At 73.4% G+C, this 56,462-nt stretch carries 56 protein-coding genes (2 of these 56 only partly in view); 37 read left to right on the top strand and 19 right to left on the bottom strand.

Annotated elements, in window-relative coordinates; translation table 11 throughout:
- Positions 1–404, top strand: partial view of a response regulator transcription factor gene (locus Sru01_RS19535; protein WP_203988501.1) — the 3' portion only. The gene continues 253 nt to the left of window position 1, outside the view; only the last 404 of its 657 coding nucleotides appear in the window; its start codon lies beyond the left edge, outside the window; its stop codon occupies positions 402–404.
- Positions 404–1,720, top strand: coding sequence for a sensor histidine kinase (locus tag Sru01_RS19530; protein WP_203988499.1), 1,317 nt, complete (start codon positions 404–406; stop codon positions 1,718–1,720). The genes Sru01_RS19535 and Sru01_RS19530 overlap by 1 nt, the downstream gene beginning before the upstream one ends.
- Before the next feature lie 58 nt (positions 1,721–1,778).
- Here Sru01_RS19530 and Sru01_RS19525 read toward each other — a convergent pair whose 3' ends face one another.
- The gene (locus tag Sru01_RS19525) at positions 1,779–2,159 is read right to left on the bottom strand and encodes a ZIP family metal transporter (protein WP_239137566.1); all 381 of its coding nucleotides are present in this window, start codon (positions 2,157–2,159) and stop codon (positions 1,779–1,781) included.
- Between the two features lie 468 nt (positions 2,160–2,627).
- Positions 2,628–3,635 (bottom strand): RNA polymerase subunit sigma-70, encoded by a 1,008-nt coding sequence (locus Sru01_RS19520; protein ID WP_203988487.1) that lies wholly within the window; start codon positions 3,633–3,635, stop codon positions 2,628–2,630.
- Positions 3,636–3,896: 261 nt separating this feature from the next.
- Here Sru01_RS19520 and Sru01_RS19515 point away from each other — a divergent pair, with 261 nt between their 5' ends.
- Positions 3,897–4,835 carry an aldo/keto reductase gene (locus Sru01_RS19515; RefSeq protein ID WP_203988485.1) on the top strand — a complete coding sequence of 313 codons (939 nt, stop codon included), beginning with the start codon at positions 3,897–3,899 and terminating at the stop codon, positions 4,833–4,835.
- 215 nt (positions 4,836–5,050) lie between these two features.
- Here the strand turns inward: Sru01_RS19515 and Sru01_RS19510 are convergent, their stop codons facing one another.
- Positions 5,051–5,590 carry a DUF1062 domain-containing protein gene (locus tag Sru01_RS19510; RefSeq protein ID WP_239137565.1) on the bottom strand — a complete coding sequence of 180 codons (540 nt, stop codon included), beginning with the start codon at positions 5,588–5,590 and terminating at the stop codon, positions 5,051–5,053.
- A 417-nt stretch (positions 5,591–6,007) separates the two neighbouring features.
- On the opposite strand from Sru01_RS19510, the gene Sru01_RS19505 reads away from it, so the two are divergent.
- Complete coding sequence (locus tag Sru01_RS19505) at positions 6,008–6,838, top strand: TetR/AcrR family transcriptional regulator (RefSeq protein WP_239137564.1); 831 nt, start codon at positions 6,008–6,010, stop codon at positions 6,836–6,838.
- A gap of 115 nt (positions 6,839–6,953) precedes the next feature.
- On the opposite strand, the gene Sru01_RS19500 is transcribed toward Sru01_RS19505, so the two are convergent.
- Positions 6,954–8,132 carry an MFS transporter gene (locus Sru01_RS19500; RefSeq protein ID WP_203988474.1) on the bottom strand — a complete coding sequence of 393 codons (1,179 nt, stop codon included), beginning with the start codon at positions 8,130–8,132 and terminating at the stop codon, positions 6,954–6,956.
- Between the two features lie 73 nt (positions 8,133–8,205).
- Here Sru01_RS19500 and Sru01_RS19495 point away from each other — a divergent pair, with 73 nt between their 5' ends.
- From Sru01_RS19495 to Sru01_RS19475, 5 genes are all read left to right on the top strand, one after another.
- On the top strand, positions 8,206–8,964 hold the full coding sequence (locus tag Sru01_RS19495; protein ID WP_203988472.1) for a DeoR/GlpR family DNA-binding transcription regulator: 759 nt from the start codon (positions 8,206–8,208) through the stop codon (positions 8,962–8,964).
- Positions 8,965–9,104: 140 nt separating this feature from the next.
- Positions 9,105–9,719 (top strand): NAD(P)H:quinone oxidoreductase, encoded by a 615-nt coding sequence (gene wrbA / locus Sru01_RS19490; RefSeq protein WP_203988470.1) that lies wholly within the window; start codon positions 9,105–9,107, stop codon positions 9,717–9,719.
- A 35-nt stretch (positions 9,720–9,754) separates the two neighbouring features.
- A complete protein-coding gene (locus tag Sru01_RS19485) occupies positions 9,755–10,300 on the top strand; it encodes an NUDIX domain-containing protein (protein ID WP_203988468.1) in 546 nt (181 codons plus the stop codon).
- 95 nt (positions 10,301–10,395) lie between these two features.
- Positions 10,396–10,854: an ATP-binding protein gene (locus Sru01_RS19480; RefSeq protein ID WP_203988461.1), complete on the top strand. Its 459-nt coding sequence runs from the start codon at positions 10,396–10,398 to the stop codon at positions 10,852–10,854.
- Between the two features lie 100 nt (positions 10,855–10,954).
- Complete coding sequence (locus Sru01_RS19475) at positions 10,955–11,302, top strand: STAS domain-containing protein (protein ID WP_203988459.1); 348 nt, start codon at positions 10,955–10,957, stop codon at positions 11,300–11,302.
- Here the strand turns inward: Sru01_RS19475 and Sru01_RS19470 are convergent.
- On the bottom strand, positions 11,289–12,011 hold the full coding sequence (locus Sru01_RS19470) for a hypothetical protein (protein WP_203988457.1): 723 nt from the start codon (positions 12,009–12,011) through the stop codon (positions 11,289–11,291). The two genes, Sru01_RS19475 and Sru01_RS19470, sit on opposite strands and share 14 nt — an antisense overlap.
- A 54-nt stretch (positions 12,012–12,065) precedes the next feature.
- On the opposite strand from Sru01_RS19470, the gene Sru01_RS19465 reads away from it, so the two are divergent.
- Positions 12,066–12,749, top strand: coding sequence for a TetR/AcrR family transcriptional regulator (locus Sru01_RS19465; protein WP_203988455.1), 684 nt, complete (start codon positions 12,066–12,068; stop codon positions 12,747–12,749).
- A gap of 58 nt (positions 12,750–12,807) precedes the next feature.
- Here the strand turns inward: Sru01_RS19465 and Sru01_RS19460 are convergent, their stop codons facing one another.
- The 7 genes from Sru01_RS19460 to Sru01_RS19430 form a co-directional block, all read right to left on the bottom strand.
- Positions 12,808–14,046 (bottom strand): iron-containing alcohol dehydrogenase, encoded by a 1,239-nt coding sequence (locus tag Sru01_RS19460; protein ID WP_203988453.1) that lies wholly within the window; start codon positions 14,044–14,046, stop codon positions 12,808–12,810.
- Positions 14,047–14,139: 93 nt separating this feature from the next.
- A complete protein-coding gene (locus tag Sru01_RS19455; RefSeq protein WP_203988451.1) occupies positions 14,140–15,600 on the bottom strand; it encodes an NAD-dependent succinate-semialdehyde dehydrogenase in 1,461 nt (486 codons plus the stop codon).
- Positions 15,601–15,894: 294 nt separating this feature from the next.
- Positions 15,895–16,971 carry an ABC transporter ATP-binding protein gene (locus tag Sru01_RS19450; RefSeq protein WP_203988449.1) on the bottom strand — a complete coding sequence of 359 codons (1,077 nt, stop codon included), beginning with the start codon at positions 16,969–16,971 and terminating at the stop codon, positions 15,895–15,897.
- A complete protein-coding gene (locus Sru01_RS19445) occupies positions 16,971–18,038 on the bottom strand; it encodes an ABC transporter ATP-binding protein (RefSeq protein ID WP_203988447.1) in 1,068 nt (355 codons plus the stop codon). The genes Sru01_RS19450 and Sru01_RS19445 overlap by 1 nt, the downstream gene beginning before the upstream one ends.
- Positions 18,038–18,949 (bottom strand): carbohydrate ABC transporter permease, encoded by a 912-nt coding sequence (locus Sru01_RS19440; RefSeq protein WP_203988437.1) that lies wholly within the window; start codon positions 18,947–18,949, stop codon positions 18,038–18,040. The genes Sru01_RS19445 and Sru01_RS19440 overlap by 1 nt, the downstream gene beginning before the upstream one ends.
- Entirely contained in the window at positions 18,949–19,899 is a 951-nt protein-coding gene (locus tag Sru01_RS19435) for a carbohydrate ABC transporter permease (RefSeq protein WP_203988435.1), read from the bottom strand. The genes Sru01_RS19440 and Sru01_RS19435 overlap by 1 nt, the downstream gene beginning before the upstream one ends.
- Complete coding sequence (locus tag Sru01_RS19430; protein ID WP_203988433.1) at positions 19,896–21,326, bottom strand: sugar ABC transporter substrate-binding protein; 1,431 nt, start codon at positions 21,324–21,326, stop codon at positions 19,896–19,898. The genes Sru01_RS19435 and Sru01_RS19430 overlap by 4 nt, the downstream gene beginning before the upstream one ends.
- Before the next feature lie 232 nt (positions 21,327–21,558).
- On the opposite strand from Sru01_RS19430, the gene Sru01_RS19425 reads away from it, so the two are divergent.
- The 3 genes from Sru01_RS19425 to Sru01_RS19415 all read left to right on the top strand — a co-directional run bounded on the left by Sru01_RS19425 (position 21,559) and on the right by Sru01_RS19415 (position 23,825).
- A complete protein-coding gene (locus tag Sru01_RS19425; RefSeq protein ID WP_203988425.1) occupies positions 21,559–22,320 on the top strand; it encodes a GntR family transcriptional regulator in 762 nt (253 codons plus the stop codon).
- Positions 22,321–22,413: 93 nt separating this feature from the next.
- A complete protein-coding gene (locus Sru01_RS19420) occupies positions 22,414–22,983 on the top strand; it encodes a DJ-1/PfpI family protein (RefSeq protein ID WP_203988423.1) in 570 nt (189 codons plus the stop codon).
- Positions 22,980–23,825, top strand: coding sequence for an alpha/beta fold hydrolase (locus Sru01_RS19415; RefSeq protein ID WP_203988415.1), 846 nt, complete (start codon positions 22,980–22,982; stop codon positions 23,823–23,825). Before Sru01_RS19420 ends, Sru01_RS19415 begins: the two co-directional genes overlap by 4 nt.
- A 96-nt stretch (positions 23,826–23,921) precedes the next feature.
- On the opposite strand, the gene Sru01_RS19410 is transcribed toward Sru01_RS19415, so the two are convergent.
- Both Sru01_RS19410 and Sru01_RS19405 read right to left on the bottom strand, forming a co-directional pair.
- Positions 23,922–25,031 (bottom strand): sensor histidine kinase, encoded by a 1,110-nt coding sequence (locus Sru01_RS19410; RefSeq protein WP_203988407.1) that lies wholly within the window; start codon positions 25,029–25,031, stop codon positions 23,922–23,924.
- Positions 25,031–25,717 (bottom strand): response regulator transcription factor, encoded by a 687-nt coding sequence (locus Sru01_RS19405; protein WP_239137563.1) that lies wholly within the window; start codon positions 25,715–25,717, stop codon positions 25,031–25,033. Before Sru01_RS19405 ends, Sru01_RS19410 begins: the two co-directional genes overlap by 1 nt.
- A gap of 112 nt (positions 25,718–25,829) precedes the next feature.
- Between Sru01_RS19405 and Sru01_RS19400 the strand changes: the two genes are divergently transcribed.
- Positions 25,830–27,998 carry an MMPL family transporter gene (locus Sru01_RS19400; protein WP_203988391.1) on the top strand — a complete coding sequence of 723 codons (2,169 nt, stop codon included), beginning with the start codon at positions 25,830–25,832 and terminating at the stop codon, positions 27,996–27,998.
- Between the two features lie 215 nt (positions 27,999–28,213).
- On the opposite strand, the gene sigJ is transcribed toward Sru01_RS19400, so the two are convergent.
- Positions 28,214–29,161 (bottom strand): RNA polymerase sigma factor SigJ, encoded by a 948-nt coding sequence (gene sigJ / locus Sru01_RS19395; protein ID WP_203988389.1) that lies wholly within the window; start codon positions 29,159–29,161, stop codon positions 28,214–28,216.
- A gap of 169 nt (positions 29,162–29,330) precedes the next feature.
- Between sigJ and Sru01_RS19390 the strand changes: the two genes are divergently transcribed.
- The 14 genes from Sru01_RS19390 to Sru01_RS19325 all read left to right on the top strand — a co-directional run bounded on the left by Sru01_RS19390 (position 29,331) and on the right by Sru01_RS19325 (position 40,537).
- Complete coding sequence (locus Sru01_RS19390; RefSeq protein WP_203988387.1) at positions 29,331–29,732, top strand: hypothetical protein; 402 nt, start codon at positions 29,331–29,333, stop codon at positions 29,730–29,732.
- Between the two features lie 62 nt (positions 29,733–29,794).
- Complete coding sequence (locus tag Sru01_RS19385; RefSeq protein WP_203988379.1) at positions 29,795–30,310, top strand: carboxymuconolactone decarboxylase family protein; 516 nt, start codon at positions 29,795–29,797, stop codon at positions 30,308–30,310.
- A 379-nt stretch (positions 30,311–30,689) separates the two neighbouring features.
- Positions 30,690–32,546, top strand: coding sequence for an AfsR/SARP family transcriptional regulator (locus tag Sru01_RS19380; RefSeq protein ID WP_203988377.1), 1,857 nt, complete (start codon positions 30,690–30,692; stop codon positions 32,544–32,546).
- 67 nt (positions 32,547–32,613) lie between these two features.
- Positions 32,614–32,940 (top strand): TcmI family type II polyketide cyclase, encoded by a 327-nt coding sequence (locus Sru01_RS19375; protein WP_203988368.1) that lies wholly within the window; start codon positions 32,614–32,616, stop codon positions 32,938–32,940.
- A complete protein-coding gene (locus Sru01_RS19370; protein ID WP_203988366.1) occupies positions 32,933–33,349 on the top strand; it encodes a cupin domain-containing protein in 417 nt (138 codons plus the stop codon). Before Sru01_RS19375 ends, Sru01_RS19370 begins: the two co-directional genes overlap by 8 nt.
- A gap of 83 nt (positions 33,350–33,432) precedes the next feature.
- Complete coding sequence (locus tag Sru01_RS19365) at positions 33,433–34,692, top strand: beta-ketoacyl-[acyl-carrier-protein] synthase family protein (protein ID WP_239137574.1); 1,260 nt, start codon at positions 33,433–33,435, stop codon at positions 34,690–34,692.
- Positions 34,685–35,914, top strand: coding sequence for a ketosynthase chain-length factor (locus tag Sru01_RS19360; RefSeq protein WP_203988362.1), 1,230 nt, complete (start codon positions 34,685–34,687; stop codon positions 35,912–35,914). Before Sru01_RS19365 ends, Sru01_RS19360 begins: the two co-directional genes overlap by 8 nt.
- A 56-nt stretch (positions 35,915–35,970) precedes the next feature.
- Entirely contained in the window at positions 35,971–36,222 is a 252-nt protein-coding gene (locus Sru01_RS19355) for an acyl carrier protein (protein ID WP_203988361.1), read from the top strand.
- Positions 36,223–36,270: 48 nt separating this feature from the next.
- Positions 36,271–36,738: an SRPBCC family protein gene (locus tag Sru01_RS19350; protein ID WP_203988358.1), complete on the top strand. Its 468-nt coding sequence runs from the start codon at positions 36,271–36,273 to the stop codon at positions 36,736–36,738.
- A 36-nt stretch (positions 36,739–36,774) separates the two neighbouring features.
- The gene (locus Sru01_RS19345) at positions 36,775–37,428 is read left to right on the top strand and encodes an antibiotic biosynthesis monooxygenase family protein (protein WP_203988356.1); all 654 of its coding nucleotides are present in this window, start codon (positions 36,775–36,777) and stop codon (positions 37,426–37,428) included.
- 87 nt (positions 37,429–37,515) lie between these two features.
- Positions 37,516–37,896, top strand: coding sequence for a SchA/CurD-like domain-containing protein (locus Sru01_RS19340; RefSeq protein WP_203988354.1), 381 nt, complete (start codon positions 37,516–37,518; stop codon positions 37,894–37,896).
- Positions 37,893–38,393 carry a winged helix DNA-binding protein gene (locus Sru01_RS19335; protein ID WP_203988352.1) on the top strand — a complete coding sequence of 167 codons (501 nt, stop codon included), beginning with the start codon at positions 37,893–37,895 and terminating at the stop codon, positions 38,391–38,393. Before Sru01_RS19340 ends, Sru01_RS19335 begins: the two co-directional genes overlap by 4 nt.
- 68 nt (positions 38,394–38,461) lie before the next feature.
- Positions 38,462–39,475 carry a tyrosine-type recombinase/integrase gene (locus Sru01_RS19330; RefSeq protein ID WP_239137561.1) on the top strand — a complete coding sequence of 338 codons (1,014 nt, stop codon included), beginning with the start codon at positions 38,462–38,464 and terminating at the stop codon, positions 39,473–39,475.
- Between the two features lie 72 nt (positions 39,476–39,547).
- Positions 39,548–40,537 carry a hypothetical protein gene (locus Sru01_RS19325; protein WP_203988350.1) on the top strand — a complete coding sequence of 330 codons (990 nt, stop codon included), beginning with the start codon at positions 39,548–39,550 and terminating at the stop codon, positions 40,535–40,537.
- A gap of 105 nt (positions 40,538–40,642) precedes the next feature.
- Here the strand turns inward: Sru01_RS19325 and Sru01_RS19320 are convergent, their stop codons facing one another.
- Positions 40,643–41,755, bottom strand: coding sequence for a serine hydrolase domain-containing protein (locus Sru01_RS19320; RefSeq protein ID WP_203988348.1), 1,113 nt, complete (start codon positions 41,753–41,755; stop codon positions 40,643–40,645).
- A gap of 222 nt (positions 41,756–41,977) precedes the next feature.
- Between Sru01_RS19320 and Sru01_RS19315 the strand changes: the two genes are divergently transcribed.
- The 8 genes from Sru01_RS19315 to Sru01_RS19280 all read left to right on the top strand — a co-directional run bounded on the left by Sru01_RS19315 (position 41,978) and on the right by Sru01_RS19280 (position 51,165).
- Positions 41,978–43,123, top strand: coding sequence for a sensor histidine kinase (locus Sru01_RS19315; RefSeq protein ID WP_203988346.1), 1,146 nt, complete (start codon positions 41,978–41,980; stop codon positions 43,121–43,123).
- Positions 43,124–43,139: 16 nt separating this feature from the next.
- The gene (locus tag Sru01_RS19310; RefSeq protein WP_203988344.1) at positions 43,140–43,805 is read left to right on the top strand and encodes a response regulator transcription factor; all 666 of its coding nucleotides are present in this window, start codon (positions 43,140–43,142) and stop codon (positions 43,803–43,805) included.
- A 177-nt stretch (positions 43,806–43,982) separates the two neighbouring features.
- Positions 43,983–44,750, top strand: a complete 768-nt coding sequence (locus Sru01_RS19305; RefSeq protein ID WP_203988342.1) for an ABC transporter ATP-binding protein — start codon at positions 43,983–43,985, stop codon at positions 44,748–44,750.
- Positions 44,735–46,561, top strand: coding sequence for a hypothetical protein (locus Sru01_RS19300; protein ID WP_203988340.1), 1,827 nt, complete (start codon positions 44,735–44,737; stop codon positions 46,559–46,561). Before Sru01_RS19305 ends, Sru01_RS19300 begins: the two co-directional genes overlap by 16 nt.
- 35 nt (positions 46,562–46,596) lie before the next feature.
- Positions 46,597–47,805 (top strand): sensor histidine kinase, encoded by a 1,209-nt coding sequence (locus Sru01_RS19295; RefSeq protein WP_203988338.1) that lies wholly within the window; start codon positions 46,597–46,599, stop codon positions 47,803–47,805.
- Entirely contained in the window at positions 47,802–48,422 is a 621-nt protein-coding gene (locus Sru01_RS19290) for a response regulator (protein ID WP_203988336.1), read from the top strand. Before Sru01_RS19295 ends, Sru01_RS19290 begins: the two co-directional genes overlap by 4 nt.
- A gap of 376 nt (positions 48,423–48,798) precedes the next feature.
- Positions 48,799–49,446, top strand: coding sequence for a lysophospholipid acyltransferase family protein (locus Sru01_RS19285; protein ID WP_239137560.1), 648 nt, complete (start codon positions 48,799–48,801; stop codon positions 49,444–49,446).
- Positions 49,447–49,554: 108 nt separating this feature from the next.
- Positions 49,555–51,165, top strand: a complete 1,611-nt coding sequence (locus Sru01_RS19280) for a penicillin-binding transpeptidase domain-containing protein (RefSeq protein WP_239137559.1) — start codon at positions 49,555–49,557, stop codon at positions 51,163–51,165.
- 30 nt (positions 51,166–51,195) lie between these two features.
- Here Sru01_RS19280 and Sru01_RS19275 read toward each other — a convergent pair whose 3' ends face one another.
- Positions 51,196–52,014, bottom strand: coding sequence for a crotonase/enoyl-CoA hydratase family protein (locus tag Sru01_RS19275; RefSeq protein ID WP_203988330.1), 819 nt, complete (start codon positions 52,012–52,014; stop codon positions 51,196–51,198).
- 74 nt (positions 52,015–52,088) lie between these two features.
- Positions 52,089–52,361, bottom strand: coding sequence for a DUF3040 domain-containing protein (locus tag Sru01_RS19270; RefSeq protein ID WP_203988327.1), 273 nt, complete (start codon positions 52,359–52,361; stop codon positions 52,089–52,091).
- Between the two features lie 646 nt (positions 52,362–53,007).
- Here Sru01_RS19270 and Sru01_RS36265 point away from each other — a divergent pair.
- Positions 53,008–56,310, top strand: coding sequence for a S41 family peptidase (locus Sru01_RS36265; RefSeq protein WP_203988325.1), 3,303 nt, complete (start codon positions 53,008–53,010; stop codon positions 56,308–56,310).
- A 77-nt stretch (positions 56,311–56,387) separates the two neighbouring features.
- On the opposite strand, the gene Sru01_RS19260 is transcribed toward Sru01_RS36265, so the two are convergent.
- Positions 56,388–56,462: the 3' end of a helix-turn-helix transcriptional regulator gene (locus Sru01_RS19260; protein WP_203988317.1), read on the bottom strand. 948 nt of this gene lie beyond the right edge of the window; 75 of the gene's 1,023 nt are visible here — the last part of the coding sequence; its start codon lies beyond the right edge, outside the window; its stop codon occupies positions 56,388–56,390.

The following is a 56,462-nucleotide window of genomic DNA, read 5'->3' as shown; positions in this document are numbered from 1 at the left end:
ACGACCGGGTCAGCGGCCTGTCGCTGGGCGCCGACGACTACCTGGCCAAGCCGTTCGCCTTCGCCGAGCTGCTGGCCCGGGTCCGGGCCCTGGCCCGCCGCACCGGGTCCGCGCACCCGCCGGTGCTGCGGCGGGCCGGCATCACCCTGGACACCGTGCACCGGCAGGCCTTCCGCGCCGGCCGCTACGTCCCGCTGTCCCGCAAGGAGCTGGCCGTGCTGGCCGAGCTGATGCGCGCCCGCGGCACGGTCGTGTCGGCCGAGACGTTGCTGGAGAAGGTGTGGGACGAGCGGATCGACGCCTTCACCACCACCGTGCGGACCACGATGGCCAAGCTGCGCCGCAAGCTGGGCGAGCCGGGCGTCATCGAGACCCTGCCCGGCGTGGGCTACCGGATCCCGTGATGAGACGACCCGGGAGAAGGACGGCGGCACGGACGGTCCGGGCGCGGTTCGCCCTGGCGTTCACCGCCGCGTCGCTGCTGGTCGGCGGGCTGCCGCTCGCCGGGGCGCACCTGGCGGTGCACCTGAGCCTGGCCACCCTGCGCGCCGGGAGCGCCACGATCATGGTCGGCTCCTACGGCCGTATGTGGCTCAAAGAGACCCCGGCCACGCGCCCGGCGTTGTACGAGGGGATCGTGCAGCGGTACGTGCTGACCGCGATCCTTGATGATCTGCGGCTGTGGGGCGGGCTGCTGCTGCTCGGCGGCTCGGCGGTGGCCGGCGGGGTGGGCTGGTGGGCGGCCGGCTGGGCGCTGCGCCCGCTCGGCGCGCTGACCGCCGCCGCCCACCGGGTGGCCCGTGGCCACGACCTGCACGAACGCATCCGTTACCCGGGCCCGGAGGAGGAGGTCAAACAGCTGGCCGACATCATCGACGGCCTGCTGGCCCGGCTGGCCCGCACCGTGGACGGGCAGCGGCGCTTCATCGCCAGCGCCTCCCACGAGCTGCGCACCCCGGTCGCGGTCAACCGGACCCTGGTGGAGGTGGCGATGGCCGAGCCCGGCGCCCCGCCGCAGCTGCGGCGGCTCGGCGAGTCGCTGCTGGTGGTCAACGCCCGCCACCACCGGCTGATCGACGGGTTGCTGGCACTGGCGCAGGGCGGGCAGGCGATCCTGGCCCGCAGCCGGTTCGACCTGGCCGACCTGGTGGAGCACGTGGCCGACGAGGTGGCGGCCGAAGCCGCCGAGCTCGGAATCACCGTGCACGACACGGCCGGTCACGCGCCGACCGTGGGCGATCCGGTGCTGGTGGAACGGCTGGTGCGCAACCTGGTGGAGAACGCGATCCGCCACAACGTCCCCGGTGGCCGGGCGTGGGTCGCCTGCGACCGTCCCGCCCCGGCCGCCGGCGGCCAGGAGGAGGGGGCGCAGGACCACCGGCGTCCTCGGCAGGAGGGGCAGGACGAGCGTGGCGATCGGGCCGTGCCGCGGCGGGGCGCCGGCGGCGACGATGGGGAGGAGGGTGAGGGTGATGAGGGTGGCGACATGGTGCGGCTGACGGTGGAGAACACCGGGGAGCCGGTGCCCGCCTGGGAGATGGAGACGATCTTCGAGCCGTTCCGGCGGCTGGAGGGCGACCGGGCGGCGTCCGGCGCCGGCAGCGGGCTCGGGTTGTCGATCGTCCGGGCGATCGCCGAGGCGCACGGCGGCACGGTCACCGCCCGCCCGCGCCGGGACGGCGGCCTGTCGGTGACCGTCCTGCTGCCCGCCGAGGACTGATCACCCGCCGCCGGATGCCCGGCCCTCGAGATGACGGCGGCACGCGGCCGGGCCGCCCTCAGGAGCCCAGGCGCTCGACGCTGAAGGCGGTGAGGAACCCCGCCGTGGCGATGAGACCGGTCAGCACGTGGGCACGCTCGAACGCCTCGGGGATCATGGTGTCGGCGACCATGCACAAGATGGCCCCGGCCGCCACCGCGGTGATCACCGCGACGGTGGCCGGGGAGGCGTCGCGCAGGGCCACGAAGCCGACCAGCGCGGCCGCCCCGCTGGCCGCGGCGATGCCGCCCCACACCCCGAACACGTAGCCCGGGCCTCGGCCGGCCTGCTTCATTCCCGCCGCGCTGGACAGGCCCTCGGGGATGTTGGAGATGGCGATGGCGGCCAGCACCGCCACCCCGACGCCCTGGCCGCCGAGCAGCGACAACCCGAGCACCACCGATTCGGGGACGCCGTCGAGCAGCGCGCCGACGGCGATGGCGGCGCCGCTGCCCGGCGCCTGCGTCTCGGAGGGCCGGCCTGTAGCCAGGTGGGCACGACGCGGCTCCTCTCCCGCTCACCCCGGACAGTGATCGATGATGACATGGCCGGAAATCAACGGTGCGGCCTACCCGGCCTGCCGGCCGCTGAACATGCCCGGTGATTCCACCGGTGACCACCCCTGGAGCAGACCCCCACCGATTAGCTTTCCGCGCCGCCCCCGTCTGTACGGGTGACACCGACCAACGGAAGGCCGGCACGATGCGGAAACTCATATTCGCCATGAACGTGAGCCTGGACGGCTACATCAGCGCGCCCGGCGACGACATCAACTGGAGCGGGGACGTTCCCCGGCGGCGCCCTGATGACCCGGTAGGAGACGAGGCGCTGAGCACGGCCCGGCCGCCCACCCCGGGCGGCCGGGCGGTCACAGCGTCGCGGGCAGGCCCAGCCACGGTTTGCCGGTGGCGTCGAATCCGGTGAGCTCGGCGATCTTCCCGTCGACGATGCGCAGGACCGCGATGGTGAACAGGCGGTGATCCGGATCGCCGGGAGTGCGCAGGTACAGCGCGGCGGCGGGCATGCGGTTGACCGTCGTGGCGACGCAGCGCCAGTCGTCGCGGCCGCGCCGGAACAGGCCACCGGAGACCCAGCCGTCGACCGCGTCCCGGGCCGTGACGGTCACCGTGCCCGGATCGGGCAGCATCGCGAAGCGCAGATCGTCGCGCAGCAGGGCCGTCAGTGCGTCGAGGTCGTTGCGCTCGTGGGCGTCCATGTACGACTTCACCACGCCGCGCTCGTCGTCCGACAGCTCGTGCGTGGCAGGGCTGCGCCAGTCGAGGCGGCGCCCGGGCAGCCGCTCGCGCATCGTCACGCGCGCCCGCTGCAGCGCGCTGGTCACCGACGCGACGGTCAGCTCCAGGGCGCCGGCGACCTTGGACGCCGGCCAGCCCAGGACGTCGCGCAAGATGAACACCGCCCGCTGCCGCGGCGGCAGGTGCTGGACGGCGACGATGAACGCCAGCTCGATCGTCTCCCGCGCCACCACCGATTCCTGCGGGTCCTCCGGAAGCATCCGGTCGGGGTAGGGCTGCAGGTGGGGCACTTCCGCGCCCGCGCCCGGCAGCTCGGCGGGCACCGGCGTGCGGTCGTTGCGCTTCTCCAGGAAGTCCAGGCAGGCGTTCGTCGCGATCCGGTACAGCCAGGTCCGCGGCGCGGCGTGGCCCTTGAACGACTCCCGCCCGTTCCACGCCCGCAGGAACGTCTCCTGCGTCATGTCCTGGGCGTCCTCGTAGTTGGCGAGCATCCGGTAGCAGTGCACCTGCAGCTCGCGCCGGTAGCGCTCGGTGATGAGCGCGAACGGTGCCGCGTCGTTCGCGCGGGCCGCCGCGATGAACGCGGTCTCCTCGCCGCCTGGCGGTCTGGCGTCGCTCATGGTCGTCGATCCTTCCCCGGGTGGCGACTGTCTACCAGTACCGACGGCGGGGCGGCGCATTTCTGAGCGGTGGGACACCGCGCCACGGCGGGCCGCCGGCCGCCCGCGCCGGGCGATATGATCCCTTTGACACCTGGAGCCTCCCGGCACGGACCGCCGTCCGCCGCGGAGGCTTCACTCGTCTACGGCACGGGCCGCCCCCCCGCCCCCTCCCCTCCCCCGCGCCGGGCCTGCGGCCCGGATTCGCTTCGAAGGAGAACCATGTCAGACGTGCGCGCGCACCCCACCACGACCGTCACCGCGGACGCCGCGGGCACCTGGCGGCTCGGCGACCTGACCGTCAACCGGATCGGGCTCGGCGCGATGCGGCTCACCGGCAGCGCCGCCTTCCATCTCGGCGCGCCGAGCGACCGGCAGCGGTCGATCACCGTGCTGCGCCGCGCGGTCGAGCTGGGCGTCGACCACATCGACACCGCCGCCTTCTACTTCTCCTCGCTGCGCTCGGCCAACGAGCTGATCAACCGGGCCCTGCCCCCCTACCCCGACGGCCTGGTCATCGCGACCAAGGTCTGGCCCGGCCGCCACCCCTCCGGCGAGTGGTGGTGGGCCACCCCGCAGCAACTGCGCGGCCAGGTCGAGGAGAACCTGCGCCAGCTGGGCCGCGACCACCTGGACCTGGTGAACCTGCGCGTCCCGGCCAAGCGGGGGTCGGAGTCGATCGCCGAGCACTTCGGCGCGCTGGCGGACCTGCGCGCGGCCGGGCTCGTCCGGCAGCTCGGGGTGTCCAACGTCACGCCCGCCCAGCTGGCCGAGGCCCAGGCCATCGCGCCGGTGGTGTGCGTGCAGAACCCCTACGGCCTGGGCGCGCCCGCCGCCGACCGGGAGTTCCTGCGCTCCTGCGGCGCGCAGGGCGTCGCCTTCGTCCCGTTCTTCGCGATCGCCGGCGCCGGACGCGAGGCCGGCGCGGACCGGGCCGGCGGCGGCGCGGAGGAGGAGGCGGTGCTCGCGGTCGCCCGCGCGCACGGCGCCACCCCCGCGCAGGTCCGGCTGGCCTGGACCCTGCACCAGGGCCCGCACGTGCTGGCGATCCCGGGCACCGGCGACCCCGAGCACCTGGCCGCCAACGTGGCCGCCGGCGCGCTGCGCCTCACCGCCCAGGAGATGGCAGCCCTGTCGTCCCTCGCCCCGGACGGCGGCTGACGGCCCCGGCCCCGGGGGACGATCGGCACCGCGTGCGTGGACCCGTCCTCGACCATGATCGCCAGGTGCGGGGCGGCCGCCGGGTCAGGCCTCCCCGCCGGTCCTATGGCGGTTGATCGGATGCGACCCGCGCGGGGCCGCCGCCCGCACGCGGGGATGCGGCCGGAGCCGGCCAGGTGGCCCGCCCCGGCCCCGGTCACATCCCCCGCGTCCGGCTAGTCACCGGGCAACAGGGTGAAGGTGAATCCGGTGTTCCTCGTCCGGCGCGGCGGGACCTCGCACTTGATCCGGCGCGACACCTCGTTCCTGCTGAGGCCGAGCCCGCGGGCGATGAGCCGATCCGGGCGCACCGGCACCGGATCGGCGAAGACGACCGCCACCTGGACCGGCCAGGCCTGGTCGAGCCGGACCGGCGTGGCCTCCAGCCGCCAGGCACCCGTCCAGTCCAGGGTGAAGCGGTTGCGCCGGGCGAACAGCGGGTCCAGCAGCAGGGCGGCCACCGGTCGCGGATCGTTGACGAGGTAGCCGTGCAGCTCGGCCGGATCCAGGGACCTGACCGGTACCCGTTCGTGCACGGTGAGCTTGCTGGTCCGGTCGCAGGACACGCAGCCGACCAGCAGCCACACGTCCAGCAGCCTGCCGTTGGCGTTGACCCGGAACCTGCCCTCGCCGGCGGTGGCCGACTGCGACCCGCAGTCCACGCAGCGCAGTGACAGCAGCGGCGGCCTGGTCCGGCGGACGACCCAGGGCGGCACGGTATGAGGTTGTGAAGACATGATCTCTCTAGATCTGACACGAGGCCGATTACGCGCGGCCTCAAACGCCGTTTGACCCGGGCGCGCGAAGGCGACCCGGCAGGGCCGGCGGCGCCGGCCACGGGTGAGCGGAGAAAGGTGTCAGATCTGTCGAGCAGGCGGGGTCACGCCGTGTTGTCCTCTGTCCTCGATTGCGATGGGTCGCAGGCAACCTACGGGAGCGCGCACGGCCGGCTCAACCGGTTTTCGGCCGCGCCGCCGGCGCCCTTTGGGGCAGGCGGCGGTGCCCGCCCGGCGCGGTGACCGCCCATGGTGCGGGCCGGTCGTGCCGCACCTCAGGGGCCGGCCCGCGGAACTCGTCGCGCACCGGCCCGGGGCCTCGGCCCGGCGGCGGCCTCCCGATGAGAGGATGACGCCGTGCCGCCGACCTCGCCCACGCCGCCCGCCTCGCCGACTCCGCCGGTGCCGACCGGAACCGACCGCAGCGGCGCCGGCGATCCGGCGCGCACCCTGGAGCTGCTCTGGCGGACGCCCGGGGCGCGGCCCGCCGGGCGCGGCCCGCGCCAGGGGCTGACGGTGGAGGAGGTGGTGGCCGCGGCCATCGCGGTCGCCGACGCCGAAGGGCTGGCGGCGCTCACCATGCGGCGGGTCGCCCAGCGGCTCGGCGTGGGCGCCATGTCGCTGTACACCTACGTGCCGGGCAAGGCCGAGCTGCTGGATCTCATGCTGGACACCGTCTTCGGTCAGGTCCCCCGCCCCGCCCTGTCGGCGCTGCCCTGGCGCGAGCGGGTGCGCGCCGTCGCCGACGCCAACATGGCCATGTACCGGCAGCATCCGTGGATGCTCTCGGTGGCCACCGGCCGCCCGCCGCTCGGCCCCGGCCTGATCGCCAAGTACGACCACGAGCTGAGCGCACTGGACGGCCTCGGCCTGCACGACGTCGAGATGGACGACGCGCTCACCTACCTGCTGGGGTTCGTGCAGGCCTCGGCCCGGCTGGCCGCCGACGCCCGGGCCGCCACGGGGCAGGGCGCGCTCAGCGACGAGCAGTGGTGGGCGATCGCCGGGCCGCTGCTGGCCCGGGTGTACGACGCCGAGCGCCACCCCATCGCCACCCGGGTCGGTGCGGCGGCGGGTGCCGCGCACAACGCCGCCGTCGACCCCGGCCACGCCTACCGGTTCGGCCTGGAACGCGTCCTGGACGGGCTCGGCGTGCTCATCGACCGCCGCGCCGCCGGGCCGGCCTGAGCACGCCCCGCGGCGTGACCTGCGGCGTGACCTGGGCCGCGGACCGACCGCGGGCGGCGGTGCGGGCCGGCGCGGGCCGGCGCGGGCCGGCGCGGGCCGGCGCGGTGCGGGCCGGTCACACCGTCTCGGCGGCCGGCCGCGGCGCGCCGGCCGGCGCCGGCCGCAGCACCCCGGCCGCGACCGCGGCGGTCGCGCACAGCGCCACCGGCAGGAAGAAGGTGAGGTTCAGCGGCATCAGATGGGTCAGCGGCCCGATGACGGCGGGACCGGCGAGCATGCCGAGATAGCCCAGCCCGGCGACCCGGGAGACGTTGACCGCGGCCGCGGCGGGGTCGGCGTGCCCGGCGGCGCTGAACAGCTGGGGGACGCACCCGGCCAGCCCCGCTCCGAACACCGCCCAGCCGGCCAGCGCCGGCGCCACCCACGGCGACAGCGCCGCAGCCGCCAGCCCGGCGGCTGCGGCCGCGGCGCCGTAGCGCACCACCGCCACCGGCCCGAAGCGCCCGGTCACCCGGTCGGCCACCAGCCTGCCGGCGGTCATCGCGGTGGAGAAGGCGCCGAACGCCAGGGCGGCGGTGGCCTCCGGCGCCTCCAGCACCCGCCGCAGGTGCAGCGCGCTCCAGTCGTTGGCCACGCCCTCGCACATCATGATCATCAAGGCGAGGGCGGCCAGCGCCCAGATCCGCCGCGGCGGGCGCCGCCGCCCGCCGCCCGCCGCCGGCGGCGCGCCGGTCCCGCCGCCGGGCAGCAGCGCCCGGGCCGCCGCCAGCGTGACCACCAACCCGGCCGCCGCGGTCACCGAAAGCGTCGTCGCCGGGCTCCACCCCCAGCTGAGCGTGCGGGCGGCCACCAGCGAGGCCAGCAGCCCGCCCAGGGAGAACACGGCGTGGAAGGCGGACATGACCGGCCGCCGGTAGCCACGCTCCACCAGCACCGCGTGGGCGTTCATGCTCACGTCCAGGCAACCGTTGCCGAGCCCGAACACCAGCAGCGCCGCCCCGAGCGTCCAGCCGCTCACCGAAAGGCCCGGCAGCACCGCCGCCGCGCAGCACAGCGCCGCGGCGACCGGGACGACCACCCGCGGGCCGAACCGGTCGGTGAGCGGGCCGACGGCCCGCATCCCCGCCACCGCCCCCGCGCCGAGCAGCAGCAGCAACGGGCCCAGCACCGCGTGGTCGATCCCCGCCCGCAGCTCGATGCCCGGGATGTGCACCACCCACATTCCCAGCAGGCAGCCGTTCACGGCGAAGTAGGCGAAGGTGGCCAGGCGGGCGGCGCGCAGAGATCTGTCCATACCGCGAACCTATCGAACAATCCGGTATTGCGAAATGTTGTCTTTCGCACATGGCTCGTGTTCAATGCAAGGCATGGCAGGTACCGATCGACTCCGACAGATCACCGACGCCGTCCGCGAGGCCGGCCACGCCGGCGTCGCCGAACTGGCCGCGCTCACCGGCGCCTCGGAGATGACCATCCGCCGCGACCTGGACGCCCTGGCCGCCCAGGGCGTGGTGGAGCGCTACCGCGGCGGCGCCCGCAGCCTGCTGCTGCGCGGCGAGGAACCCCCCTTCGCGCTGCGCGCCCGCGACGGCCTGGAGGCCAAGCGGCGCATCGCCGCCGAGGCCGCCGCCCTGATCGCCGACGGCGAGTCGATCGTCCTGGACAGCGGCACCACCTGCCTGGAGGTCGCCCGGGCGCTGGCCCACCGCCGGCTGACCGTCGCCCCGCTGTCCCTGCACGCGGTCAACGCCCTCACCGGCGCCCCGGCGATCACCCTGCTGGTCCCCGGCGGCCGGCCCCGCCCCGGCGAGCTGGCCCTCACCGGCCCGCTGACCGAGGCGTCGCTGTCGGCGCTGCGCTTCGACACCGCGGTCATCGGCTGCTGCGGGCTGGCGGCCGCCGACGGCCTGACCGCCCACGACCTGGACGACGCCGCCGTCAAGCGCGCCGCCATGGCCTCGGCGCGCCGCGTCATCGCCGTCACCGAATCCGCCAAGCTGTCGCGCACCGCCCTGGCCTTCGTCGCCCCGGTCGCCGCCCTGCACGCCGTCGTCACCGACACCGGGGTCCCCGCCGAGGCCGCCGCCGCCCTGGTGGCGGCCGGCGTCACCGTCCGCGCCGCCTGACATCCGCCCGCGCGGCGGCCGGCGCCTCACATTCCGCCCGGCCGGATCGTCCTACCGGTGCGACCAGAGACGATCAGCCGGTCCCCACCTCCCCCGGTGGCGCCGGCGACCCCGACCCGCGAAGGCAGGAACGAGCGACCATGGACCCCGTCCACGTCACGATCATCCACTACAGCGCCACCGGCACCGTGCACGCCCTGGCGCTGGCCGCCGCCGAGGGGGCCGAGAAGGCCGGCGCGCAGGTGCGGCTGCGCAAGGTCCCAGAACTCCTCCCGGCCGCGGTCATCGACGCCGTGCCCGCCTGGAGCCGGCACGTGCGCGACACCGCCCACATCAGCGAGGCCGCCCTGGACGATCTGGCCTGGGCCGATGTGGTGCTGTTCGGCACCCCCACCCGGTTCGGCAATCCCGCCGCCGCGCTCAGGGCGTTCATGGAGACCACCGGCCCGCTGTGGGCCGCCGGAGAACTCGCCGGCAAGGTGTACTCGGCCTTCACCGCCAGCAACACCGCGCACGGCGGGCAGGAGTCCACGCTGCTGGCGCTGGCCAACACCTTCTACCACTGGGGCGGCATCATCGTCCCGCCCGGTTACACCGACCCGGTGCAGTTCGAGTCGGGCAACCCCTACGGCACCTCGCACGTGGCCGGGGACGGCCCGCCCGGCGAGGTGGCCCGGCGGGCGGCCCGCCACCAGGCCGCCCGCGCCGTGGAGGTCGCCGCGGCGCTCAAGGCGGGCCGCCGCGACCGGCGGTGAGCGCGCCCGGCACACCCGCCCCTATGATCGGCGCCATGACCGGTGCCCGTCCCGACATCCGGCGGCTGTCGTCCACGGTCGTCTACTCCAACGCCTGGATGACCGTGCGCGAGGACCGCATCGCCCGGCCCGACGGATCCCAAGGCATCTACGGCTACGTCGTCAAACCCGACTTCGTGCTGGTCATCCCGGCCGACGGCGACGGCTTCCACCTGGTGGAGGAGTACCGCTACCCGATCGGCCGCCGCTCGTGGAGCTTCCCCCAGGGCAACGCCACCGCCGCCGGCCCCGAACAGGAGGCCCGTATCGAGCTGGCCGAGGAGACCGGCCTGCGCGCCGCCCACCTGCGGCACCTGGGCCGGCTGGACAACGCCCACGGCACCACCGACCAGGGCTTCCACGTCTACCTGGCCACCGGCCTGACGCCGGGCCCGGCCGACCGCGAGCTCACCGAGCAGGACATGCGCCAGCGCCGCGTCGGCCGCGCCGAACTGGAGGACATGATCCGCACCGGCGCGATCTCCGACTCCTGCTCGATCGCCGCCTACACCCTGCTCCTGCTGCACGAGCGCACCGCCTGACCGCCGGCGGCCCGCACCCGCTCACCGGCCGCCGGCCGGCCGTGAACCACCCGCGCGGGCGCGGGAAGGGGCGGGCAGGCATTATGGTCGTCGCGATGGGGTGGACTGGCGCCGGGGTGGACGGCTCGCTGCTGGGGAGGATACCGGTGGGTGGCACTGAGCCGACGTCCGCGTACTGGCCGATCACCGACGACCTCAGCGCCCTGCGCCACCGCGTCCGCGACTACGCCTTCGAGGCCGGGCTGGACGGCATCCCGCTGCAGGACCTGGTGCTGGCCGTCAACGAGGCCGCCGCCAACGTCCTGGACCACGCCTACGGCAAGGGGCACGTCCAGGCCTGGCACGACGACAGGCAGGTCACCGTCGAGGTGCACGACTGCCTGGGCGAGCTGCGCCCCGCCCACGCGGCCGCCGGCGACCCCGGCGCGGCCACCCTGCGCGGCCGCGGCCTGTGGCTGATGCACCAGCTCTGCGACGAGGTGGAGATCATCAACGAACCCGGCGGGGCCGCCGTCCGGCTGCGCCAGTCCTACGGCCGCCGACCGCATCGTTGACCGCCGCCCCGCACCCGCACCCCGCATCCCGTCCCGCACCGTAGACCCCACGGCCGGCCACCGCCCGGGCCGGCCCCGCCCCGCACGGAGGTCACCCCTCGTGAATCTCACCGTTGACGTCGAGACCGCCGGCCCGGTGCGCACCCTGACCCTGGCCGGCGAGCTCGACCACGGCGGCGCCCCCCACCTGCAGCAGGCCCTGGACGACGCCTACACCTGCGGCTGCCGGCAGCTGATCATCGATCTGACCGGGCTGTCGTTCTGCGACTCCACCGGCATCAGCGTCCTGCTCGGCGCGCGCCGGGTGATGGCCGCGCGCCGGGGCGACCTGGCGCTGGCCGGGGTCAATGCGCGGGTGGAGCGCATCTTCCGCCTCATCGGCCTGGCCGAGGCCTTCCCCACCTACGCCACCGCCGAGCAGGCCCGCGCCGCCATCACCCCCGCCTGAGCCCGGCCGCCGGCCCGCCCGGCCCGCCTGGCTGAACGGGCCCGGCGGGCGCCCCGGCCAGCCGCAGGCCGTAGGCGACCAGCCACACCACCCAGGCCAGCCAGCCGGCCAGCCCCACCAGCCCCAGCGGCCCGGCGCGCTCGATCACCAGGAAGGCCAGGCAGGCCGAGGTGAACTGCAAGACGGCCGCCAGCGCCCCGAGCGCCGCCAGCCAGGGCCGGATGAGCCCGGCGCGCAGGCCCGCCACCGACAGCCCGGCCAGCGCCATCGCCAGGAAGGTGCCGTTGAGCGTGAACGCCGCGTCGTGCCAGGCCCAAAGGGCGGCGGCCGCCTGCGGCCCGGCGCCCGCCGACCTGGCCAGCGCCAGGCGGGCCGCGATCACCCCGGCGAAGGTGAGGTTCTGCAGCAGCACCCCGGCGAAACCCACCAGCGACCACGCCTCCTGCCGCGCCTGTTCCGATTCCCGCACCGCCGTGACGGCGGCCGCGCCGAACAGGGTCGCCAGTATCCAGGCGAGCGGGGCCAGGGCGCTGGCCACCCCGACCAGGCGTCCGTCGGCGGCGAAGAACGCGGCCGCGCGCCCGGCGTCGGTCCCCGCCGGTGGCAGCCCGGCCGGAACCATGATCAGGTTGATGGTCGCGATGGTGACGGCGAACCCCACCGCCGCCGCACCGCCGATCCGGGAGAAGCGCATCAGGGGAACCTCCATGCTTTACGCACCTTATATTCAATATAAGTAGCGTAAAGCACTAGGGTGCTGCCCATGGACCAGGGGGGACGGCGCCGCTACGACGCCCTCAACCGCACGGCACAGGCAGTGCAGACCCGCGCCGCCATCGCCCGCGCCGCCCACCGGCTGTTCGTCGAGCGCGGGTGGGCCGCCACCACCGTCCGCGACGTGGCACGCCAGGCCGGCGTCTCGGTGCCCACCGTCTACTCCGCCTACGGCAACAAGGCCGGGCTGGCCCGCGCGCTGGCCGACGCCGCCGACCTGTCGGCCGACCTGCCGCGCCAGCTGCGCGAGCTGCAGGACCCCGCGGCCGGCCCCGCGCGGCAGCTGGCCGCGATGGCCGCCTTCGACCGCCGGCTGTACGAGCGCGGCGGCGAGGTCATCGTGCTGGTGCGCGAGGCCGCCCGCGAGGAGCCACAGCTGGCCACCGCCTACCGCGACGGCCGCCGCCGGGCCGACCACACCCGCCGCGAGGTGTTCGCCTCTTGGCCGGCCGGCACGCTGCGCCAGGGAGTGGACGCCCATACGGCCGCCGACATCTACGCGGCCCTGTGCAACATCGACGTCTACCTCGTGCTGACCACCGAACGCGGCTGGTCTCCCGGCCGGGTCGAACAGTGGTGGAGCCGGGCACTGGCCCGGGAACTGCTGAGCCGGCCCCCTGCCGCCCCCGAACCGCCGCAGCCGGCCCCCGCCCGCCCGCCGGGCGAACGGTGACCGCGCACATCCGGTCCTCAGGGTGGGGCAGGCGGCCCGCCGTGCGATGAAAGGCCCGTCACCATCTCCGCTGCCGAGCCGGGACCCCTCGTGCCCGCTCCCCGGTCCAGGCCGCCTCCAAGATCGCGAACAGGCTGGCGGTGTCGGTCGGGCCCGGATGGTTCTGGATCAAACGGGTGACGCCGCCGGCCATCTCCGCGAAGCGCGGGAGGTCGGCGCGGGCCACGCCGATGTCCGCCAGGGTGGCAGGGATGCCGATGCCGGCCAGGAGCCCGTCGAGCCAGGCGAGGAACGCATCGGCGGCCTCGGCGTCGGAGGCGCCGCCCACCTCCAGCCCGCACACCCCGGCCAGGACGGCCAACCGGTCGCCGATGGCGTCCTTGGCCGCCTCCAGCGCATACGGCAGCAGCAGCCCGACGCCCAGGCCGTGCGGGGTGTGGGTGGCCGCGCCGATGGGGTACTGCAGGGCGTGCGGGGCCGCGTTTCCCGCGTGGGAGAACGCGAGCCCGGCCAGCATGGACCCGTACGACATGTCCGCGCGCGCGTCCTTGTCGCCGCCGTCCCTGACGACCCGGGGCAGGCTGCGGGCGATCCGCTCGGCGGCCGGCAGCGCGTAGTGATCGGTGATCGGGTTGCGGCCGAGGAAGACCTGCTCCACCAGGTCGCGCGGCCCGTGCGCCCGGGGCCGCGCGGTGTAGCTCTCCACCGCGTGACAGAACGCGTCGATGCCGGAGTGGGCCGTGACGGTCGCCGGGCAGGTGTAGGTGAGCTCGGGGTCGACGATGGCGAAGTCGGGCACGATGTGGACGCTGGAGACCCCGACCTTCAGCGCGCGGTCGGGGTCGGTCAGCACCGAGACGGGCGTGAGCTCCGAGCCGGTGCCCGACGTCGTCGGGACCGCGACGAGCGGAATCGTCGGCCCCGGCACCCTCGACTCGCCGTAGAAGTCGCGCGGCGTCCCGCCGTGGCGCCGGATGACGCCGACGATCTTGGCGAGGTCGATCACCGTGCCGCCTCCGATGGCCAAGAGCACCTCGGCGTCCACCTTCGCCGCGGCCGAGACGGCCAGGGCGACATCGGCGAGCGGCACGTCCGGCGTCGCGTCGGCGAACACCCCGACGACGTCGACCTTCTCCCGCACGGCGGCCACGATCTCGGCCACGCCCGGCTGCCCCAAAAGAACCCGGTCGGTGACGATGAGGACGCGCGAGCCGCACTCGGCCACCACGCGCGGGATGTTCTGCGCGACCCCTTCGCCCACCATCAGCTGGCGTGGTCCGCGGACGGTCTCAAGCATGTCGGCGCCTTTCTGGAACGTCGGCGGTGTCTGCTGGGCGGACGTCCAGGTCACCTGCGGGACCGGGACGGCGTCGGCGAGGGTGGCCGCCGGTCACGGCAGGTCGATCGCCGCGTAGGTGACGTCGAGGTACTCAAGGATGCCCTCGTGCGACCCCTCCTTGCCGATCCCGGACTGCTTCACGCCGCCGAACGGAGCCGACGGGTCGGAGATCAGGCCACGGTTGACGCCGATCATCCCCGTCTGCAGCCCTTCGGTGAACCGCAGCGCCCGCTGCAGGTCACGGGTGAAGACGTAGCCGACCAGGCCGTGCTCGGTGTCGTTGGCCTTCGCCATCACCTCCTCGTCGGAGGTGAACGAGATGATCGGCGCCACCGGGCCGAAGATCTCCGTCTGCAGCATCCGCGCGTCTTCGGGCACGTCGGCCAGGACCGTCGGCGGGTAGAAGTGGCCCGGCCCCTCCGGACGCCCGCCGCCCACCACGACGCGCGCGCCGCGACCGACCGCGTCGGCGACCAGCTCGTCGATCTTGGCGACCGAGGCCTCGTCGATCAACGCCCCGACCTCGACGCCGTCGTCGAGACCATGGCCCACCCTCAGCGCGCCCATCCGGTCGGCGAAGCGCGCCGTGAACTCCTCGCGCACCGGCTCCTCGACGTAGATCCGGTTGGCCGCGATGCAGGACTCCCCGATGTTGCGCATCTTGGCCACCATGGCGCCGTCGAGCGCGACGGAAAGGTCGGCGTCGGCGCACACGATCAACGCCGCGTTGCCGCCCAGTTCCATGGAGGTGCGCAGCACGTTGCCGGCCGCCTGCCGCAGCAGCACCCTCCCGACCTCGGTCGACCCGGTGAACGAGAGCTTGCGGGTCCGGCGGTCGGCCAGCAGCGCCGAGACCACCTCGCCGGCCCGCCTGGTCGTCACGACGTTGACGACGCCCGGGGGAACGCCGGCCTCCTCCATGATGCGTGCCAGCAACAGCATGGTGAGCGGCGTCTGGGCGGCCGGTTTGATGACCGTCGTGCACCCCGCCGCCAGCGCAGGAGCGATCTTGCGGGCGCCCATGGCCAGCGGAAAGTTCCAGGGCGTCACCAACACGCACGGCCCGACCGGCTTGGGCACGGTGAGGATGCGATAGCCGCCGGCGGGAGCGGTGTTGTAGCGCCCCTGGACGCGCACCGCCTCCTCGGCGAACCAGCGGAAGAACTCGGCGCCGTAGGACACCTCTGCCCGGGCCTCGGCCAGCGGCTTGCCCATCTCGAGCGTTATCAGCCGGGCGACCTCCTCCGACCGCCCGGTCAGTGCCCGGTAGGTCGCGGCCAGCACCTCCGACCGTTCCCGCGGCGGGGTCGCCGCCCACCGCGCCATCGCCTCGCTCGCCGCGTCCAAGGCGGCGAGCCCGTCGGCGACGCCGGCGTCCGCCACCTCGGCGATGGTCTGGCCGGTGGCCGGGTCCTGGACGGCGAAGGCGGCTCCGCCGGCGGCCTCGCGCCAGGCGTCGCCGATCCGCAGCCGCCGGTGCTCGGGGGCCAGGACCTTCATCGGGTCACTCATCGCGTCGCCTCCTGCAGATGTGCTGGGTGATGTCCGGCGTGACCTCGGCGATCACGCCACGCGCGTCGGCGGACGGCGCCCGCGGCCGGGGCCGAGGTCGCCGAGCGGGTCGAACCTGGCCCTGTCCCTGACCCTGGCCGTGCGTGGCCATGGCCGCGGGGCGACGCCCCGCGCCGCCGATCGCCATGCCGGGCCGTGGCCGTCCCGGCGTCGTGCGGCCGTGCGCCCCGGTGCCGGTCGGCCGAGGCTCGATCGCCACGCGCGGGCGCAGGCCGGCCTCGCCGCCCCGCGCGGCTACCCGCCGGCCCGCGGCAGCGCCAGCCCGGTGCCCGCGTCGAACAGGTGCGCGCGGTCCAGGTCGACCGTCACCTGAAGCGGCTCGCCCGGCGTGCCGGTGACGGTGGGCCGGGCCTTGACCTTGAGGATCTGCGTCCCCACCCGGACGTCGACCACCGTCCGGTCACCGAGCGGCTCCAGGCCGTAGAGCTCACCCGGCAGCGACGCGTCCCCGCGCCGCTCGACCGACAGGTCCTCCGCGCGCAGGCCCAGCAGCAGCGGGCGGCCGTCTGACGCCGTGCTCCAGCGGGGCCGCGGCAGGCTCCACCCGTCCGCCCCGACCAGACGATCCCCCTCGGCGTGGCAGGCGAGCAGGCTGATCGGCGGGCTCCCGACGAAGCCCGCGACCCACTGGTTGGCCGGACGCTCGTACACCTCGGCCGGCGTTCCGACCTGCTGCACCCTCCCCTCCTTCAACACCGCGACCTGGTCGGCCATGGACAGGGCCTCGACCTGGTCGTTGGTCACATACACGAAGGTCGCTCCGAGGCCGCGGTGGATGCGGGTGAGCTCGGTGCGCATCTCGACGCGGAGCTTGAGGTCGAGGTTGGTCAGCGGCTCGTCCATGAGAAACGCGCGCGGGCTGCGGACCAGCGCGCGGGCCAGGGCGACCCGCTGCATCTCACCGCCCGACAGCTGCGCCGGACGGCGCTGCAGCAGACGCTCGATGTGCAGCAGGCTCGACATCCGCTCGACGGCGGCGGCGATCTCGCTCGACGAACGGCGGCGGGCCCGCAGCGGCGAGGCGATGTTCTCGTACGCCGTGTGCCGCGGGTACAGGGCGTAGCTCTGGAAGACCATGGCCAGGTCGCGGGCGGCCGGCGCGTCACCGGTCGCGTCCCTGCCGTCCAGACGCACCGACCCGGCGTCGAGCCTCTCCAGGCCGGCGATCGCCCGCAGGGTCGTCGTCTTGCCCGCCCCCGACGGCCCGAGCACGACGAAGAACGAGCCGTCCGGCACCTCCAGCGTCACCCCGTCCAGGGCCTGGACCTTCCCGAAGGACTTGCGCAATCCGTGCGCTGCCACGGTTCCCATCAGGCCACCAGCTCTTCCGTGCTCACGTCGTAGACCGCCGGGGTCGCGCCGGTGTGCCGCAGCCCGACCGGCGCGTCAGCGGCGAACCGGACGGTCGGCGGCATCCGGACCCGCAGGTCGCGCCCGCCGCCGTGGTCGACCACGTAGATGACCTCATCGCCCAGCCACTCCGCCGAGACCACCCGGGCCGGGACCGAACCCTGCGCCCCCGGTTCGGTGACCTCCAGCGCCTCCGGCCGGACGCCCGCGACCAGGCGACGGTCGCGCGGCAGGCCCGGCGGCGGCGTCAGCTCCAGCCCGCTGTGGCCGCGCAGCCTCCCCTCGGCCACCTCCACCTCGATCAGGTTCATCGGCGGGGAGCCGATGAACGCGGCACAGAAGAGGCTCGCCGGACGGTCGTAGACCTCCAGCGGCGTGCCGATCTGCTCCACGCGGCCCTTGTTGAGGATGGCGATCCGGTGACCGAGCGACATCGCCTCGACCTGGTCGTGGGTGACGTAGACCATCGTGGTCCCGAGCTCCCCCTGCAGGTGCTTGATCTCGGTGCGCATGTCCGCCCGCAGCTCCGCGTCCAGATTGGTGAGAGGTTCGTCCATGAGGAACGCGCGCGGCCGTCTCACCAGGGCACGAGCGAGCGCGACGCGCTGCTGCTCGCCGCCCGACAGCCGGTGCGGTCGCCGGTCCAGCAGCGGGCCGAGCCGCATCAGCCGGGCGGCCTCCTCGACCCGCTCGCGCACCTGCGCCTTGGGCAGTCCCTCGGCGCGCAGCGGGAACGCCAGGTTGTCGCGCGTTCTCAAGTGCGGGTAGAGGGCGTAGAACTGGAACACCATGGCGATGTCGCGCTCGGCGGGCGGCAGGTCGTTGACCAGCGTGTCACCGATGCGGATGTCGCCGCTGGTCTGCCGCTCCAGGCCGGCGATGGCCCGCAGCGTGGTCGTCTTGCCGCACCCCGAAGGGCCGAGCATCACGAACAGCTCGCCGTCGCCGATGGACAGGTCCACGTGGTCGACCGCGACCGTCCCGTCCGGGTAGCGCTTGTGCAGGGCGCTCACCTCGATGCCCGCCATCAGCGTCGCACCGCCCCGAGCGTCACACCGGCGACCAGGTGCCTGCGCACCAGGTAGGCGAAGACGAGCACCGGCAGGGCGAACACCACCGAGGCGGCGGCCACCAGACCCCAGTCCACGGTGGTGCCGCCGATCAGGCCGGCGATGGCGGGCGGTGCCGTCCGCACCGTGTCGCTGGAGGTGAGGAAGATGGCGAACACGAACTCGTTCCACGAGAAGATGAGCGCGAAGACCGCCGTGGCGGCGATGCCGGGCAGCAGCAGGGGAAGGGTGAACTTCCAGAACGCCTGCAGGCGGGTGTAGCCGTCGAGCATGGCGGCGTCCTCGTACTCCGCGGGCACCTCGTCGACGAACCCCTTCATCATCCAGATCGTGAACGGGACGTTGAACGCGGCGTAGATGAGGATCAGGCCGAGCTTGGTGTCGATGAGCCCGACCTGGCGGTACATGAGGAAGATCGGGATCACGACCACCACGGGCGGCATGAAGCGGGTGGACAGGATGAAGAACAGCTGGTCCTTCTTGGCCCGCACGGCGAAGCGCGAGTAGGCCCAGGCCGCCGGGACGCCCAGCACGGTGGCCAGCACCGTGGAGACCCCGGCGACCACGACGGAATTGAGGAAGGAGACCGACAGGGCCGAGCGAGTGCCGCCGGAGGCGACGAACACGTCCCGAAAATGGTCCATGGTGACCGTGAAGTCGAAGAACTTGGCCGGGATGGCGTAGACGTCCCGGTTCTCCTTGATGGACGTCTCGATCATCCACAGCGCCGGGAAGAGCATCACGACGGCCAGCACGGCCAGCAGCACGACCTCCAGCACCGAGCGGCCCCGGCCGCCGAAGCGGCGGGCGGGCGGCGTGCGATCCCCGGCCGGACCTGCGGACACGGCCTCGCCGACGGAGACGGCCATCAGTCCTCCTTGAGCTTGTTCAGGTAGCGCAGGTAGAGCTGCGTGAGGACGATGACGATGACGACCATGAGGATCCCGTACGCCGAGGCGGTTCCGGTGTTGAAGCCCAAGAACGCGACCTTGTAGACGTGGAACGACAACGTCTCGGTGGAGACCCCCGGACCTCCGCTGGTGAGGATGTAGACCAGGTCGAACAGCCGGAAGGCCTCGATGGCCCGGAACAACACGGCGATGAGGAGCAGCGGCCACACCAGCGGGAGGGTGATGGTGCGAAACCGGAACCACTCCGAGGCCCGGTCGATCGAGGCGGCCTCGTACAGATACTTGGGAACCGCGGTGAGGCCGGCGAGCGCGATGAGCATGATGAACGGCGTCCATTGCCAGGTGTCGACCACGATCAGGGAGATCAGCGCCGTCCGCTGCCGGGTGAGCCATTCCACCTGCCCCAGGCCGAGCGAGCCGAGCATGCTGTTGATCACGCCGAACTGCGCGTCGAGCATGAACCGCCAGAACAGCCCCACCACGACCGGCGACAGCATCATCGGAACCAGGAACAGCGTGGTCAGCAGTCCCCGGCCGTGCGTGCGCCGCGAGATCAAGTAGGCGATGGAGAAACCGAGCACGGTCTGCAACGCGACCGCGCCCACCACATAGATCAACGTCGTCAAGGCCCGCAGGCGGACCTGCGCCGAGGTCAGGATGGCGGTGTAGTTCTCCAGCCCCACGAACGCGGCCGGCCCGCCGCGGGTGGCCGAATAGTCGGTGAACGACAGGTACAGCGCCCACAGCAACGGGAACACCGACATCGCGAGCAACAGCAGCAACGCGGGGGAGGTGAAGGCCACCGCGAGCAGGCGATCGCTCAACCGGCTGGACCGGCCCGGCGCGGGCGGCGCCGCGGACGCCGCCCGCCCGGGGTGGTCGATCACCGAAGGGACGGGGTCACTCACAGCCCGCCGCCGCCCTTGCGGCCGCTGGAGTCGAGCACGCCCTGCTGCTCCCTGGCGATGTCGTCGAGCGCGGCCTTGGGCTGCTTGGCGCCGTTGAGGGCCGCGTTCACGTTGGTGTTCTCGATGTCGACCAGGCGCGCGTACTCCGGCACATTCCACATGTCCCGCATCCGCGGCACCGAGTCGGCGTACACCTTGTTGAACGGCCCGGCATTGAGGAACTCGGGCGACTCCAGGGCGTCGGTACGCGCCGGCACGCCCCCGGCCGCGGCCCACTTCTTCTGGATGTCGGGCCGCTCGAACCACTTCATGAAGTTCAGGGCCTCCGCCTGGTTGGCCTTGGCGGAGTAGGCCGACACGTGCATCCCCATGCCGCCGAGCGGCACCAGGTTCGTCTTCTGGCTCGGCAGGGTGGCGAAACCCAGCTTGTCGAGGATCTGCTCCCGCGTGGTGCCGAGCGTCGACTGCTTGGGGTCGAGCAGGCCGCCGCTGGCGGCGATCCAGTTGAACGCGATGCACGCCTTGCCCTGGGCGACCGCCGCGTTCACCTCGTCGATGAACCAGTTACCGGAGCCCTTGGCGGTCAGCGGCTTCATCTTGTTGACCAGGACCTCCATCGCCTCCTGGCCCGCGGCGTCGTTGAGCACGCCGTCGATCTTGCGTGTCTTGGGGTCCCACAGGTTGCCGCCGTAGACCCCGTTGACCGTGTTGTAGGTCACGGCCGCGGCGTCGGAGCCGTTGGCCTGGTGGAAGGCCAGCCCGCTGACGCCGGGGTTGTCCGCCTGGCACTTCTCGGCGACCGAGATCATCTCGTCCCAGGTCTGCGGCGGCTTGTCGCCGATCAGGTCCTTGCGGTAGATCATCGTCCAGGTGTCGCCGAGCAGCGGCAGCCCGTACAGCTTGGCGTTCTCGTCGCGCTTGCCGGTCTCCGCCTGGGGGAACTGGCCGTAGGCCGCCAGCAGGTACGGGTTGTAGGCCTTGACGTCGATGTTCTTCTGCACGAAGTCGGTGATGTCGAGGATGTTGCCGTTCGTCACGGCCTCACCGATGTGCTGCGAGTCCAGGATCGGGATGTCGAAGTCGGTCTTGCGCGCCGCGAACTGGGTGAACATCGCGTCGTGCCAATTCGCGTTCGGCACGGTGTTGACCTTGACGGTCACGTTCGACCGCTCCTTGGCGTATTCCGCGTTCGCGAAGTCCTCCAGCGCGTGGGCGGGGGGCCAGTCGAACCAGATGAAGCTGAGGGTCAGCGGGTCCTTGGTGAGCTCCGGGATGGTCGCCGGCGCCTTGGGGGCGCCCGCCTCCGCGCCGCCGTCCTGGCCGCCGCCGCACGCCGCCAAGGTCGTGGCCACCAGCACGGCCGCCGTCGCCAGCCGCGCCTTGCGCCGGGGGACGTACAGTCGTCCTGTTCGCTGTGGGTACCGCATCTTCTTGCCTGCTTTCTGGGCGGGGACTTCTGGAGCCTTGCTGCGTGCTTCGCCGGGCGGTCGCCAGGGGTGTTCAGGCGTGAAGCGGAGCGATGGCGGGCGGTTCCGGGTGACGGATGGCCGGCATCCATCACGTTTCCTATACGATCCGAGGTGGGAGCGTCAGCATCCCGCAGCGTTGCGACCGATGTCAACGGGTCCTGCGGGACGCAAGAAAGGACCTCACGTCACGATGGACGACGAAGCCATGATCGCGCGGAGCCGTGGGGTCAAGACGGCCGCAACGCCGCCGGGACGATCTCGCGGCCGGCTCGCCGACGAGGTGTACGACACGCTGCTCGGACAGCTGATGTCGCTGCGGATCGAGCCCGGCTCCCGCGTCACGATCGACGTCCTGGCGCGCGAGCTCGGAGTCTCGCAGACACCGATCCGCGACGCGCTGAACCGGATGGAGGCCGAGGGCCTGGTCGTGCGAGTGCCCCATGCCGGCTATCGCATTCCCCCCCAGATCACCCGGCATCGATTCGAGGACATGCTCGAGGTCCGCCTGCTCCTGGAGCCGGCGGCGGCACGCAGATCCGCCGAGCGCGCATCCGCCGATCAGGTGGCCGGCCTGCGACGACTGCTGGAGGAGATGGCGGAGCTGGAGGGCGGCGACGGGCTCACGGCCTACGGCGCCTTCGGGCTGCGCGACGCCGCCTTTCACGATCTGGTCGCCACAAGCGCCGAAAACCAGGTCATCCGCGAAGCGCTCGCCCGCCTGCACACCCACGTGCACCTGTTCCGGCTCCTGCACGACACCCAGGTCACCCACCTGGCCATGGCCGAGCACGAACAGATCGTGGCCGCGATCGCCGCGCGCGACCCCGACGCCGCCGCCTACGCCATGCGCCGGCACATCCTGCTGTCCGGCGAGCGCTTCCGGCGGCTGTTCGACGAGGCCGACGACGCCGACGACGCCGACGGCGCCGACGGAATGGCGGCCAAGGCTTGACGGGCGGGCCGGGCCGGGGAATGCTGACGTAATCGGATCGGATCGGATCTGATTGGATCCACCGCAACCCGCCCCCGATGCGAGGAGAAGCAGGTGCCCAGAGCGCTGCTCCTGACCGGCGACGCCGCCGAGGAGCTCGACACCATGTATCCCTACTATCGCGTGCAGGAGGGCGGCTGGGACGTCGACGTCTCCTCACGGACGATGCGTGACGTTCAGCTGGTCATCCACGAGTTCGACCCCGACTCCGACGCCTACGTGGAGAAGAACGGCCGCAAGCTGCCGGTCGACGTGCCCTGGGCCGAGGTCGACGTCGAGCGCTACGACGCCCTCATCATCCCCGGGGGACGCGCCCCCGAGTGGATCCGGGTCGACGCCGACGTCAGGCGCATCACCGAGCACTTCTTCGCACGCGACCTGCCGATAGCACTGATCTGCCACGGCGCGCAGGTCCCGGCCGTGTACGGGCTGCTGAAGGGGCGCAAGACGGCGTGCTTCCCCCCCATCACCGGTGACATGGAGAACGCGGGCGCGACGGTCATCGACGCTCCCGACGTCGTGGACGGCAACCTCGTCTCCTGCCGGGGCTGGCCCGACATGCCGCAGTTCGGCAAGGCGATGATGGAGGTCTTCGACAAGTCCATCAAGCCCGCCTCGGCATGAGCACGCCGGGCCCGCCGGCGGTGACGGCGCTTCGGACCGTCGACGTCGGCGGCTCTCCGGTCCACGTCCTTCAGAGCGGCACCGGACCCGCGGTGCTGATGCTGCACGGCTCCGGACCCGGGACCACCGGATCCGGGGCCTGGGCGCCGACGGCACAGGCGCTGGGCACGTCCTTCCACCTGGTGGCCCCCGACCAGGCGGGGTTCGGCCGTACGCCGATCCCGGCGGGCGCAAGGGGCGGGCTGCGGCTGTGGACCGAGCAGGCCGCGGCCCTGATGGACACCCTCGGCGCCGAGCACTACGCCGTGGTGGGCCACTCCATGGGCGGCGCCGTGGCGCTGGCGCTGGCGGCCGCGCGTCCCCGGCAGGTCACCGGTGTCGTGGCGGTCGCGACGATGGGCGCCCCCGGGGCGCCGCTGTCGGCCGACCTCGACGCGATCTGGGCCGCCCCCGCCGGCCCGCCCGGAGCACGAGACATGTTGCGCCGCCTCGTCTTCGACCAGGCGCTGGTGACCGAGCAGGCCGTCGCCGCCCGCGCGACCGCCATGCGAGCGGGGGCGGCCGCGTTCGCGTCGTTGTTCCCTCCCCCCAGGGCACGCTGGGCCGACGATCTCACCCTGCCGGCGCGGACGCTGGCCGGCATCCGCGCGCCCGTGCTGCTCGTCCACGGCGCCCAGGACCGGGTCACCCCGCTCCAGACGGCGGCCCTGCCCCTGCTCGACCACCTGGCCGACGTCCGCCTGCACGTGCTCGGCCGGTGCGGGCACGTGCCGGCGCTGGAACACCCCCGCGACTTCCGGCGACTCCTGTCCTGCTGCCTCGGCGGGCATCCAGACCCCTGATCGCCGCGACAGGCCCGCGCCCGTGCTCGAGCACAACGGTATGCACTCCCACGCCGGCAGCGGTGGGTGCCCGCCACCGAGCCACATCCGACGGGCCTAGGGCTCGCGGCTCGGGAGGCGTACGCGGCAGGTGGCGCCGGCGCCGGGACGGGAGTGGAACGAGACCTCGCCCCCGTGCGCGGTCACCACGGCCTGGACGATGGACAGGCCGAGGCCCGCGCCGCCGCGGCGCATGTCGTCCCCGTGCCGGTGGTCCACCCGGTAGAAGCGCTGGAAGACCAGCGCGGCCTGTTCCTCTTCCAGCCCCGGCCCCTGATCGGCGACCTCGATCAGCGCATGGCCGTCCGCCATGCCGACGCGTACGGCCGCCCGGGTGCCCGCGGGGGTGTGGTGCAGCACGTTGGCCAGCAGGTTGCCCAGCACCTGGCGGAGCCGGGCGGCGTCGCCGCTCACCCACAGCGGCCCGTCGTGATCCAGCGACAGCGGCCGGTCGGGATCGACGGCCAGCATGTCGGCCACCGCGTCGGCGGCCAGCTCGGTCAGCTCGACGGGCGCGCGGTCCAGCGGGCGGCCCTGGTCGAGGCGGGCCAGCAAGAGCATCTCGTCCACCAGCGAGCCCATCCTGGTCGCCTCGGCCTCGATCCGGGCCATCGCCTTCTCCAGGTCGTCCTCGCGTACGGCCGCGCCGCGCCGGAACAGCTCCGCGTAGCCGCGGATGGTGGCGATCGGGGTGCGAAGTTCGTGCGAGGCGTCGGCGACGAAGCGGCGCAACCGGTCCTGCGACTCCTGCCGCTCGCGGAAGGCGCCCTCGATTTGGCCGAGCATCGCGTTGAGCGCGTCGCCGAGCCGCCCGACCTCGGTACCCGGCGGAGCCGTCTCGACCCGGCGCCCGAAATCCCCGGCGCCGATCGCCGCCGCGGTCTCGACGATGCGGTCCAGCGGGCGCAGCCCGCGCCGGACCAGATGGGCGGCCAGCAGGGTCAGGCACGCCAGTCCGAACCCGGACGTACCGATCAGCACGAACGCGACCCGCTCGGACAGCTCGTCGCTGGCCGCCACGAGCCGCGCCGGGGTCAGGGCGAGCAGGCGGGAGTCGCCGGGCCCGCGCCAATCCTGGATGGCACCGAACGTCGCCCCGGTCGCCAGGCCCAGCGCCAGGGCCAGCAGCCCGGCCACGGTGGCGACCAGGCGGGCACGCAGCGACATCACGCCTCTCTGGGCAGGCGCAGGACGTACCCGACGCGGGGCACGGTGTGGATGAGGGGCGGATCCACGACGTCCACCTTGCGGCGCAGATAGCTGATGTAGGTCTGCACCACGCCATCGTTGCCGCCGAAGTCGTACTCCCACACGTGGTCCAGGATCTGCCGCTTGGTCACCACCCGGCCCGCGTTGACCACCAGGAAACGCAGCAGCTTGAACTCGGTCGGGGTCAGATCGAGCAGGGCGCCGCCCCGCCGCACCTCATAGGCGTCCTCGTCGATCACCAGGTCTCGGAAACTCAGCAGGCCGCCGTCCGGCTCGGCCCTCTCGGTGCGGCGCAGCACCGCCCGGATCCGGGCGATCAGCTCCTCCAGGCTGAACGGCTTGGTGACGTAGTCGTCGCCCCCCACCGTCAACCCGCCGATCTTGTCCTCGGTCGCGTCCCGCGCAGTGAGGAACACCACCGAGGCCTCCGCTCCGGCCGCCCGGATCCGGCGGCACACCTCGGTGCCCAGCACGTCCGGCAGCATCACGTCCAGCACGATGAGGTCCGGCTCGAAGGAGCCGGTCATGGCGACCGCCGCCGCGCCGGTGGCGGCGATGGCGGTCTCGAATCCCGCGTACCTCAGGGCGGTCGCGACAAGGTCGGAGAGATAGGGTTCGTCGTCCACGACGAGGATGCGGCTCACACATCCAGTCTCACCCGCCCAGGGAGGAAGATCCCGCGCGGCGCGGCGATTCACAGAAGCGTCTAAGAACGGCCGCACAGGCGTTGGAGATCGCTTCGCTGCACTGGGTGTCATGGAGAGACTCTCGGCCTTCGTCCTGCGACGCAAGGGACTGGTCACCGTGCTGGCGCTGCTGGCGTTCCTCGTCGGCATGGGCGCCACCCCCATCGCCGTCCAACGCCTGTCCGAGGAGTACGCCCATCCGGGCATGCCCGCCTTCGATGCCAACCAGGAAATCGTCAGGACTTACGGTAACGGCGGCTACCAGCGGCCGTTCGTCCCCGTCGTGGTGCTGCCCGAGGGGCAGCGCGCGGACGCGAGCAAGGAGGCGATCGGCCGGGCCTTCGGCGCGGTAGCCGCGAAGCTGCCCCGTGCCCGCGTCGTGTCCTACGCCGACACCGGCGACCCGCGACTGGTCGGCGCCGATGGCCGGACCACGTTCGGCCTGGTGTATCCCGGCACCTATTCCGAGGGCAGCCCGCCGGGCGGCGGACTCGGCGAGATCCCCGACCAGAGCCCGGTCATCGTAGCGGCGATGACGCCGCACCTGCCACCCGGCACCCAGGTGCACGTCACCGGACTGGACACGCTCGCGCCCAGCGTGGACGCGGGCGGCGTGGACGTACCCGCCAAGATCGGCATCGGCGTGCTCGCCGCGATCGTCGTGCTGTTCCTGGTGTTCCGCTCCATGCTCGCGCTCGTCCCCATCCTCATCTCGGTCCTGTCGATCTTCGTGTCGTTCATCGCGATCCTGCTGCTCACGCTCGTGATGACGGTGCACGACGTGGCGCTCACCACCATGCCGCTGCTCGGCCTGGGCATCGCCGTGGACTACTCGCTGCTGCTGGTCGCCCGCTGGCGGGAGGAACAAGCGGGCGGCTTCCGCGGCGAGGAGGCGGTGCACCGGGCCATGGCGGGCGCCGGGCGCGCGGTGCTGTTCAGCGGCGTGGCGGTGGCCATCGGGCTGGTGACCATGGTGGTGCTGCCGGTGCCGTTCCTGCGCAGCCTGGGCATCGCCGGCATGATCATCACCGCGGTGAGCGTGGCCGCGACGCTGACCGTGCTACCGGTCCTGCTCGCGCTCACCGGCCGGCGGCTGGACCGCCGGGCCGCGCCAGGTAGCCGGTTCGCCCGCGAGGCCGACGCCGGGCGGGCGTGGTCGGCCTGGGCGCGCGGCGTCCTGCGGCTGCGCCGGCCCGCAGTGCTGGTCTCCGGCGGCCTGCTGCTGGCGCTCGCACTGACCGGACTCGGCGTCAACCTGGGCCTGCCCGAAAGCCGGAACCTGCCGGCCACCGGCCCCGGCCACGCGGGCCTGGCCGCGCTCACCGGGGCGCGCCTGCCCACCGGCTCGATCACGCCGATCGACACCCTGGTCACCGGCGACCCGGCGGCCGCCGTCGAGCACATCAAACAGATCCAGGGCGTGGCCACCGTGCTCGCGCCGCGGACGCCCGCCTGGCGGCGCGACGGGACCGCGGTCATCGCGGTGCTGCCGGCGGCCGAAAACGGCAGCCCGGCCGGCGAGGCGACCATCACCCGCGTTCGCGCCGCCGTCCCCGACACCGTACGCGTCGGCGGGAACGCGGCGCAGAGCATGGACTTCCAGCACCACACCTACCGAGCCTTCCCGTGGATGCTGGCGCTGATCGCGCTGGTCACGTTCGTGATGCTGGCCCGGGCGTTCAGGTCGCTTCTGCTGCCGATCAAGGCGATCGCGCTCAACCTGCTCTCGCTCGGAGCCGTGATCGGCGCCATGGTGCTGCTGTGGCAGTTCGGCTGGGGCACCCGGGAGATCCTGGGCATCCAGCCCACCGGCTCGATCGGCGAGTTCGTCCCATTGACGATCTTCGCCTTCCTGTACGGGCTCAGCATGGACTACGAGGTGTTCATCCTGGCCCGGATGCGCGAGGAGTACGACAAGACCGGCGACACCCGCCAAGCGGTCGTGGAGGGCGTCGGCCGCACCGGACGGCTGGTGACCTCCGCGGCGCTCATCCTGTTCATCTCGTTCGCCGCCCTGGCCATGACCCCGGAACTGGACGTCAAGGTCTTCGCCAGCGGCCTGGCGCTCGGCATCCTGCTGGACGCCACCCTCATCCGCGCCCTCCTGGTCCCCGCGGTCGTGGCGATGATGGGCCGGTGGAACTGGTGGCTGCCCGGCTGGGCGGCCCGCCTCCTGCGCGTCGCCCCCTCGCCGCTTCGTGAGGAGACCTTAGAGCGGATCCCGGAGCCGGCCGGCTGACGACAGCGATACGGCCATCGTCTGTGCGGGCGGTGGCCGTATCCGTGGATGCGGGACCTGAACACCACGCCGGCGGCACCGGCTGCCGGCCTCCGGCCGGCCGTTCACGACCTCCTCGCCGATCGCCAGGCCCGGCGCCCGGCCGGCGATCGCCATGATGGCCCGCGCGATCCGCGCCCCGCCGCCGACCGGTGCCGCCACCCCGCTCCCGGCGCCTACCAGGCGCGGCCCCACGCCCGCAGCTTGTCGGGGTTGCGCACCGCCCAGATGCGGGTGATCCGCCCGCCGGCCACGTCGAACGCCGCCACCGTCACCGCGACGCCGCCCTGCCGGGCCACCAGGCCCGGCCGGCCGTTCACGACCTCCTCGCCGATCGCCAGGCCCGGCGCCCGGCCGGCGATCGCCATGACGGCCCGCGCGATCCGCGCCCCGCCGCGGACCGGCCGCAGCGCCGCGCCGGCCCGCCCCCCGCCGTCGGCGACCATCGTGGCGTCCGGGTCGAGCAGGCCGACCAGCGCACCGATGTCCCTGGCCTCCCAGGCCCGCCGGAAGTCCCCGACCAGCCCGCCCTGACCACCCGCCGCAGCCGCCGCCACCCCCGGCACCCCCGGCACGCGGACACGGCGGCGGGCGGAGCTGGCCAGCTGCCGGCAGGCGGCCGGCGTGCGGCCCACCATCCGCGCCACCTCGGCGAAGGGGTAGCCGAACACGTCGTGCAGCACGAACGCCACCCGCTCGGCCGGGGTCATCGACTCCAGCACCACCAGGAACGCCATGCTGACCGACTCCGCCAGGGCGACGCGATCGGCCGGATCGGCCGGCCCGCCGCCCGGCGGCCCGCCCAGCCACTCCACCCGGCCCGGCAGTGGCTCGGGCAGCCACTGGCCCACATAGCTCTCCCGCCGGGCCCGGGCCGAGCCGAGCACATCCAGGCAGATCCGGCCGGCGACCGTCGTCAGCCAGGCACCGGGGGACTCGATCGCCTCCCGGTCCCGCCGGGACATGGCGTACCAGCGGGCACAGGCCTCCTGCACGACGTCCTCGGCCTCGGCCAGCGACCCCAGCAGGCGATAGGCCAGTCCCACCAGCCGCCGCCGCTCACCCATGATCACCCTAAGGTCCGGGTCGAACCCGGCGCCCGCCGCCGTGGCCGCGATCGTCATGACGCCCCCCGGGTTACTGGTCCGCCGCCCTCACCGGATCGACGAGACGGCGCACCGAACTGTGAGGCGGGCGCGGCCTGACATTTCCGGCGGCCGCGTCGTCGGACTCATGAAACACCGGGGCGCGGCCCTCGCGCCACCGCCGGCGACCAGAAGGGAAGTCCCCGCCATGCCCGCTCCCCCGACCGCGACGCACCGCGGCCACCGGGCCATCCGCACCGCGATCGCCCTGCAGACCCTCGCCGCCTTCGCCCAGGCGATCACCGCCGGCCTGCTGCTCTCCCGGCCGGACGCCGGACCGCTGCACAGCGCCGGCGCCTACACGTTGTTCTTCGTGGCGGTGGCGCACCTGATCCTCACCGTCGTGGTGTGGCGCCCGGGCGGCGGCCCGCCGGGGCCCATCCTGCCCGCGGTCGCCTTCCTCGGGCTCACCCTGGCGCAGGTCGCGCTCGGCATCGCCGGTGTCCGGACCGTCCACGTCCCGCTGGGGGTGCTGATGGTCGCCCTGAGCGCCCTGCAGCTCGCCGGAATCGGGTCCGGCCGGCGTGTCCGCCCGGCCGCCGCGCCCTGACCCCGCTTCCGGCGGGCGATGATCGCGCCGGCCGGCCATCGATCCAGAACGGAGACCACCCCATGTCCACGGCCACACCGGCCACACCGGCCGTACCGGACGCGCCCGGCTCGCGCCTGCCCGACCCCGCCCCGCTCTTCCCCGAGCTGGCGACCATCGCCACGGCCATGACCAAGGCCACCCGCAACGGGGCGATCGACCCCGCCCTCATCGGCCTGGTGCAGCTGCGCGCCGGCCAGATCGCCGGCAGCACCTACCACACCGTCCGGCAGACCGGTCTGCTGCGCAGGGCCGGGCAGAGCGAGGAACGCATCACCGCCGTGGCCTCCTGGCGTGACGCCCCCTACTTCACCGACGCCGAACGCGTCGCCCTGGAGCTGGTGGAGGCGGTACTGGTCCCCGCCCCGGCCGGCGAGCGCGTCTGCGACGAGCTGTACGCCAGGGCGGCCGCCCACTACGACGAGCGGGCGCTGTGGACCCTCACCCTGGCGATCGGCCAGATCTGCTTCTTCATCCCCGTCGCCCTCATCGCCCGGCCCGTCCCCGGAAGGCCCCCCGGCCGCAACTACCGCAGATGAGGCGGGCGAACTCCGGCGAAAGCCTTTCGCCGTGGCTTTTCCGCGGCGCGGCGGGGCCCTCTCATGCCGGCTCCCGGCGCGAAACGTCCTGATTTATCACGCAGTATCAACATATACAGGGATTCGTTTGCAAATAGCGCGAAGCTGGGCCGTGCCCCTTGAGCTGGCCGGAAGGGGGCGCGGGCCGCCCTCCCCGACGGTCAAGAAGAGAGCGGCAGACCAGCACCTTTTCCGCGATTTTGGCCTCATAAGCAATTTTTCCGGAAGTTCCGATAAGGGAGTTCAGTTAAATTCGAGGCGTCCACCAGCCGCCGAGGCCACTCCGGTGCCGCACACCAGCCGGCCCACCGGACCCGCCGTTCATCCGCGGGAGTCACCCATGGAATTCCAGGTGCTGGGCTCGCTGCACGTCCGATCCGGCACCCGCGACCTGACCCCCGGCGCCGCCAAGATCCGCGCACTGCTGGCCATGCTCGTCCTGCGGCACAACCAGATCGTCCCCACCCGCGACCTCACCGACGAGCTATGGGGCGACCGGCCCCCCGCCACTGCCCTGCCCACCCTGCACACCTACGTCTACAAACTCCGCAAACTCCTCGGCGACGGGCCCGCCACCATCATCACCAAACCCTACGGCTACCTGCTCGTCACCGCCCCCGACACCATCGACGCCCACCGGTTCGACCGCCTGGTCGCCGACGGCTGGCGCAGCCTCGAACGCGACGACCCCCGCCACGCCACCGACGCCCTCACCAAGGCCCTGGCCCTGTGGCGCGGCCCCGCCCTGACCGACATCACCGCCGGCGAACTCCTCTCCGCCCACATCACCCGCCTGGAAGAGGGCCGGCTACGCGCCCTGGAACTCCGCCTGGCCGCCGACCTGCGCCTGGGCCGCCACCGCCAGATCATCAGCGAACTCAAAGAGCTCATCGCCACCCACCCCCTGCACGAGGACTTCCACGCCAAGCTCATGACCGCCCTCTACCAGGTCGGCCGGCGCGGCGAAGCCCTGCAGGTCTACCAGAACCTGCGCCGCATCCTCGTCGGCCGCCTCGGCCTGGAACCCTCCCCCGCCCTGTCCCGCCTCCAGCGGCAACTCCTCACCGCCGACCCCCGCCTGGACCCCCCAACCACCACGACCACACCCACCACCACCGGAACCACCACCGGAACCACCACCGCTACCGACCCCTCGCCGCCGCCGGTCCCCGCCCAACTACCCGCCGACACCCCCGACCTGACCGGCCGCCACCAGCACATCACCCGCCTGCACGACCTGCTCACCAACCCCGCCCCCACCACCCCCACCATCACCTGCCTCACCGGCATGCCCGGCGCCGGCACCACCACCCTGGCCGTGCACGCCGCCCACCGCGCCCGCACCGCATACCCCGACGGCCAGCTCTACGCCGACCTCGGCGCCGCCACCACGCCCGCCGACCCCGCCGACGTGCTCACCGGCTTCCTGCGCGCCACCGGAACCCCCGCGGCCGACATCCCCACCGGCCGCGACGAACGCGCCAAACTCTTCCGCACCTGGTGCAGCGGCCGCCGCGTCCTCATCCTGCTCGACGACGCCACCGGCGCCGCCCAGATCACCCCCCTGCTCCCCGGCACCCCCGGCTGCGCCGTCATCATCACCGCCGCCACCACCCCCAACGGCCCGCCCGGCACCCACCACCTCCACCTCGGCCCCCTCACCCCCGACGAAAGCCTCCACCTGCTCGCCGCCATCATCGGCCCGCACCGCCTGGCCGCCGAACGCCCCGCCGCCCACCGCCTGGCCGCGCTGTGCGGCCACCTCCCCCTCGCCCTGCGCGCCGCCGCCGCCCGCCTCACCACCGGCCCCGGCCTCACCCTCACCGCCCTGGCCGACCGCCTCACCGACCCCGCCACCCGCCTGACCGAACTCGCCGTCCCCGACCTCGACCCCCGCACCGCCTTCCACACCGCCTACCAACGCCTCACCCACCCCGAACGCGGACTGTTCCGCCTCCTCGGCCTGCTCCCCACCCCCGACATCACCACCGGCCAGGCCGCCGCCCTCCTCGGCTGCGACCCCGCCCACGCCGACCACCTGCTCGCCCGGCTCGCCGCCCACTCCCTGCTGCTCACCCACCCCGCCCCCACCGGACCGCCCCGACACACCATCCACGACCTGCTGCGCCTGTACGCACGCGAACGCCTGCAGGCCGAACTCCACACCCCCGCCCTCACCACCACCGGCCCGCACTAGCCGCAGATCAGCCGCACCCCAGCCCACCTGGACAAACTCTCTCCGGAACCCAGAAAGGAGACATGCCGTGCACCGGACACTCATCGTGGCGAAGATGGCACCCTCCGAAACCGAAGCCGTCGCCAAGATCTTCGCCGACTCCGACGCCAGCGACCTCCCCCACCTCATCGGCGTCCGCCGACGCACCCTCTTCCGCTTCCACGAGCTCTACTTCCACCTCGTCGAAGCCGACCAGGACATCACCCCCGACCTCTACAAAGCACGCAGCCACCCCCTCTACGCCGAAATCAACACCCGCCTCGCCGAACACATCCGCCCCTACGACCCCGCCTGGCGCGAACCCAAGGACGCCATGGCCCAGCCCTTCTACACCTGGGAGAACGACCATGCCTGACATCCACCTCACCAAGATCAACGCCCGCGACGTCGAACCCAACCACCGCCGCGGCGGCGACATCCGCGTCCTGCTCGGCCCCAAGACCGCCGGCGCCACCTCCGGCTTCATGGGCGTCGCCTACCTGCGACCCGGCGAACACTTCACCGAGCACTACCACCCGCACAGCGAAGAATTCATGTACCTCGTCGAAGGCACCGTCCGCGCCCGCATCGACGGCCACCAGGACATCGAACTCACCCCCGGCGACGCCCTCATGGTCCCCAAGAACGTCCGCCACCGCGTCGAGAACCACGGCCACCGCCAAGCCTGCCTGGTCTTCCACGCCGGCCCGCTCGCCCCCCGCCCCGAACTCGGTCACGTCGACACCGAGACCACCGGCGACACCACGGCAGCGAGCCAACGGTGAACACCACCACCACCCGCCCCGCCACCCGGCACCGGCCCGGCACCCCCCGCCCACGCCCCACCCGCCGCGGCCGCCGGGTCGTCATCACCGGAATCGGCGTCACCGCCCCCGGCGGCATCGGCACACCCGCCTTCTGGGACCTGCTCACCGCCGGACGCACCGCCACCCGCACCATCACCCTGTTCGACCCCACCGGCTTCCGCTCCCGCATCGCCGCCGAATGCGACTACGACCCCACCACCCACGGCCTCACCCCCCAGCAGATCCGCCGCATGGACCGCGCCGCCCAACTCGGCGTCACCGCCGCCCGCGAAGCACTCACCGACAGCGGCATCACCCACGACGCCATCCCCCCCGAACGCCGCGCCACCACCATCGGCAGCGCCGTCGGCTGCACCATGGGCCTGGAACAGGAATACCTCGTCCTCAGCGACCGCGGCCGCCACTGGCTCGTCGACCCCGACTACCGCGTCCCCCAGCTCTACGGCTACATGGCCCCCAGCACCATCGCCACCGAGATCGCCTGGACCGCCGACGCCCAAGGCCCCGCCGCCCTCATCTCCACCGGCTGCACCGCCGGCCTCGACGCCATCGGCCACGGATACCAACTCATCCGCGACGGCAGCGCCGACGCCGCCATCGCCGGCGCCACCGACGCCCCCATCTCCCCCATCACCGTCGCCTGCTTCGACGCCATCAAAGCCACCTCACCCGCCAACGACGACCCGCAGCACGCCTCACGCCCCTTCGACCTCGACCGCAACGGATTCGTCCTCGGCGAAGGCGCCGCCATCCTCATCCTCGAAGAACGCACCACCGCCCTGCGCCGCGACGCCCACATCTACGCCGAGATCGCCGGCTTCGCCACCCGCAGCAACGCCTACCACATGACCGGCCTCAAACCCGACGGCCGCGAAATGGCCGAAGCCATCCGCACCACCCTCCACCAGGCCCGCCTCGACCCCGCCGACATCCACTACATCAACGCCCACGGCTCCGGAACCCGCCAGAACGACCGCCACGAAACCGCCGCCTTCAAAGACGCCCTCGGCCACCACGCCTACACCACCCCCGTCAGCTCCATCAAATCCATGATCGGCCACTCCCTCGGCGCCATCGGCTCCATCGAAGCCGCCGCCTGCGCCCTGGCCATCACCCACAACGTCATCCCCCCCACCGCCAACCTCACCACCCCCGACCCCGAATGCGACCTCGACTACGTCCCCCGCACCGCCCGCACCGCCACCGTCGACACCGTCCTCACCGTCGGCAGCGGCTTCGGCGGCTTCCAGACCGCCATGCTCCTCACCCGACACCACCACCGAGGCGGCCACCATGACTGACCCCACCCGCCGCCCACTCATCACCGGCATCGGCATCACCGCCCCCAACGGCCTCGGCACCCAGGCCTACTGGTCGGCCACCCTCGACGGCAAAAGCGGCCTCGGCCGCATCACCCGCTTCGACGCCGACCGCTACCCCGTCCGCATCGCCGGCGAGGTCACCGAATTCGACGACACCGAACACGTCCCCAGCCGCCTGGCCGTCCAGACCGACCACTGGACCCACCTCGGCCTCACCGCCGCCGACATGGCCCTGCGCGACGCCGGCATCGACCCCGCCGCCCACCCCGAATACCAGATGGCCGTCGTCACCGCCAGCTCCTCCGGCGGCACCGAATTCGGCCAGCGCGAAATCGAAAAACTCTGGACCCGCGGCCCCTCATACGTCGGCGTCTACCAATCCATCGCCTGGTTCTACGCCGCCACCACCGGCCAGATCTCCATCCGCCACGGCATGCGCGGCCCCTGCGGCGTCATCTGCACCGAACAGGCCGGCGGCCTCGACGCCGCCGCCCACGCCCGCCGCCTGCTCACCACCGGCACCACCATGGTCGTCACCGGCGGCACCGACGCCTCCCTATGCCCCTACGGCCTGGTCGCCCAACTCTCCACCGGCCTGCTCAGCACCCGCGACGACCCCGAACGCGCCTACCTCCCCTTCGACACCGACGCCTGCGGCTACGTCCCCGGCGAAGGCGGCGCCATGCTCATCCTCGAACACCCCGCCACCGCCCGCGCCCGCGACGCCCACCCCTACGGCGCCATCGCCGGCTACGCCGCCACCTTCGACCCCCGCCCCCACCCCGGCCACCCCCCCACCACCAACCTCCACCGCACCATCACCCTCGCCCTCGACGACGCCCGCACCACCCCCGACCAGATCGACGTCGTCTTCGCCGACGCCCACGGCCACCCCGCCCACGACCGTGCCGAAGCCCAGGCCATCACCACCGTCTTCGGCCCGCACGCCGTCCCCGTCACCGCCCCCAAGACCATGACCGGACGCCTCTACGCCGGCGGCGCCGCACTCGACCTCGCCACCGCCCTCCTCGCCATCCGCGACGGCGTCATCCCCCCCACCACCGGCGTCCGCGCCGCCGACCCCGCCTGCGAGATCGACCTCGTCCGCGCCACCCCCCGCGACGGCCCCGTCCGCAACGCACTGATCATCGCCCGCGGCCACGGCGGATTCAACGCCGCCATGGTCGTCACCACCCCCTGACCACCATGACCCATCACGGCCCGCCCGACCCCGCCACACCACAACGGAGCACCACCATGACCACCTTCACCCTCGACGACATGCGACAGATCATGACCGGCTGCGCCGGCGTACCCGACAGCGTCGACCTCACCGGCGACATCGGCGACCTCACCTTCACCGACCTCGGCTACGACTCGCTCGCCGTCCTGGAAATGGCCGCCCGCATCCAGCAACGCCTCGACATCCCCATCCCCGACGACGCCGTCGGGGAGATGAAGACCCCGCAGGCCGCCGTCGACTACGTCAACCGCCGCCTCACCGGCTGACCGCCGACCCGCGCCGCCCACAGCCGCACCAAGCCAAGGAGCACCGTCATGGCAGGACACACCGACAACGAGATCATCATCGCCGCCCCCATGGACCTGGTCTGGAACATGACCAACGACGTCGAAGCATGGCCCGCCCTGTTCAGCGAATACGCCGCCACCGAGATCCTCGAACAGCGCGGCCCCACCATCCGCTTCCGCCTCACCATGCACCCCGACCCCGAAGGCAACCAGTGGAGCTGGGTCTCCGAACGCACCCCCGACCCGGCCACCCGCACCGTCCGCGCCCACCGCGTCGAACCCGGCTGGTTCAAGTACATGAACCTCTTCTGGGAGTACACCCAGGTCCCCGACGCCGTCCGGATGCGCTGGGTCCAGGACTTCGAGATGAAACCCGACGCCCCCCTCAGCGACAAGCAGATGACCAAACGCCTCAACGACAACACCGTCACCCAGATGAACCGCATCCGCCAGCTCGTCGAAGAGGCCGCCCGGCAGACACCCGCCCGCATGTGACACCACACCACCGCACCAGCACAGAAAAGAGAGGGCATGAACACCACCGACCGCGACCACCAGGCCCATTCCCGGCAGATCCACCGCGTCATGGTCACCATGCGCATCCACCCCGGAATGGAACGCGAATTCGAGAAGACCTGGCGCGACATCGCCACCACCATCGCCCGCCACCCCGCCAACCGCGGCCAGACCCTCGCCAAGAGCCCCGCCGACGGCGGCATCTACCACATCATCAGCGACTGGGAGAACGAGGAACGCTTCCACCAGTTCGAGCACAGCCCCGAACACGCCGCCAACCGCATGCGCCTGGACCCCTACCGCGACCCGGCCGGCACCAGCATGACCCCCATGACCATCCTCGAACGCCTCGACCACCGCCCCGCCCCCGGCCGCGTCCGCGTCGCGCTCTACCTCAACGAACCCGAAAGCGACAAAGGCTCCGTCGAGACCGCCTACCACCAGATCAGCACCACCCTCGCCGGCCGCCCCGGCCTGCGCGGCAACGAACTGCTCCGCTCGCTGCGCGACCCCCGCCGCTACGCCGTCCTCAGCGAATGGGACGACGTCCCCGCCTACCGCGAATGGGAACGCAGCCCCGAACACCTGCCCACCACCTCGCCGCTGGCCCGCTACCACGACAAGAGCCTCGGCATCTTCGGCTCCTACGAGGTGGTCGCCGCCTACTGACACCACCCGCCGCCTCCCCGGCCCGTCACCACCACGGCCCGGGGAGACGGCACGCACCGCCAGCCGCACCACCCAACGGAGGACCCGATGCCCTACGCCATGATCACGTTCCGCGTCCGGCCCGGACACGAGGACGAACTCGCCCAGGTGTTCGCCGACGCCCCCGCCCTGGAGTCACCCGTCGTCACCGACGAGCACGGCGACCAGACCGCCCGCCTCCTCGGCACCGGCGTCTTCGTCAAGGACGACGTGCTGGTCCGGCTGGTCCACTACGAAGGCGACTTCGCCGGCATCGCCCGCCACCTGGCCGCGCAGCGACACGTCCACGTCATCGAGGACCGCATCAAGCCCTACCTCGCCGACCCGCGCGCCACCGGCACCGCCGACGGCTTCGCCGCCTTCTTCCGCGACGCCACCATGCGCTGCCTCACCCAGTCCACCGGCCAGACCCATCCCACGCCGCTGTGAACCCGGCCGGCCCGACCCGCGACCCCGCGGCAGCCGCGCACGCCGCCGGCCGCGAGCCGGCCGGCGGCGACGTCGAGGTCCTGGAGGCCGTCCAGCGCGAGGCGGGCGCGCTGTTCGGCCAGGCCACCCGGCTGGTCGAGGCGCTCGCCGCCCGCGCCGGGCTGCGCCCGGCGCAGTTCCGCTGCCTGTGCGCGCTGTACCGGTACGGATCGCTGCCGCTTCCCCGGCTGGCCCGACTCGCCGGCCTGACCGAGCAGGCCGCCGCCCGGACCGCCGAAGACCTGCGCACCGCCGGGCATCCGCTGGTCGCCACCCACGACGGCCGCCGCACCGTCATCACCGTCGACCGGGCCGTGCACCGCTCGCGGATCGAGCCCGCCCTGCGCGAGCTCCGCGAGGCCTGGCATCCGCTCATCCGCGCCGGCTGTGATGATCTGCTGCTGGTGGCAGGTCTGGTGGGCGGCAGCCGAAGGCTGACGATTCTGGTCAATGGGTAGGTGAACAACCCAGCGCCTTTACAATGTAGATTTTTTATTTAGGGCGGGAGAGGCTTAAGATCGGACAGGTGGAACTGCCCGTGGTCCCGGTCTCCAGCCCGGGGGTCGTCGCACCGGCCGACGACCCCTATCTGGTCTACCTCGACGCCCTCACCAGTCCCGAGTCCCGCCGCACCATGCGCGGCTGCCTGGACCGCGTCGCCCGCGTCATCTCCGGGGACCAGGCCGCCACCGGTGCCGGGCAACCCTGGCACCTGCTGCGCTACGAGCACACCGTGCGGATCCGGGCGATCATCATCGAGCAGGGCTGGTCCCCCGCGCACGTCAACAAGCACCTGGTCGCGCTGCGCCGCGTGCTGCGCGAGGCCTGGCGGCTCGGCCTGATGACCGCCGAGGACTACCACCGGGCCACCGACCTGCCGCCGCTCGCGCACACCCGGCTGCCCGCCGGCCAGCACGTGCCGCCCGAGGTCGCCGGCGCCGCGCTGGCCGCCTGCGACCACGACGACTCCCCCGCCGGCGTCCGCGACGGCGCCCTGCTCGCCCTGCTCTACTCCACCGGCTGCCGCCGCGCCGAGGTCGCCGCGCTCGCGCTCGGCGACTACGATGTCGCCGCCCGGTCGCTGCGCGTCCGCGGCAAGCGCGACAAGGAACGGCTGGTCTACCTGACCGCCGAGGCGGTGGCCCGCACCGAGGCCTGGCTCGTCGTGCGCGGCCGCGCCCCCGGCGCGCTGTTCTGCCCGATCAGCCGAGCCGGCCGGCTGCGCGCCCCCGGCGGCACCCCGGCCGCGATGACCGGCCAGGCCGTCGCCGACATCGTCACCCGCCGCCTGGCCGCCGCCGGGGCGGCCCCGCGCACCCCGCACGACTTCCGCCGCACCTTCATCGGCGAGCTGCTGGACGCCGGGGTCGACCTGGCCACCACCCAGGCGCTGGCCGGCCACGCCTCCCCCGTCACCACCGCCCGCTACGACCGCCGCCCCGAGGCGCGCCGCCGCCAGGCCGTCGACCGGCTGCGCATGCCCGCCGCACGCCCCCTGCGCCCCGTCCCCGGCGCCCCCGCCGAACCCGGCCACCCTTGAGGACGGCCGCCGGGCCCTCGCAGCCGAGCGCGCCATGACCTCGACCCGCTCATCCGGCCACGGAGGTGCACCGTGAAGGTCGGCGAGGCGCGCGCCGTGGCGGCGCGCTGGGTGGCCGCGCACCGGGTCGCCGGCTTCGCCGGCGCCTACGTCAGCGGATCGGCCGCCTGGTCACCGGCCGGCGCCGAACTCGCGGCCACCTCCGACGTGGACATCGTGATCCTGGTGACCGGCGAGGTGCCGGACAAGATCGGCAAGCTCCGCCACCAGGGCGTGCTGCTGGACGTCGCCTACGCGCCGCTGGAACCGGCGGAGAACGTGCTGGCCTCGCCCGCCCTGGCCGCCGGGCTGAGCAGGGGCGTCATCCTGGCCGATCCGCACGGCTCGCTGGCCGCGCTGCACGCCACGGTGGCCGGGCGGTTCGCCCACCCGCGATGGGTCCGCGCCCGGTGCGCCGCGCTGGAGGACCGCATCGCCGCCCTGGACCGGCTCGACACCACCCGGCCGCTCGCCGAGCGGGTGCTGTCCTGGGTGTTCCCGGCCAGCCTGCCGGCTGTGGTCGTGCTGACGGCCGCCGGCGCCAACCCGACCGTCCGCCGCCGCTACGCGGCCGCCCGCGAGGTCCTGATCGGGTGCGGCGAGGCCGGATTCCACGAGGAACTGCTCGGCCTGCTCGGTTGCGCGGACCTGTCCGCCGCGCGCGTCACCACGCATCTGGACCGCCTGGCCGACGTCTACGACCACGTGTCCCGCGATCCGGCCGGGCCCTACGCGGGCGACCTCACCCCGCAGGCCCGCCGGATCTCCATCGACGGCACCCGCGACCTGGTCGAGCACGGCCTGCACCGGGAGGCGGTCTGGTGGATCGTGGTGACCCTCGCCCGATGCCTGACCTCCGCTCCGCACCGCGCCGGCGTGCTGGGCGAGCTGCTCGACGACCTGGGCGCCGGCACCCCGGCGGCGATGCGGCACCGGGCCCGGGCCGCGGTGGCCGCCCTGCCGAGGCTCCGGCTCATGCGCGAGGCGCTCATGCGCCGCCCCTGCCCCGGCCCGGCACCCTGACCGCCGGCGGACCCTTCCGCGGGCCCCGACCGGCGTCCGGCCCGAATCGATGCGCCTGGCCATCACCGGCCGACACCGGTCCTGCGCCGCCGCCGCGGCCCCGGGTCATCCGGCCCGGGTCGCGCAGAGCGCGTGGTCGATCAGGGCCGCGGACGCCTTGGCCTGGGGAGTCGGGTCCTGACCCGGTTCGAGGGTGCTCGCGATGGCCACCGTCACCGCGTGGCGGCCATCGGGCGTGACGGCGTTGTCGGTGATGGCGTTCCACCACCCGCCTCCGTGGAACCAGACCCACCCGCCGCACGGCAGCCGGCGCTTCATCAGCCCCAGCCCATAGCCCGGCTCGTCCCAGATGGCGGCGTAAGGCGTGGCGGGCTCGGTCGTCTCCATCTGCCTCAGCTGCGCCGCCTTCAGCAGCCGGCCGCCCAGGAGCGCGCCGAAGAACCGGTTGACGTCCCTGGGCGTACTGATGATCGAGGCATCGGCGTGGCCGGCGGTGAAGGTGGACACGTCGACCGGCGGGCCGCCCGGCCGCAGCCGCCGGTACGCGGCCAGCCGGGGGGAGGGCAGGTCGGCGGAGGTACCGGGGATGACGGTGCCGGTCAGCCCCAGCGGCTCGACGAGTCGCTCGTGCACCGCCTGCTGCCAGGGCGCGCCGGTGACCTTCTCGATGATCATCCCGGCCAGCACGTAGTTGGTGTTGGAGTAGCCCCACCCCTTTCCGGGCGCGAACATGGGCCGATGCCGCACGGCCATGGCGATCAGTTGTTCGGGCCGGTAGGCGTGGAAGCGCTCGCGCCTGAAGTCCTCGGCGGTGGTGGCGCGCTCCATCGGTGTCTCGTACTCGGGCAGCCCGCTGGTGTGCCCGAGCAGCTGCCGGACCGTGATCTCCCGGCCGTCGTTGCCGTTCCCGGCCACCAGTCCCGGCAGCCACCGGTCCACGGTGTCGGCCAGGCCGATCTTGCCCTCTCCCACCAGCTGCAGGACGACGGTCGCGACGAACGTCTTGGTCGTACTGGCGATCCGGTGCCGGGCGTTCCACGGAACAGGCCGCCCGGTGGCAGGATCGGCGACCCCCGCACGCACCGCCAGGGGACGCCCGGAGACGCTCGATTCGGCGAGCACCCCGCTGGCCCCGGTGGCGCGCAACGCGTTCACGTCGCGCTGAAGGGCGGCGGCGTGATCATCGGGCGCCGCCACGGCGACGGCCACCGAGGGCATGCAGGCTCCCGCCAGGACGGCGGCGCCGATGACCATCGTCCGGCGACGCCTCTTCACAGTTCGGGCGCGACGGCCACGTGTCAGGTTCATGGCCCGGAACGCTATGGTCGTGGGCCGTCCGGCGCGATACAGCCGGCCACCCTACGCCGGTACAGCCAGCTGTAGTGCCGGCCGTGGACCGATCGGGTGGAATGAACCGACCGGCGTCGTGAGGAGGCGTGCATGCGTGGCCGTAGGTTCTCCGGCTCGGCCTACCTGCTGGGCACCCTGGCCACCGCCGTGGTCACGGTGCTCGCCTCACCGGTGCTGCTCGCGCCGCCTGTGGGGCGAGGCTGGGCCGAGTGGCACCGCGGGCGGGCCGGCGGCCTGCTCGGCGTCCAGGCCGTCCAGGCCGCCGGCCGACCGGCGGGACGGCGGGATCTCGCCTGGGCGCTCGCGCACGTCACCGCCGGGTTGCCGCTCGGGCTGGCCGCGCTGATGTGCCTGGGCAACCTGCTGGTCGCCCTGATCGCGCTCCCGCTCTGGTGGGCGTTTCCCGCCGGCGCGCGTCCCACCTTGTTCTCGTTCTTCGGCGTCCGGGTGGACGATTGGGCGACCGCGCTGGCCGGCGGCTCGGTCCAGATCGCCGTCCTCGGCGCGGTGGCCTGGTGGGTGCTGCCGGTGCTGGCCCGGCTGCACGCGCGGCTGTGCCTGGCGGTGCTGGCCCCCTCGGCCCGCGAGCGGCTCACCGAGCGGGTCGACGTCCTCACCAGAAGCCGGGTGGGAGTGGTCGACGCCCACGGCGCGGAGCTCCGGCGGATCGAACGCGACCTGCACGACGGGACGCAGGCGCGGCTGGTGAGCATCGCCATGAACCTGGGCCTGGCCCGCGAGTCGCTCGCCGACGGCCCGGGAACGGTGGCGGCGGCGACGCTGCTGCGGCAGGCGCACGAGACGGCCGAGGAAGCGATGGTGGAGCTCCGCTCGGTACTCCAGACGATCTACCCGCCGATCCTCGCCGACCGCGGACTCGATGGCGCCCTGACGGCGCTGGCCACCCGGGCGAGTGTGCCGATCCGCATGCAACTCGCCCGGCTGGGCGCCCTCCCGGCGGCCGTGCAGGCGGTGGCCTACTACGTGATAGCCGAGGCGCTCACGAACGTGACCAGGCACGCCGCCGCCACCCGGGCGGGCCTGCGCGTCGAACGCGCCGGTGACGTGCTCACCATCGAGGTCACCGATGACGGCCGGGGCGGCGCCGACCCCGCGGCCGGCACCGGAATCACCGGGATACACCGGCGGGTCGCCGCGCTGGACGGGTCCGTCCGGCTCGACAGCCCGCCGGGCGGTCCCACCACCCTCACCGTGCGGATACCGTGCCAACAATGATCGTGCGGGAGGTCCGGTGCGGGTCGTGATCGCCGAAGACAATATCTTGCTGTCCAGCGGTCTGGAGCTGCTGCTGGCGGCGAAGGGCTGCGATGTCGTGGCGACCGCCCGCGACGGCGAGGCGTTCGGCCAGGCCGTCGCCGAAGCCCGTCCCGACATCGCCATCGTCGACGTCCGGCTGCCACCGTCGTTCCGCGACGAGGGAATACACGCCGCGCTGCGCGCCCGGCGGGAGCACGGCCCGCTGCCGATCCTGGTGCTCTCGCAGTACGTCGAGTGCGAGTACGCCGGCGAGCTCCTGTCCGACGGCCGCGGCGGCATCGGCTACCTCCTCAAGGACCGCATCGGCCGGGTCGCCGAGTTCATCGACGCCCTGCGCCGCGTCGCGGCCGGCGGCACCGCCATGGACCCCGAGGTGGTCGCCCAGCTCCTCGCGCGCCGCGCCGGCGATCCGCTGGACACCCTCACTCCCCGCGAGCGGGAGTCACTGGCTCTCATGGCGCAGGGCCACGACAACGCCACCATCGCCGAGCACATGCGCATCTCCCACAATGCCGTCCACAAGCACATCGGCAACATCTTCGCCAAGCTCGGGCTGGCCGCGGACGACTCCGGCCACCGCCGGGTGCGGGCGGTGCTCGCCTACCTGGACCGCCCCCCGCGGTCGTCCGGACCGCGCTGATCAGCGGCTCGGAGGCCGGTCGGCGCGGGTCATGAAGATCGGAGAGGCACCGGCGGCGGTCGCTGGACGGCGGGTCACGGCTCACCGGCATCAACCGATCGGCTGATGCCGCAATCCACCATCCCGCCGCCCGGCCGGACGATCCGCCACCCCCCGCCCGCAAGGAATGCTCAAGGCATGCCAACCCACCGAGAGCCCGCCCTGCGCACCACCGGGCTCCGCAAAGCCTTCGGCGAGCACCTGGCCGCCGACGATATCCACCTCACCGTTCCCGCCGGCTCCTTCTACGGACTGGTCGGCCCGAACGGCGCCGGCAAGACCACCACGCTGGCGATGGCCGTCGGCCTGCTGCGCCCGGACGCCGGCCGCGCCGAGATCTTCGGCGTCGACGTCTGGCGGGACACCGTCCGCGCCAAGGAGCTGATCGGCGTGCTGCCCGACGGCAACGCCATGCCCGAACGGCTCACCGGGCGCGAGGTCCTCACCTACCTGGGCCTGCTGCGCGGCCTGCCGCCCGTCGTCGTCACCGAGCGCGCCGACGAGCTTCTGCGGATCCTGGAACTCGACTCCGCCGAGCGGACCCTGGTGATCGAATACTCCACCGGCATGCGCAAGAAGATCGGCCTGGCCGTCGCCCTGCTGCACGCGCCCCGCCTGCTGGTCCTGGACGAGCCCTTCGAGGCCGTCGACCCCGTCTCGGCGGCCACCATCCGCGCCATCCTGCGCAGGTTCGCGGCCGGCGGCGGCTCGGTGATCATCTCCAGCCACGTGATGACGCTCGTCGAGCAGATCTGCGACCACGTGGGCGTCATCTCCGGCGGGCGCGTCGTCGCCGCCGGCCCGCTGGCCGAGGTACGCGGCACCGCGACCCTGGAGGACGCCTTCGTCGACCTCGTCGGTGCCCGCACCGGCGGAACGGAGGGGCTGGCATGGCTCACCTCCTGACCCCCGGACCGGCCGCCCTGGCCCACCACATGATCCGCATGCGGCTGGCGCTCACGCGCAACTCGCTGCGCGGCGACAAGGCCACGAACCTCTACATCGGCGCCACCCTCGGACTGGCCCTGGCCCTCGGCACGATCGCCGTCGCCGTCCGGTGGCCCGCCCACCTGCCGCTCACCCTGGCCGGATGGCTCGCCGGCTGGATCTTCGGCCCCATCTTCATCGGCGGTGGCAACGAGGCCCTGCGCCCCGAATACCTCTCCATGCTCCCGCTCGCATCCCGCCGGATCGCGGCGGCGCTGCTCGCCGGAGCCTTCGCCGGTCCCGCACCCCTGGTCAACCTCATCGCGCTGCTGTCCCTGCCGGTGTACGGCCTGCGCTTCGGCCCGGCCGGCGTCCTCATCGGCCTGGTGGCGGCCCTCACCACGCTCGTCACCATGGTGATGATCTCCCGGGTCATCGTGGCGCTCATCGGGCTGTACGTCAGGTCCCGCGCCACCGCGGCCGCCGTCGGGATCGCGACCGGCACCGCCATCGCCCTGTGCAGCAACGGCTGGGCACCCGTCGTGGCGCTGGGCGGCACCGGCCCCACCGCCTGGTCGGAGATCTTCGTCCGCGTCCTGCCCTCCGGATGGGGCGTGGCCGCCGTCGAGGCCTCCTGGCCGGCGGCCCTGCTGATCCTTCTCGCCGCCGCCGGCGTGATCGCCCTGCTCCTGGTCGCCTGGGCCGGGCTGCTGTCGCGGCGCGTCGTGTCGGCCGCCCGCGGCGGTGTGCCGGTCCGGCGCGGTGGCCCCCGGCCCTTCCCGCTGACCGGCGGCGCCCGCGTCGCCGCCGCCAAGGAACTGCGCGCCTGGTGGCGCGACCTGGTGCGCATCCAGCTCCTCGCCACCGCCTTCTCCTACGCCATCGTCACCCCCCTGCTGCTCGTCACCATCGGCGTCTGGGCGCTGGTGCCCTTCACCGGGCTCGTCGCGATCGTGATGGCCACCGCGTCCGCGGCCAACCTCTACGGCGCCGACGGGACCGCCCTGTGGCTGACCCTCATGACCCCCGGAGCCGAACGCGCCGACGTGCGCGGCCGCCAGCTGGCCTGGCTCCTCATCGTCGGGCCCGCCGCCGTCGTCCTGTCCCTGGCGGGCACCCTGGCCGGCGGCCAGACCTGGGCCTGGCCGTGGGTGCTCGGCCTGCTGCCCGCCCTCCTCGGCGGCGGAGCCGGGGTCGTCGTCCTGCTCGCCGTCACCTCGCTCGTCCCCGGCACCGACCCGCACAAGCGCGGCGGCAACCCGCTCAGCACCGGCGCCGACGAGACCGCCGAGACGAGCCTCGCCTGGCTCGTGCTCCTCGCCGTCCCCGCCACCGCCCTCCCCGCGGCCGGCGCCGTCCTGCTGCACCCCTGGGCCGGCCTCGCCACCGGTGTGCTGACCGGTCTCCTCTGCGCCTGGGGTTTCGGCAGGATCGCCTACCGCAGGCTCCAGGAGCGCGGGATCGAGCTGCTCAACCTCATGAAGCACGGCCCCGCCCCGCGGGCGAAGGCGAGCAAGCCCACCACCGCCGACCTCCCCCTCCGGCACCGGATCGGCGTCACGATCGGCTACACCATCGCCTGGCTTCCCCTGTTCCCCCAGGGAATCGTGCCCATGGTCATGAAGATCCTCGGCATCGACAACCGGCTGTGGTTCCTCGCCCTGCACCTCCCGCCGATCTGGCAGTGGCCGACCATCATCTTCATGATCGCCCTTGGGCTGCTCATGTACGGCTACGCCACCCTGATCCCCATGCGCCTAAGCTCGTCCTCATCGGCCACCGCCAGGTGAGACCACGCCTGCCCGACAGGAGGCGCACCGCCCGGATGAACGATCCCTTCCCGCCCTCCACCTGGGAACGGCGCTTCGAGTACCTCGTCAAGATCGTCCCGGCCGTCACCCTGGCCGCCTCCCTCGTCATCAGCCTGGCCTCCCCCGACCGGCCCGAAGGCGGGACCTCCCGCACCCTGGCGCTCACCGCCCTGGCCGTCGCGTGGATTCTCGGCGCCGGGATGCTCCTTCGCACCGCCGGGCGCCGGCGGAGGGCCGCCGTCACCGTGCACTTCGCCGGTGTCCTGGCCACCGCCGCGCTGCTGGCCTTCCACGACCCGATCTTCATCATCTACTGCATCTCCGGCTTCTTCCTCGCCGCCGACTTCGCCCCGTCCAGGTGGACCTTCGCCGCCGTGGCCGCCACTTCCGTCGTCCTGTACGGATCGACCCTCGACTGGGCCCAGGCCACGCCTCAGCTCCTCGCCTTCCATCTGGCGATCATCGCCGTGCAGACCATCGCCATCGGTGGCGGCCAGATCGCCGGGGTCCGGATCGAGGACAGGCAGCGTAAATACCGCAAGGCGGTCAGCGACCTGCAGGCCGCCCTGGAGGAGAACGCCGGCCTGCACGCCCAGCTCCTCGCCCAGGCCCACCAGGCCGGCATCCTCGACGAACGCGGGCGCATGGCACGTGAGATCCACGACACCCTCGCCCAGGGCCTCACCGGCATCATCACCCAGCTGCGAGCCGCCCAGCGCGTCGCGGACTCCGGCGCCCACGTCGAGCTCGCGCTCGGCCTCGCCCAAGACAGCCTCACCGAGGCCCGCCGCTCCGTCGCCGCCCTCCAACCCCACCAGCTCCAGGACGCCCACCTCCCCGAGGCCATGGCCACCCTGGCGCGCGACTGGACCCGGACCACCGGCGTCGACCTTCACGTGGAGGTGACCGGCGACCGCGTGCCGCTCAGCCCCGCCATCGAGGTCACCCTCTTCCGGGTCGCCCAGGAGGCCCTCGCCAACGTGGCCAAGCACGCGGGTGCCACCCGCGCCGGGCTCACCCTCTCCTACACCGGTCCGGTCGTCCTGCTCGACATCCGCGACGACGGCACCGGCATCCACCATCTCAACGGAAAAGGATTCGGCCTCAACAGCATGAGACAACGGCTGCGCGGCGTCGGGGGCTCCCTGGAGATCGAGAGCACGCCCGGCGAAGGCACCGCCGTCAGCGCCACCGTCCCCGCACTCCAAGGGAACCCCCGATGATCCGCCTCCTCATCGTCGACGACCACCCCATCGTCCGCGACGGCCTGCGCGCCGCCTTCGACGCCGAACCCGACATCGAGGTCGCCGGCGAGGCCGCCAACGGCCGGGAAGGCATCGACCTCGCCGCCACCATCGAGGTGGACATCGTCCTCATGGACCTGCGCATGCCCGAGATGGACGGGGTCAGCGCCATCACCGCCCTGCGCCGCTCCCACCCGCACATCAAGACCCTCGTGCTGACCACCTTCGACGGCGACTCCGACGTCCTGCCCGCCATCGAGGCCGGCGCCACCGGCTACCTCCTCAAAGACGCCCCCACCGACGAACTCCTGCGCGCCGTCCGCGCCGCGGCCGCCGGCGCACCGGTCCTGTCCCCCTCGGTCGCCGGCCGGCTGATGGGCCAGGTACGCCGGCCGGCCAAGGCCGCCCTCACCGACCGCGAGCTGCAGGTCCTCACCCTCGTCGCCGACGGCGCCTCCAACCGCCAGGCGGCCGCCAGACTCTTCATCAGCGAGGCCAGCATCAAGACCCACCTGCTGCACATCTACGACAAGCTCGGGGTCCGCGACCGCGCCGCCGCCGTCGGCGAGGGATACCGCCGAGGCCTGCTCGGCTAGAGCCGGCACCGGGTGGGCGGCCATGGTGACGACCGGGCGGCCGGCCGGCGGCCCCCTTCCGGGGCACGCCGCACCCCTGTCCGGGGCCCGGATGGAACATCCGGGCCCCGGCGTGGGTTAGGCTCGGTGTGCCGATGTGGTTTGTGTCCCCCGGGCCGCAATCACCGCCTTCACGGAATACCGTTCGGCTGGAGCCGTGTTGTGCCTCTCGCCGAGGAGGCGACCGCCACATCGGCCTTGACGAAGCGACCCGCGAGCACGCCTCGCGGGTCGCTTCGTCGATATGCCGCCTGACCCTTCCTTGAAGCGGCGCACCACCGCGGTCCCGCCTGCGGCGGTATCGTTGACCTTGGTCGTTCGCACATCGGGAGAGTCCGTGCTGTACCGAATCACCAAACTGATCAGCAGTCCCTTCGTCCGGCTGCTGTGGCGACCGGAGCTGACCGGCGCCGAGCACGTGCCCGCCACCGGGCCGGCGCTGCTGGCCTCCAACCACCTGTCGGTGCTGGACTCGATGTTCCTGCCGCAGATGCTCCCCCGCCAGGTGACCTTCGTCGCGAAGACCGAGTACTTCACCGGCAACCGGCTGACCTCCTTCTTCATGCGCGCCACCGGGCAGGTCGAGATCGACCGCGACAGCGCCCGGGCCGCGCAGGCCATGCTGGACGCGGCCGCCGGCGTGCTCCGGGCCGGCGGGCTGTTCGGCATCTACCCCGAAGGCACCCGCTCCCCCGACGGCCGGCTGTACCGCGGCAAGATCGGCGTCGCCTGGCTGGCACTGACCACCGGCGCGCCGGTGCTCCCGGTCGCGATGATCAACACCGACCGCGTGCTGCCGCGCGGCGCCACCATCCCCCGGATCGCCAAGATCGGGATCCGGATCGGCAAGCCGATGACCTTCACCGGCGATCCGGGACGCGCGGCCGACCGGCGAGCGGTCACCGACGAGGTCATGCAGGCGATCCAGGCCCTGTCCGGCCAGGAGTACGTGCCGAGCTACGCCCCCGGCCGCCGGGCGGCCTGAACGGGCCCGCCGGAGCGCCCGCCGCCCGCTCGCGGCCCACGCTAGGCTCAAGACCACGTCAAGACACCGGGGGGTGATGGCGTGGCCCGGGGCCGCACCATCGTGATCGTGTCGGCCGCGACCGTGCTGGCGGCGGGCGCCGCCGGCGGCGGCGCCTACTACGTGCTGCACACTAGGGGAAGCGCGGCGGAGACCGCCCGGCACTTCACCGCGGCGTGGGCCCGCGGCGACCTGGCGGCGATGCGCGCCGACCTGGCCGCCGCCGCGCCGGGTTTCGAGACCGCCTACCGCGAGCAGCGCGACGGCCTCGGCGCCCAGCACGTCCGCGTCACCCTGGGCCCGGTCACCCCGGCGGGCGACGGCCGCGCCAAAGCGGCCTACACCGCCACCCTCGGCCTGAAGGACGTCGGCGACTGGACCTACGAAGGCTCGCTGGACCTGGTGGTCCGCGACCGGCACTGGAAGGTCGCCTGGACGCCCGCCACCGTGCATCCGGCCCTCACCGCCGCCACCCACCTGGGCCTGAAGACCAGCTGGCCGCAGCGGGCCGCGATCGAGGACGCCACCGGCGCCCGCATCGACCAAGGCGACGCCGGCGGCTCGGTGCAGCAGCTCGTCGGCTACCTGGACAAGGCCACCGGCAAGGACGTCACCCGGCTCGGCCCCGCCTACCGGCCCGGTGACGCGATCGGCCGGTCGGGCCTGCAGCAGACCTTCGAGAAGAAGCTCGCCGGCCGGCCCACCACCCGCGTCGTGGTCACCGACGGCTCCCGCAAGGCCGTCCGCACCCTGGCCACCATGGAGGGCGCGGCCGGCGCCGCCGTGCGCACCAGCCTCGACCCCGGCGCGCAGCGCGCCGCGGTCCGCGCGGTCGACGGCGTGGACAAGCCCGCGTCGCTGGTGGCGATCCGCCCGTCCAGCGGGGAGATCCTCGCCGTGGTCAACAGCCAGGGTGGTTTCAACCGGGCCCTGGACGGCCGCTACCCCCCCGGTTCCACGTTCAAGGTCGTCACCGCCGCCGGGCTGCTGGCCGAGGGCGTCACCGCCCGCCAGACGGTCACCTGCCCGAAGAAGGCGAACGTCGGCGGCCTGCCGATCCGCAACTCCGAGCACGAGTCGTTCGGCTCGCTGTCCTTCCTGGACTCCTTCGCCCATTCGTGCAACACCACCTTCGCCCCGCTGGCCGCCCGCCACCTCACCGGCGGCAAGCTGGCGCAGGTGGCCGGCCGGCTGGGCTTCAACCAGCCGCTGTCCATCGGCGTGCCCGCCACCCGGGGCAGCATGCCCGATCCCACCGGCCCGGCCGACCTGGCGGCCGAGTCGTTCGGGCAGGGCCGCATCACCGCCAGCCCGCTGGTGGTCGCCTCGGTGGCCGCCGCCGTCGCCGACGGCACCTGGCGGCCGCCCACCCTGGTGCCCGGGCTGACCCAACGGGCCGAGCCGCGGCCGCTGCCGGAGAAGGTGGTGCGCGACCTGCGCACCATGATGGCCGCCGTGGTCACCAAGGGCACCGCCCGGCGCGCGGGGCTGCCCGCCGGCACCGCGGGCAAGACCGGCACCGCCGAGTTCGGCACCGGCCCCAAGCTCGACTCGCACGCCTGGTTCATGGGTTACCGCGGCGACGTCGCCTTCGCGGTCGTCGTCGAGGGCGGCGGCATGGGCGGCGAGGTGGCCGCCCCCATCGCCGCCCGCTTCCTGCGCGCGCTACCCGGCGGCTGACGGCCCGCCCGCCGCCGGTCACCCCGCCGGTCACCCCGCGGGCGGCCCCGGCTCGGCCGCGGCCGCCGCCTGCTCCGCCGGCAGGCCGCCGTGCCGGCCGGCCCCGGCCGCGAACCGGGCCGCACCGGCCACGCCCTCGCGCGCCACGATGGGCACCCCGGCCGCCCCCTCGGCGCGCAGCGCCTCGAGCAGCGGCAGGTCCAGCCCGGCATAGGTCGACGCCCGGTCGGCCAGCACGCACTCGAACGGGAAGGACGCGATCTGCGCGGCCAGCCGCCGGGCCGCCTCAACCCCGCGGCCGGTGTCCACGACCCGGTCGGCCAGGCCGATCGCCAGCGCCTCGTCCGCCGCGACCGGGCGGCCGGTCAGGATCAGGTCCAATGCCCGGCTCAGCCCGATGATCCGGGGCAGCCGCACGGTGCCGCCGTCGATCAGCGGCACCCCCCAGCGGCGGCAGAAGACGCCGAGCACCGCGTCGCGCTCCATCACCCGCAGATCCGCCAGCAACGCCAGTTCCAGGCCGCCCGCGACGGCGTGACCGGCGATCGCCGCGATCAGCGGCTTGCCCAGCCGCATCCGGGTCGGCCCCATCGGGCCGCTGCCGCCGCCGCCGGGGTCCAGCTCCGGCCGCCGGTCCGGGTCGCCCACCGCCGTCAGGTCGAATCCGGCGCAGAAGGTGCCGCCCGCGCCGGCCAGCACGGCCACCCGCCGCGCCGGATCGGCCTCGAACTCCGCCAGCGCCGCCCGCAACTCGCCGGCCATCGCCCGGTCGACGGCGTTGCGGCGCTCCGGACGCTCCAGCCAGATCGTGGTGATCGCCCCGTCCGTCTCGACCCGCACGTCGGCCATCACGAACCTCCCGTCGATCGACGAGCCGGCGGGTGACCACCGGCTCTCCGATCATCGGGCATGGCGAGGGCGGATCACAGGGGCAGCGAGGCCGCGTCCTGCCGGAACACCATGATCAGCAAGGTCGCGATCAGGGTGGCGATCAGCAGCCAGCTCACCAGGATGATGACGGTGGACCTGCTGGGACGCCGCCCCGCCGCCCGGGCCGCTCGCCTGGGCCGGCCGTTCTCCCGGCGCTCGACGCGCTCGTTGAACGACTCCAGCCGGGCGGCCAGTCGCGGATCCTCATCGATGAGGTAACTCTCGATCTGGGCAAGCATTCGCTCCTCGTCCTGCGACCAGGCCATGCCGAAACCTCCCGGCAACGCAAGCGGTGTGCCCGAGTTGTGCCCGCCACGAAGATCCTTAGCCGTACGCCGATCGACTTTTTGCCGCCGGTTTCCGCGTCGCGGGGCGGTTCGGCGAGGCCGCACCGGGAGCGCCGGCCACCACCGGATCCGCCGCGCGCGCCGGCCGTACCGGTTCATCGGGCAGCATTCCATGCGACATGCGGATGGTTCATCGCATTGATGGGTATTTAACGCCAATGATGCGCCCGGCCAGGGCGCATTACCCTTCCCACCCGGCGACAAGTATCAGGGGGCATGATGGCCGGCGCATCAAAGAAATCCAGTAAGGCCACCGGAAAAGCCAAGAAGGCCGCGATAAAGGCCACGCGTGGTAATAAGTCCAACAAACCACCGGAAACCGATCAGCGTCCCGCGGAGTCCGCCGAGGCGCGTTGACCGCGCCGGCCCGGCGACGCCGCCGAGGCGGTATCCGCCGGGCCGGCCCAGCCTCTACATTGGGCAGACGACCACAACCATGATCAAACCGGTGGTCCACCGGCCGCGAGGCCGGCGGACCGTTCCCGGCACCGGCGGCACCTCCGGCCCGGCCCCGCCACCGGCACGCGGTCATGGCGAGCCTCCCGCCCCCCGAACAAGAGGATCGATGTCCGGCTACCTCCGCTTCCCCACGATCTGTGATGACCTCGTCGCGTTCACCGCCGAGGACGACCTGTGGCTCGTCCCCGCCGGCGGCGGGCGCGCCTACCGCCTGACCGCGGGCGTCGCGGAGGCCGGCTACCCCCGGTTCTCCCCCGACGGCAAGGACATCGCCTTCGTCGGCGAGGAGGAGGGGCCCGAAGAGGTCTACGTCATTCCCACCGACGGCGGCGACGCCCGGCGGCTCACCTACGACGGCGGCAGCTGCACCGTCACCGGCTGGGACCCGGCCGGCGGCGTCATCTACACCACCGACGCCCGCCAGCCCTTCTCCCGCTACCGATGGCTGCACCGCGTCGGCACCACCGGCGCCACCGAACGCCTCCCCTACGGCCCGGCCAACTCCATCTCCTACGGCCCCGGCGGCGGCGTCGTCCTCGGCCGCAACACCGCCGACCCGGCCCGCTGGAAGCGCTACCGCGGCGGCACCGTCGGCGACCTGTGGATCGACCGGGACGGCGGCGGCGCCTTCACCCGCCTCATCACCCTGGACGGCAACCTCGCCTCCCCCTGCTGGACCGGCGAGCGCGTCTACTTCCTGTCCGACCACGAGGGCGTCGGCAACGTCTACTCCTGCACCCCCGACGGCCAGGACCTGCGCCGGCACACCGACCACGCCGACTACTACGCCCGCAACCTGTCCACCGACGGCCGCCGGCTCGTCTACCACGCCGCCGCCGAGCTGTACCTGCTGGACCCGGCCACCGACCGCACCCGGCGGATCGACGTTCGCCTCGGCAGCTCCCGCACCCAGCGCGGCCGCCGCTTCGTCCCCGCCGCCCGCTACCTCGACAGCGCGCGACTCGGCCCCGACGGCAGCCGGCTGGCCATCACCACCCGCGGCAAGGCGTACTCCCTGGGCAACTGGGAGGGCCCGGTCCGCCAGCACGGCGAGCCGGACGGCGTCCGCTACCGCCTGCTCACCCCGCTGCCCGACGACCGGCGGCTGGTCGCGGCGGCCAGCGACGAGGGCGACCGCGAGGTGCTGGTGGTGCTGGCCGCCGACGGCAGCGAGCCCCCCGCCCGGCTGACCACTCTGGACACCGGGCGCGCCCTGGAGCTGGAGGTCTCCGCCACCGGCCGGATCGCCCTGACCAACCACCGCAACGAGCTGCTGGTCGTCGACCTGCCCGCCGACGGCGACCCCATCCTCACCCTCGCCGACCGCAGCCCCTACGGCCGGATCGAGGACCCCGCCTGGTCCCCGGCCGGCGACTGGCTCGCCTACACCTGCCCCGACAGCGCGCAGACCACCGCGATCAAGCTCTACCACCCCGACACCGGCCAGGCCCACCAGGCCACCCGCCCGGTGCTGCGCGACGCCCGCCCCGCCTTCGACCCCCAGGGCCGCCACCTGTACTTCATCGGCCAGCGGGTCTTCAACCCCGTCCACGACGCCCTGCAGTTCGACCTCGGCTTCCCGCTCGGCACCCGGCCCTACGCCGTCACCCTGCGCGCCGACGTCCCCTCGCCCTTCTTCACCGAGCCCCGCCCGCTGCCGGCCGGCGAGGACCGCCGGCCCGCCGAGGCACGTCCGGCCGGCGCCCCCGCCGACGAGCAGGCCGGCGAGGACCCGCCGGCCGGCCCGGACGGCGACCGGGAAGGTGGCCGGGACGCCGGGACCGAACCCGCGGCCGAGCTGCGCGTGGACCTTGCGGGCATCGACCGCCGCGTCGTCGCCTTCCCGGTGCCCGAAGGCCGCTACGAGCGGATCGCCGCCACCAAGGACAAGGTGCTGTTCACCTGCCGGCCGGTCCAGGGCGGCCACGGCGACGAGCACGCCGAGCACGCCGGCTGCGCCCTCAAGGTCTTCGACCTGACCAAGCAGAAATGCGAGACCCTGATCTCCGACGTCGCCGACTTCCGCCTCGGCCCCGACCGGACCACCCTGCTGTACCAGTCGGGAGAACGGCTCCGGGTGGTCAGGGCCGGCGAGACGCCGCCCGAGGACGGCGCGCCGGGCCGGGCCGGCGGCTGGGTCGACCTGGACCGGGTCAAGGTCTCGGTCCGCCCGGACACCGAGTGGCGGCAGATGTTCCGTGAGGCATGGCGCCTGCAGCGCGAGCACTTCTGGCTGCAGGACATGGCCGGCATCGACTGGGACGCCGTCTACCAGCGCTACCTTCCGCTGGTCGACCGGGTCGGCACCCGCGGCGAGTTCTCCGACCTGTTGTGGGAGCTACAGGGCGAGCTCGGCACCTCCCACGCCTACGAGATGGGCGGCGAGTACCGTCCTGGACCGCACTACTCCCAGGGCATGCTCGGCGTCGACTGGTCGACCGCCGGCGGTGTCCCGGTGATCGAGCGCATCGTGCACGGCGATCCCTGGGACCCCGACGCCACCTCCCCGCTCAACCGTCCCGGACTGGACCTGCGCCCCGGGGACGCCGTGCTGGCCGTCAACGGCCGGCCGGCCGACATCCCGGGCGGGCCGGCCCGGTTGCTGGTCAACCAGGCCGGCGAGGAGGTGGAACTGACCGTCCGGCGCGGCGAGGACCCGCCCCGCACGGTGACCGTCCGCGCCGTCGGCGACGAGCGCGCCGGCCGCTACCGCGACTGGGTGGCGGCCAACCGGGCCCTGGTGCACGAGCGCACCGGCGGCCGGATCGGCTACCTGCACATCCCCGACATGTCCATCAGCGGGTACGCCGAGTTCCATCGTGGCTTCCTGGCCGAGTACGACCGGGCCGGCCTGATCGTCGACGTCCGCTTCAACGGCGGCGGGAACGTGTCCGGCCTGCTGGTGCACAAGCTGGCCCGCCGGCGGCTCGGCTACGACTTCCCGCGATGGGGCGTCCCCGAGCCCTACCCGGCCGAGTCGCCGCGCGGCCCCATGGTGGCGATCACCAACGAGTGGGCCGGCTCCGACGGCGACATCTTCAGCCACACCTTCAAGCTGCTCGGGCTCGGCCCGCTGGTCGGCAAGCGCACCTGGGGCGGGGTGATCGGCATCTGGCCCCGGCACCGGCTGGCGGACGGCACCGTCACCACCCAGCCGGAGTTCTCCTTCGCCTTCGACGACGTCGGCTGGCGGGTGGAGAACTACGGCACCGACCCCGACATCGAGGTCGACATCACGCCGCAGGACCACGCCCGCGGCGCCGACACCCAGCTGGACCGCGCCATCGAGGCCGCCCTGGAACGGCTGGCCGCCTTCCCTCCCCACACGCCGGACCCGACCGACCGTCCCCGGCTGAGTCTCCCGTCGCTGCCGCCACGGCGATGGTCGGCCGGCGAGGACACCCAGTGATCAACTACTCCGATCCAGCGCCTTTACAATGTAGATCATAGAAGTGCCGCCCGGCATCGCGCGCGCGGCCGCCGCGCTCAGCCGGTCCCGATGTGATCCGGCTCGTCCGGCCGGCCGGCGAGCGGGGCCGGGCGCCGCGCGTAGCGGGCGGC

It is taken from the genome of Sphaerisporangium rufum, from assembly GCF_016863395.1.
Lineage (GTDB): Bacteria > Actinomycetota > Actinomycetes > Streptosporangiales > Streptosporangiaceae > Sphaerisporangium > Sphaerisporangium rufum.
The sequence above is the reverse complement of the archived record's forward strand: the minus strand, read 5'-3'. Positions and strand labels throughout refer to the sequence as shown.

Bases quoted from the DNA above. Each gene is read 5' to 3' on its own strand.
- Sru01_RS19480 (WP_203988461.1), top strand. From the start codon at position 10,396: ATGGGGTGGACTGGCGCCGGGGTGGACGGCTCGCTGCTGGGGAGGATA.
- Sru01_RS19295 (WP_203988338.1), top strand. From the start codon at position 46,597: ATGAACGATCCCTTCCCGCCCTCCACCTGGGAACGGCGCTTCGAGTAC.
- Sru01_RS19390 (WP_203988387.1), top strand. From the start codon at position 29,331: ATGCCCGCTCCCCCGACCGCGACGCACCGCGGCCACCGGGCCATCCGC.
- Sru01_RS19360 (WP_203988362.1), top strand. From the start codon at position 34,685: ATGACTGACCCCACCCGCCGCCCACTCATCACCGGCATCGGCATCACC.
- Sru01_RS19345 (WP_203988356.1), top strand. From the start codon at position 36,775: ATGAACACCACCGACCGCGACCACCAGGCCCATTCCCGGCAGATCCAC.
- Sru01_RS19470 (WP_203988457.1), bottom strand. From the start codon at position 12,011: ATGGAGGTTCCCCTGATGCGCTTCTCCCGGATCGGCGGTGCGGCGGCG.
- Sru01_RS19290 (WP_203988336.1), top strand. From the start codon at position 47,802: ATGATCCGCCTCCTCATCGTCGACGACCACCCCATCGTCCGCGACGGC.
- Sru01_RS19305 (WP_203988342.1), top strand. From the start codon at position 43,983: ATGCCAACCCACCGAGAGCCCGCCCTGCGCACCACCGGGCTCCGCAAA.
- wrbA (WP_203988470.1), top strand. From the start codon at position 9,105: ATGGACCCCGTCCACGTCACGATCATCCACTACAGCGCCACCGGCACC.
- Sru01_RS19300 (WP_203988340.1), top strand. From the start codon at position 44,735: ATGGCTCACCTCCTGACCCCCGGACCGGCCGCCCTGGCCCACCACATG.
- Sru01_RS19485 (WP_203988468.1), top strand. From the start codon at position 9,755: ATGACCGGTGCCCGTCCCGACATCCGGCGGCTGTCGTCCACGGTCGTC.
- Sru01_RS19355 (WP_203988361.1), top strand. From the start codon at position 35,971: ATGACCACCTTCACCCTCGACGACATGCGACAGATCATGACCGGCTGC.
- Sru01_RS19515 (WP_203988485.1), top strand. From the start codon at position 3,897: ATGTCAGACGTGCGCGCGCACCCCACCACGACCGTCACCGCGGACGCC.
- Sru01_RS19350 (WP_203988358.1), top strand. From the start codon at position 36,271: ATGGCAGGACACACCGACAACGAGATCATCATCGCCGCCCCCATGGAC.
- Sru01_RS19315 (WP_203988346.1), top strand. From the start codon at position 41,978: ATGCGTGGCCGTAGGTTCTCCGGCTCGGCCTACCTGCTGGGCACCCTG.
- Sru01_RS19320 (WP_203988348.1), bottom strand. From the start codon at position 41,755: ATGCCCTCGGTGGCCGTCGCCGTGGCGGCGCCCGATGATCACGCCGCC.
- Sru01_RS19385 (WP_203988379.1), top strand. From the start codon at position 29,795: ATGTCCACGGCCACACCGGCCACACCGGCCGTACCGGACGCGCCCGGC.
- Sru01_RS19370 (WP_203988366.1), top strand. From the start codon at position 32,933: ATGCCTGACATCCACCTCACCAAGATCAACGCCCGCGACGTCGAACCC.
- Sru01_RS19460 (WP_203988453.1), bottom strand. From the start codon at position 14,046: ATGCTTGAGACCGTCCGCGGACCACGCCAGCTGATGGTGGGCGAAGGG.
- Sru01_RS19500 (WP_203988474.1), bottom strand. From the start codon at position 8,132: ATGGACAGATCTCTGCGCGCCGCCCGCCTGGCCACCTTCGCCTACTTC.
- Sru01_RS19450 (WP_203988449.1), bottom strand. From the start codon at position 16,971: ATGGGAACCGTGGCAGCGCACGGATTGCGCAAGTCCTTCGGGAAGGTC.
- Sru01_RS19445 (WP_203988447.1), bottom strand. From the start codon at position 18,038: ATGGCGGGCATCGAGGTGAGCGCCCTGCACAAGCGCTACCCGGACGGG.
- Sru01_RS19520 (WP_203988487.1), bottom strand. From the start codon at position 3,635: ATGAGCGACGCCAGACCGCCAGGCGGCGAGGAGACCGCGTTCATCGCG.
- Sru01_RS36265 (WP_203988325.1), top strand. From the start codon at position 53,008: ATGTCCGGCTACCTCCGCTTCCCCACGATCTGTGATGACCTCGTCGCG.
- Sru01_RS19530 (WP_203988499.1), top strand. From the start codon at position 404: ATGAGACGACCCGGGAGAAGGACGGCGGCACGGACGGTCCGGGCGCGG.
- Sru01_RS19425 (WP_203988425.1), top strand. From the start codon at position 21,559: ATGGACGACGAAGCCATGATCGCGCGGAGCCGTGGGGTCAAGACGGCC.
- Sru01_RS19380 (WP_203988377.1), top strand. From the start codon at position 30,690: ATGGAATTCCAGGTGCTGGGCTCGCTGCACGTCCGATCCGGCACCCGC.
- Sru01_RS19415 (WP_203988415.1), top strand. From the start codon at position 22,980: ATGAGCACGCCGGGCCCGCCGGCGGTGACGGCGCTTCGGACCGTCGAC.
- Sru01_RS19455 (WP_203988451.1), bottom strand. From the start codon at position 15,600: ATGAGTGACCCGATGAAGGTCCTGGCCCCCGAGCACCGGCGGCTGCGG.
- Sru01_RS19440 (WP_203988437.1), bottom strand. From the start codon at position 18,949: ATGGCCGTCTCCGTCGGCGAGGCCGTGTCCGCAGGTCCGGCCGGGGAT.
- sigJ (WP_203988389.1), bottom strand. From the start codon at position 29,161: ATGACGATCGCGGCCACGGCGGCGGGCGCCGGGTTCGACCCGGACCTT.
- Sru01_RS19410 (WP_203988407.1), bottom strand. From the start codon at position 25,031: ATGTCGCTGCGTGCCCGCCTGGTCGCCACCGTGGCCGGGCTGCTGGCC.
- Sru01_RS19465 (WP_203988455.1), top strand. From the start codon at position 12,066: ATGGACCAGGGGGGACGGCGCCGCTACGACGCCCTCAACCGCACGGCA.
- Sru01_RS19495 (WP_203988472.1), top strand. From the start codon at position 8,206: ATGGCAGGTACCGATCGACTCCGACAGATCACCGACGCCGTCCGCGAG.
- Sru01_RS19270 (WP_203988327.1), bottom strand. From the start codon at position 52,361: ATGGCCTGGTCGCAGGACGAGGAGCGAATGCTTGCCCAGATCGAGAGT.
- Sru01_RS19340 (WP_203988354.1), top strand. From the start codon at position 37,516: ATGCCCTACGCCATGATCACGTTCCGCGTCCGGCCCGGACACGAGGAC.
- Sru01_RS19430 (WP_203988433.1), bottom strand. From the start codon at position 21,326: ATGCGGTACCCACAGCGAACAGGACGACTGTACGTCCCCCGGCGCAAG.
- Sru01_RS19275 (WP_203988330.1), bottom strand. From the start codon at position 52,014: ATGGCCGACGTGCGGGTCGAGACGGACGGGGCGATCACCACGATCTGG.
- Sru01_RS19400 (WP_203988391.1), top strand. From the start codon at position 25,830: ATGGAGAGACTCTCGGCCTTCGTCCTGCGACGCAAGGGACTGGTCACC.